The following is a 56,308-nucleotide window of genomic DNA, read 5'->3' as shown; positions in this document are numbered from 1 at the left end:
GGGCGTCCATGACTTTCGGGGGCATCCCGTCATGGGCATTGGTCAGAACATGCGTCACGCGGTGGCCGTTCTGATCCAGCCAGTCAGCCTCCAGATCGGCCAGCGTATGGATGGTAAAGGCTTCTTGCAGCCGCTGCAGGATGGCCTGCGTCGCAGAGCCGAGAATAAGAAGATCAGGCATGTGTCTTTGGCGCTTGGGAATGGTTGGGGCATTTGTGCGGGAACGGGGCCCGGAACACAAGAAACTTGGTCTGTGTATTGTGTGTACCGTCAGATGATCGGCCGGAGGGACATGGTGCTGCGAAGATGTCAGTCGTCCGCCCGGGTAGGTTTAAAAACGTCGATGTCCCCGGTCACGCCACGGATAGCGTAATGCCCAACGGATTGAACGGTGCCGCGCATATGACGTGCGACGCGATCCGTGACCAGAAGCGTTTCACCCAGCCGCTTGCACAGTTCCTGTACGCGGCTAGCCACGTTGACGGCCTGACCAACCACCGTGAAATCCAGCCGGTCCGGGCTGCCGATATTGCCAAAGGTCACCGGCCCTGCATCCAGTCCGATCACGAACTCGATTTCCTCGCGCCCATTGCGCGTGGCATTTTTGTTATACTCGGCCAGATTGGACAACGCCTGTTCTGCCGCCCGAACGGCAGCTGTGCAGGCGGGGGCGGTGTCCTTTCCCAGATCGAAGACGGCCAGAATACCGTCGCCCATGAACTTGAGCACATCGCCCCCTGCCTCTTGAATAGGGGCGACGACCATCTCAAAGTAATCGCCCATCATCTCAAGCAATTGCTGTTCCGGCCACATCTGCGCTTTGGCAGTGAAACCCCTGAGGTCGGCAAACAGGATCGCGGCTGAGACGGTCTTGGACTCGCCGCGTTTGATGTGACCTTGCCCGATTTCTTCTGCAGGGCCATGGCCAAGGTAAGTCTGTAGCAGGCTTTGTTGTGATTGGCGCATGGCGATGGGCTCTAACGCGGCGGCCAGCGCGTGGCGCGAGTCTTCGATATAGCGGATATGCGCGTCGGAAAACCCGGCCTCGGCATTTGAGGTAAAGCTGGTGCCTTGAACGGACCCGTTGCCATGTTCCAGAGGGATGGCCAGAAAGTCGGTGGCGCCTGCCTCGGCCAGTTCTGCATAGACCGGGTGTTCATCCTCAAGGTTCAGGCCGGACAGGCGTTTGCGCAGCGGGCGGCGTTGGGTGACCACGTGTTCAAAAGGGCTGCCATGCCAGGAACTGGTCGACAGGACGGTTGTGGGGACCGTGTAGCGGCGGGTTTCGTCCGGGGTCCAGATGATGCCCCAGGCGCTGAGCAAAGGGTTCGCGTAATTCTGCGCAATCCGCGCCCGTGCCAGCGGCACGCCAAGCTTCACCAACCCCTCGCAATAGCCCTGAACGATCGCGATTTCATCGCCCAGCAACCGGCCATCGGAAATCAGCCAGTGGTTTAATGTATCAATCTCGGACACGGTTCTCTCATACAGATCGGACGTGTCGGTATCATACAGGCTGCGCGTCTGATAAACACCCGCGCCGGGATGGTTTGTCAGCGGCGCCCGAGCCTAGCTATTACCCTGCCGCGAGTTGGGCGGGCAGGCCGGTCACCTCGCCTTCGCGGATCACCGCGGGGTCATAGGCTTTGCGCGAAAACACCTCGCGCACCATGGGCTCGAAGGTGTCCATCGGCTCCATCGGGTAATCGGGGTCAAAGCTGGACTGATCCCAGGCTTCGCAGAAGATGGCGCAGGTGTCGAACAGGGGGTGATCGCGATACCGGTCGCGCGCGTTGCGGTCCCACCCGTAATGGTGCCCGTAGTAAAGCGTTTGGAAGATGCCGTGATGTTCCACCGTCCAGGACACTTCCCACCGCACGAAGGGTCGGATGACCTCGGCAGACATGCGGTCGTGGTTTTGTGGGGCCAGTCCGTCGCCGATATCATGCAGCAATGCACCCACCACCCAGTCGATATCCACCCCGTCGCGCAGGGCGCGGGTGCCAGATTGTAGCCCGTGTTGCAAGCGGCTGATCCGGTAGCCTTCCAAGGTGACCTCGCCGGCGCGGCGCAGCTCGTCCAGGACACGATTTGCGGTTAGCGCCAGAAAGGGTTTTTCAAGACGTTCCAGCAGCTCGTATTCTTCTTTGGTGCCGTCTTTCATTGCAGTGAAGCTGACTGTTTCGCTCATTTCCGGTCTCCAACGCTGTACAAGCCCACATCCTGATCGGCCCCCGCCGCCAGCGTGGCGGCCTGACCTTCCAATATCCGATTATAAAGCGCCAGATCCGCCGAATGGAACAGGGACCGTGGTCCGGCGATACAATCCCAGCCACCGGCAGGGATTTCGCCGCGCACGGGCATGGCCCAGTCTTTGCCCGGGGCGTGATCACGCACCTCGGGCGTGACATAGCGGATCGCCAGCCCAATACGCCGGTCTGCGCTTTGGTTGGGCCCTGAGGCATGGAAGCAGCGCCCGTGATGCAGTGACATCTCACCCGGTTTCAGCGGGCCGGGCACGGCCTTGTCTTCATCGATCCCGGCGATCCTCTGACCGCGCGATAAAAGGTTGTTCTCATCAAACGTATCTTCGTGATCGGCGATGCCGCCCTTATGACTGCCGGGAATGAACCGCATGCAGCCCGCCTGTTCGGAGACATCCGAAAGCGCGACCCAGGCGGTGACCTCGTCATCGGTTTCGCCCATGCCCCAATAGGTGATGTCCTGATGCCACGAGACGGTCTTGGTGCTGCCGGGTTCCTTGATGAACAGCTCAACCGACCAGGCCAAAAGGTTCGGCCCCAGAACCGCCTCAACCGCGTCCAGTATTGCCGGAGTGCGCGCAGCCTCGGCCAGCATCGGGATTACCACATGGCCGTTCACGCGAAAGAACTGACCCAGATCATGCCCGCCTGCGCCCGCGCTGTGCTGGTCTTCAAGGCGTTCGATCTGTTGACGTAGCGCGGCGACCTGTTGTCGTGAGAACACGGGCAGACCGGCGACAAAGCCGTTCTGGCGATAGGCGTCAATATGGCTGTTATCTGCGTCCAGCATGAAATCCTCCCACTGTTTGAAACAGGCTACACCGATGGCGAGGCATGAAAAGATATCTCTGTTGCCTCGGAGGTTAAGCTGAGCTTATCCTCGGGCTATGTCGCGCCGTATTCCCTCCCTCAACTGGTTGCGCGTTTTCGAGGCCGCCGCCCGTGCCGGCAGCTTTGCCCGCGCGGCCGAGCGTTTGGCGATGTCGCCCCCGGCCGTCAGCCAGCAGATCCGTGCGCTTGAGGCGCATCTGGGTCAGCCTCTGTTCAACCGGGTGGCGGCGGGTGTGTCGCTGACCGAAGCCGGGCGCACGCTGTTGGCGGTGGTGGGGGAGTCGCTGGGCCGGGTGGAAAGCGCCGCCGCCGCAATCGCGGCGCCGGTGGGGCCGCCGTTGACGGTGGCAGTGTCCAAGACGCTGTCGGTGGGCTGGTTGACCCCTCGTTTGCCCCAATTTCTTGAACGTCATCCGGATGTGCGGCTTGAACTGACGTCGATGGTTGGGCGTCCCGAACTCCCGCCGCGCAACGCGGCACTGTGGATTGCCTTTGGCCCGCCCCCGCCGGGCACCGAGACGCGCCCGTTGTTTGGGGAATGGCTGTACCCCGTGGCGCATCCGCAGATTGCCGCAGAGATCGGGGATTTGGGGGATCTGCTGGCCTTTCCGCTGATCGAAGTGTCGGATCACAGAATGAACTGGGTGCAGATTTTTGGCGGGGATGTGCCGCCTGCAAACACGCAGATCACCTATGTCGACACCACCCTGTCCGCGCTGGCCTTGGCCTCGGCCAAGGGCGGTATTGCCTTGGCGCGTCCTCCGGCCAGCGATCACCTGACGGATGTTTATGGTTTGGCTCGCTGCCTGCCAGAGTTCAGCCTGCGGGGAATAGAAGAGTATCACTTAGTGCATGGTGCGGGGACGCAGCTGTCGCCCGATGCCTCAGCATTTGCCGAATGGGTCTGCGCCGAGGCCGAACAGACGAGACTGCTGTTGAATGACTAGGCCCAAAACTTAAGTAAGGTAATATTACATTACTTAAAGATACTGAAAAATAAAAAGAATTGAATTATAGGTAGTGAATCACTAGGGTCCGCGCCATGACCCAGACAACGAAAACACTCGGCACGACGTGCTATCGCTATCTCGGCAATGACGGGCTGGAAACGGTCCGATTTGGCGATGAAACCTTCCTGCGCGTCTCGCCCGAGGCGGTCAGCGCCCTGACCGCGACCGCGTTTGCGGATGTCTCGCATCTGCTGCGGCCCAGCCATCTGGCGCAGTTGCGCGGCATTCTGGACGATAGCGATGCCTCGGCCAATGATCATTATGTGGCGTTGGAACTGTTGAAAAACGCGGTGATTTCGGCGGAACGGGAATTTCCAAGTTGTCAGGACACAGGTACAGCCATCATTCACGGCGCAAAGGGCCAGAATGTGCTGGTGGGGGGCGATTTGCACGACGCCGTCGAGCAAGGGGTCAAGGACACGTGGGAGACGCGGAACCTGCGGTTTTCCCAGATGGCCCCGCTGAGCATGTACCGGGAACAGAACACCGGCACCAACCTGCCCGCACAGATCGACATCGAGGCACGCAGCGGCGATGCGCTGGATTTTCTGTTCATGGCCAAGGGCGGCGGGTCGGCGAACAAGACGTTCCTGTACCAGGAAACCCGGCGTCTGTTGGAGCCCGAGCGCATTCTGGCCTTTTTCGACGAAAAGATACGCACGCTGGGCACCACCGCTTGCCCGCCCTACCATCTGGCGATCGTAGTTGGCGGATTGTCGGCCGAGCAGTGTTTGAAAACGGTCAAGAAAGCTTCGGCCAAGGAATTGGACGATCTGCCCACATCTGGCAGCCCGGATGGGCGCGCGTTCCGCGATCTGGAGCTTGAGGCGCAGATACTGGAGCTGACGCGGAACATGTCGCTGGGTGCTCAGTTTGGCGGCAAGTATTTCTGCCACGACGTTCGGGTGATCCGCCTACCGCGCCACGGCGGCAGTCTGCCGGTTGGCATGGGTGTCAGCTGCTCGGCAGATCGTCAGATCAAAGGGCGGATCGACCGGGATGGCATCTGGGTCGAACAGTTGGAGCATGACCCGGCGCAATTCCTGCCCTCGCAGGATGTTGCGGCGAAATCCGCGACCCGGATCGATCTGGACCAACCGATGGACGGTATCTGTGCGGAACTGTCCAAGCTGTCCGTGTCCAGCCCGGTTTTGATGTCCGGCACCATGATCGTGGCGCGTGACTTGGTGCATGCAGAACTGGCCCGGATGATCGCCGAGGGCAAAGACCTTCCCGATTACATCTACAATCACCCGGTCTATTATGCAGGTCCGGCCAAAACACCCGACGGTTATGCCTCGGGCTCGTTCGGGCCGACCACCGCCGCGCGGATGGACCCTTATGTGCCCGAATTGCAGGCCCTGGGGGCGTCGCGCGTGATGATCGCCAAGGGCAACCGGGCGTCATCCGTGGTGCAAAGCTGCAAGGACCATGGCGGGTTCTTTCTGGGCTCGGTCGGTGGGGCGGCGGCGGTTCTGGGTAAGGATGTCATCAAAAGCATCGAAACGCTGGATTTCCCCGAATTCGGCATGGAGGCCGTTTTCCGCGTAAAAGTCGTGGATTTCCCGGCATTTGTGATTATTGACGACAAGGGAGAGGATTTCTTTACCCGCAAACCCTCATTCTAGGTCACAGGAGCCGCAATGCCGCCATCCTCAGATAAGATCACCCTGCGCCAGTTGCAGATTTTTCTGGTGGCTATCGAAACGCGCAGCTTTGTGCGCGCTGCGGAACGACTATCGCTGACCCCGCCTGCGGTCTCGATGCAGATGAGCCGACTGAGCGAGGAATTCGGCGCGCCCTTGTTCGAGAAATCGGGGCGGTCCGTGATCCCGACCGAGGTTGCCACGGCGCTGGTGCCCTATGCCGAACGAATGACCGAAACGCTGGCCGAGGCAGTGGATGTCGTCCAGATCATGCAGGGCAAGCTGGATCACCGGGTGCGGGTAGCGATGGTGACGACGGCGCGCAATTTCGGGCCCCATCTGCTGGCACAATTTCAGCAGGAACACCCCGAATGCGACCTGCAGTTCAAGATCGCAAACCGCCGCGAGGTGATCGAGATGCTGGATACCGACCAGATCGATCTTGCGCTGATGGGGCGGCCTCCGCGCCGGTTAGAGACGACGGCGCATCAGTTTGCCAAGCACCCTTATGTTCTGATCGGGCACCCGGATCATCCGCTGGTACGTTCCAGCCGAATCCGCCGCTCGGACCTGCCGCATCACCAGTTCATTGTGCGCGAGCGCGGGTCAGGCACGCGGATGGTCCACGAGTTCTTCTTTTCCGATTCCGACCTGCCACAGCCCAAGGCGCAGGAAATGGACAGCAATGCCAATATCAAACAGGCGGTGATGGCGAATATGGGGCTGGCCTTTATCTCGGCCCACACGATTGCGCTTGAGGCGATGGCCGGTAAGCTGAAAATCCTGAGCGTCGAAGGCATGCCCGAATTCCGCGACTGGTTCGTTCTGCACATGCGCGACAAACCCCTGCGCCCGGCGGCGCGGGCGTTTCGGGATTTTGTGGATCAGAAAGGCCCTGCCTTCATGGCGGAGTTCTTCAAGGACGCAGGGATTGCAACATAACCTGCGCCCGCGCGACGATGGGCGGGTCGATCATCTTGCCGTCCAGCATCACCGCACCAAGGCCCTGTGCCACAGCCGCATCAAACGCCTGAACCACTCGGGTCGCATGGTCGATCTCAGTGGCGCTGGGGGTAAAGGCAGCATTCACCACCTCGACCTGCCGGGGATGGATACACATCACGGCGTCAAACCCGATGGCGCGACCCAGGGTGACGCAGGTGCCAAAGGCATCCATATCCTTGATCTCAGCGATGCTGCCGGGCAGGCCAATGGCGCGCAGACCGGCGCTTTTGGCCGCCAGAATAAGTGTCTGAGCTGGGGCTTGCAGCGCTTCGACTGAAGGCGCATGGCCGCAATCGGTCGAGAAATCCTCGGTCCCGAAAGCCAATGCGGTCAGGCGGGGGGTTGAGTTGGCGATGTCTGCTGCGTTTTGCAGGGCTTGGGCCGTTTCGATCAGCGCGATCAGTTTGATCTGGCCGTCGGGCAGTTTGGCCTGACGTTCTAGCATCGACAGGTAGTCGTCCACCAGACGCAGGTGATCCCCTCCGATGACCTTGGGCAGCATGATCGCATCAACGCCGGGCAGGATTGCAGCTTCAAGATCGCGAACGCACTCGCCCAGATCAGCATTCACCCGGATTGCAACCGACATGCCATGCTGTTTTAGCGCAGCAACGGCGTCGGCCAGCCCGTCGCGCGCGGCCTGTTTGTGGTCGCGCGGCACGCTGTCTTCCAGATCCAGCAGGATCGCATCCGCCCCCCGTTCATGCGCGCGGGCCACCAGTTCGGGCCGGTGCGCGGGGGTGAACAGGTAGGATCGGATCATGCGGCGGCCGTCTGGGCGAACTCGGACCGGATGGTATCGGTGTGTTCCCCAAGTGCAGGCACCCTGCCAAAACGCGGCGTTTCGGGATCAAAGCTGTGGCGCACGGGGGCGGCGACCAGATGCGCTTCGTCCCCGTTTTCCAGCGTGACCGGCGTGCGGCGCAGCTGCGGGTGTTCGGCAAAGGTGCCGACCGAGTTCACGGCCCCGTAGGCGATGGCCGCCGCAAACAGTTTGCCCTCCAGTTCGGCCCGGCCGTGACCGGCAAAAAACCCGGCGACGATGGCATCCAGTTCGGCACGGTTGGCGACCCGTTGGGCCGCGTCGCAGAACCGTGGATCGGTGGCCAGTTCGGGTTGCCCGATCACATCGGCGCAGAGGCGCTTCCATTCGCGTTCGTTCTGGATCGAGATTGCCAGAATCTCATCATCCTTCGTGGTAAACCCGCCATAAGGCGCGATGGAGGGATGGTGCAGGCCAACCGGCTGCGGCGCTTTACCCGCATAAACCGTATGCATCAACGGCACCGTCATCCAGTCAGCGGCGGTGTCGAACAGGGACAGTTTAACCGCGCTGCCCTTACCGCTGATGCTGCGCGCGATCAGCGCCTTTTGGATGCCGATGATTGCGTTCATGCTGGCGCCGATATCGCAGACCGAAACGCCAATCCGACCGGGATGTCCGGGCGCACCGTTCACGGACACCAGCCCGCTTTCGCATTGCACCAGAAAGTCATAGGCTTTCATGTCGCTATAGCGCCCATCCTCACCATATCCGCTGATATCGCAGGTAATCAGCCGCGGGTTGCGTTTGCGCAGGACGTCCTCGCCAAACCCGGCGCGGGCGATGGCCCCGGGGGCGAGGTTCTGGATGAACACATCCGCCTTGTCCAGAATGCGGTGCAGCAGGACGGCATCGTCGGGGTTTTTGATGTCCAGACACAGGCTTTCCTTGCCGTGATTGGCCCAGACGAAATAGGACGCTGAGCCTTTGACCGCACCATCGTATTTGCGGGCGAAATCGCCGGTATCACGCTCGATCTTGATGACGCGCGCGCCGCCCTGGGCAAAGTGGCACGACGCGAGGGGGGCAGCGACGGCCTGTTCCAGAGATACGACCAGCAGGCCGTCGTAAGGTTTCAGAGGGGTATCGGTCATGCGGCAGCTCGTGTGTTCAAAAGCGCAAGGGTGCGGTGCATTTCGTTGGCAACGATGGTCATGCCTTCGTCAAAGCCCATGCCGGGTTTGACCAGCACGCGGTCGGGGCGGGTGGCCATGGCCGCGTGCAGGCAGGCGCGGGCCGAGATGTCGGTCTCATTACAGGTGCCGCCCTGATACGCGGCGACACCATTGGCTTTGCAGTAGAGAACCGCATCGACCGTATTGTGCAGCGATCCCAGATCGGGGGTCTTGATCTGAACCATGTCACAGCAATCGGCGTCGACGAAATCGACCACGTCTTGATAGGTGTTGCACCATTCGTCGGCCACGATTTTGACGTTGCTGCCAAGCGCCTGCAGCGAGGCACGAATGTCGCGCAGCAGGGTGATCTGACCCTCTTTCGAACCAGCATCGGCAGGCCCTTCGATATACAGATCAAACGGGGCCGCGCGTTGTTCCAGCGACGCCAGATAGTTGGCGATCTTTACCGCGTCATTGTCAAAAATCATGCCGACCGTGCCGTAGACGTCGATATGCAGCACCGGGTGATAGCTGTCATCGGTGCGCAGATCCTGAATGCGGCGCGACAGCCATGTGACATATTCGGCCAGCTTGCCACCATTTTCACCCAGCTTCTGCGGGATGTTGTTGATCAGGCCGTGGGGCAGGGCGTCGACCTGTTTCAACACCATCTTGTCCACGGCCTCATAGCGGTTGTCACCGCTTTGCCCGAACAGGCGCAGAGGGGAAGCGATGGCCTCCAGCCCCCATTCGTCGCAGATGACCTCGAACTTCATTTTGCCTTTGGCAATCGACGCTGCCGACAACAAAGCCTGCGACAAGCCATAGCGCACGGCGGTGTGCAGGGGTTGGCCATCTACGATCAGCGTATCGAAGAATTCGGCACTTTCGCGGAAGCTGCGTACGTCATGCCCGATCAATTCAGGGGCCAGATGTTCCTGCAGGAACGGAATGACGGATGAGGCCAGAAACAGCGGATCCCGCCCGGCGGCACCGGAGTACTGAACGGCAGCGCAATCGCCCTCGGCGATCTGGCCGTTTTCCAGTTCCAGCAGGATCGAGACACTCTCACCATATTGCCGGACGCGGGCGAAGCCGTCGGTCAGGGCCTGACCGCAATAGACAAACCCGTCCTGCTTGGCCCCCTGTTTGATCGCCGCCTGATCGTCGAAATAGTACGAGGCCAGCCCCGGCGCGAAAACAACGTTTTTGATCTTCATGACACTCTCTGTGCGTTAAGCGGCAACTGAGGGCCGACCGATGAGTTTACTGGCCGAGATGGCGCGGACGTCATCGACCACCATGTCAAACGACACCTCACGCCCCTCGGACCTTGCGCGTTCCGCGATGCGGTCCCGGTGGAAGGCCATGACATCCTTGGGCAGCGGTACATTTCCGGTTTCAAAAATCCGCAGCGCGCCGTGGTTGTCGCGCACCGGCGTCAGTTTGCCCGCGTTGCCGATGGCTGGCGCAAAGGGGATGTCCATGACGCCGGATTCAAAGGCCAGTACGGCACCGCGCGCGATATCGCCTTTGCCCAGTTTCAGGACGGCGCGCATGACGGCGTGAACCTCGGCCTCGATCACCTCGACCTCGGTCAGGATCTCGTTGCCGTCATTGCGGTTCTGGTCCGCGATCATGTTGACCATCTGGCGGGTCGCTTTAAGCCCGGCCTGGTTCGCCTCAAGCGAGGGAATGCCGCTGGCCTCATGCGGGGTTTTGACGATGATCTTGGTGGCGCGCGCCTGTTTCGCGGCCAGTGCGCCCAGACAGATGACAGCGGTTGCCTTGGCCTCATCCTCGGGGAAGCCGCCCATCCACTGGTGGAACACGGTGGTCAGTTGGTAATCGTCATAGCCCGCGTTCTGGAAATAGTGGTGCCCCAGCCGCCGCAGTGACCGCAGCGCGGCGACGTCCTGCACCAGATTGCCCGCCTGACCATAGCCCAGTGTGATACAGCGCACGCCCTGTTCCAGCGCCAGCAGACCCTCGATGATGGCCACCACATGCGAGACAAAAGGCGGCACCAGCGTCCCGGTCAGAGGGCCAAAAGGCTCGCGGTTGATACGGATGCCCTGTTCTTCGAAGCGGCCCACCAGACGGTCGCAGTACTGCCAGTGGCGGATCGACTGCTCCAGCGGAATGTTCTTTGCATAGGGGATGTTATAGGAAATCCCGCCGCCCTCGTAAGACGAAAAGCCCGAGCTGAGCGTGACTTCCGCCAGCAGGCGCGCATCGGGCGTGCCGTGACGCACCTGAATGGGTTTCGACACAGCCTCGACCAGTCGCGTGCAGCCTTCCACACCATGGTTGACCGCCGGGAATCCGTTCAGCAGCGAGGTGCCCGCCGCGCGAGACCGGTCGATGCCATTCTGCGCCTCGTCATAGCGGTTGTGGCGGGTATAGGCGTCAATTGTTGTGGGCAGCACGTCGCAGAACGGGGCCAGCCCCTCCATCAGCGCGGTGTGTTCCCGCAACAGCGCGACGCCCGCGCGGGGTTGCAGCAGCGTCTTGCCATTTTCATCCGCATCCGCCAAGGCCGCCGAAAACCGCTTTTCCACGGGCAGCGCCTGTTGGCGGGCCAGACCTGCTTCAAAATCCACATCGGCACCGGTGTGCCAGGATTGCAGAACGCCCTCACGCTCGGCGTCGAAAACGGAATCGGGCAGCTTGGAGTTCGTGATTTCTGGCGTGCCGGTCATGTCACCATCTGCCTTTGCTAGATTGCGGCCCAGTCGGCGAACTCTGGTGCGAAGGCACCCGAGTTGTGGCCGATATTCGGAAGGCGGCGCATGTCGATATCATCTTTCAGCAGTGCCACAACTTGATCGATATTCACCGACGCCGGAAAGACGCGGTCATAACCCATGTCCTTGAAGCGGGTGACGACGGTGGCGAAATCCTGCTTTCCGATCACAAGGTTACCGCCGACGTAGAGAAGGATGTTGCCGATGCCCGCAGCCTCGCAGCGGTCGCGCAGGCCCTGGCAATCAATTTCGCCATGCCCGTAGATCGATGAGACCAGGATCGCGTCGGCGTTTTCTGCCAGAGCGGCGGTCACGAATTCCTCTTGGCTGACCATAACGCCCAAGTTGACGACCTGAATTCCGGCCCGGGTCAAAAGGCTGTCCAGGATCTTGTTTCCAACGGCGTGGCAATCTGCGCCGATCACTCCCAAGACCACTTTGTGTGTCGTGCTGGCGTCAAACATTTCTCGCTACTCCTCTGTCGCGCTTTCCCGGGTTCTAGCGGTGATTCTTTATTTCGTAAACAAAAATGACCAAGAGACATAAAAAGATAAGTAAAACTTATTTATAGTGATGAGAGGCCACCCGGCTTGCTGTTTGATCGCAGTTGCGACAGGTGGGCGGGCCTATTTTGTCGGTTCTGAGAGTCTTTGTGTCCGAAACCGCTAGTGAAAACTTGGCCCGTCGTGACGCAGATTAAAGACTGCAACGAATAGGAGCCTTCATGCGATACTCGGCGCTGCGACTTTTCAAAGAGGCCGTAACCGGCCACAAGGGCTGGGGCCCTCAATGGCGCGACCCTGCGCCAGCAGATGCGTATGACTATGTCATCGTCGGTGGCGGCGGGCATGGTCTGGCCACGGCTTATTATCTGGCCAAGGAATTTGGCGGGGCGCGGATTGCGGTTCTGGAAAAGGGCTGGATCGGCGGCGGCAATGTGGGGCGGAACACGACGATCATCCGTTCGAACTATCTGCTGGACGGGAATGAGCCGTTTTATGAGTTCTCGCTGAAGCTGTGGGAAAACCTTGAACAGGACTTCAATTACAACGCGATGGTCAGCCAGCGCGGTATTCTGAATCTGGTTCACACCGATGCACAGCGCGATGCGGCGCGGCGGCGGGGCAATGCGATGATCCTGAACGGATCGGATGCCGAGCTGCTGGATACCGACGGTGTGCGCGCGATGTATCCCTTCCTGAACTTTGACGATGCGCGGTTCCCGATCAAGGGCGGTCTGTTGCATCGCCGGGGCGGTACTGTGCGTCACGATGCGGTGGCATGGGGCTATGCGCGCGGTGCGGATATGCGCGGCGTAGACATCATTCAGAACTGTGAAGTCACCGGGTTCCGCATTGAAAACGGCAAGATCTTGGGTGTGGATACAAGTCGTGGGTTCATCGGCGCCAAGAAGGTCGGCGTCGCGGTTGCGGGCAGCTCCAGCCGCGTGATGGAGAAGGCCGGGATGCGCCTGCCCATCGAAAGCCATGTGTTGCAGGCGTTTGTGTCCGAGGGGCTCAAGCCGTTTATTCCGGGCGTCATCACCTATGGTGCGGGTCACTTCTATTGCAGCCAGTCCGACAAGGGTGGTCTGGTCTTTGGCGGTGACATCGACATGTACAACACCTATGCCCAACGCGGGAATCTGCCGGTGGTCGAGGATGTGATCGAAAGCGGCATGTCGCTGATCCCGGCGCTGGGTCGTGCGCGCCTGCTGCGCAGCTGGGGCGGGATCATGGATATGTCCATGGACGGCTCGCCCTTTATCGACAAGACGCATATCGATGGGCTCTTTTTTAATGGCGGCTGGTGCTATGGCGGGTTCAAGGCCACGCCCGCGTCCGGCTATTGCTTTGCCCATCTTCTGAAAACCGACCGTCCGCATGAAACCGCGACCGCCTATCGGCTGGACCGGTTCATGACCGGCCACATGATCGACGAAAAAGGGCAGGGCGCCCAACCCAACCTGCACTGAGGAACAAGGCCATGATCAACAAGTTTGCACGCGACCTGATCGAGCATTGGCATCTGGGCTTTGTCGCCACTGCTGATGCCGACGGAAACCCGAACGTATCCCCCAAGGGGACCTTTGTGGTTCATGACGACACCACGATCAGCTTCGCTGAAATCCGGTCGCCGGATACCTTGGCCAATATCGCGGTTCGCCCGCAGGTCGAGGTGAATTTCGTCGACATTCTGACCCGCCGCGGTCTGCTTGTTCAGGGTGAGGCAACCTATGTACCGCGCGACAATCCGCGTTACCCGTCGCTGCGCCCGGTTTACACCAACCGCTGGCCCGATCTTGAGCCCGAGTTTTCAGGCTTTGTCGTAATCAACGTGACGGCCTGCAAACCGCTGGCGACACCGGCCTATGACATCGGTGCCACAAGCGAGGATCTGCGCGCCAAATGGATGCAGCGTGTGCGCGACATTAACATCATTCACAAAGGGTCGGAGGTCGAAGCATGCTGATCAACCATCCCCTCCTTGGGCCGCGCGACGCACAGGAATTCACCTATCTGGGTGATGCGACCTTGATCAACCGCCCCGACTGGCAGGCCGAAGACGCGGCGCAGGCGTTTCACGATTACCTGTACCTGCGCGACAATCCGGCGGGCGAACACCGTGAGCTTTGGTATCACGAACAGGGCGACCGGTCGTGGCTGGTGGTCACGCGCAACACGCTGACGCATGAAATTCTGAATGTCGAACTGGCGCGCGATGTCGCCAAGGCGGCCAGAAAGGCAGAACAATGACGCAAAGCAATCGTCTGAACGGCGGGCTGATCAACCGTGACGCCAGCCTGAGTTTCACTTTCGACGGCAAATCCTATCAGGGCTATCAGGGCGACACGCTGGCCTCGGCCCTGCTGGCCAATGGTGTGCGCCTAATGGGCCGGTCGTTCAAATACCACCGCCCGCGCGGCCCGCTGACCGCGGGCAGCGAGGAACCGAACGCCCTGGTCGAGCTGCGCTCGGGCGGGCGGCAGGAACCCAACACTCGCGCCACCGTGGCCGAGCTGTATGAGGGCCTGAGCGCCAATTCCCAGAACCGCTGGCCGTCGCTGGAACGCGATTTCATGGCGATCAATGACCGGTTCTCGAACTTCCTGACCGCCGGGTTTTATTACAAGACCTTCATGTGGCCCAAGGCGTTCTGGGAAAAGCTGTATGAGCCGATCATCCGCAAAGCCGCCGGTCTGGGCAGCCTGACCGGTGAGGATGATCCCGACCTCTATGACAAAGGTTTCCTGCATTGCGATCTGCTGATCATCGGTGCGGGTCCGACCGGTCTGGCGGCGGCGCTGACGGCCGGGCGCGCGGGCGCTCAGGTCATTATCGCCGATGAAGATTTCCACATGGGCGGTCGTCTGATTGCCGAGACCGGCGCGCTGGCCGATATGTCCGGCGCGGATTGGGTTTCGCAGGCTCTGGCTGAACTGGCGTCGATGAACAACGTGCGGGTCATGCCGCGCACGACCGTGTTCGGCGCCTATGACCACGGCATCTATGGTGCGGTAGAACGCAACGCGGATCACCTGATTGCGCCCGAGGCGGATAAACCCCGCCAGACCCTGTGGCGCATCTATTCCAAACGTGCGCTGATCGCGACCGGGGCCATCGAACGCCCCATCGCGTTTGAAAACAACGACCGGCCCGGTATCCTGCTGGCTGGCGCGGTGCGGGCCTATACCAACCGCTGGGCGGCCACGCCCGCGCAATCGGTTGTGGTCTTTGCCAACAACGACGACGCGCACCAGACGGTGCGCGATCTGATGGCGCAGGGCGTCAAGGTTCCGGCCATTGTCGATACCCGCGCGGATGCTGCGGATGTCGAAGGCACCGAGGTTCTGAAAGGGGCCGAGATCATCAACACCTCGGGCCGCTTGGGTCTGACCTCGGTTCAGGTGCGGACCGGTAAGGGCCAAACCCGCGATCTGCAGTGCGAGGCGCTGGCCATGTCCGGCGGCTGGAACCCGAACCTGGGCCTGACCTGCCATCAGCGCGGTCGCCCGGTCTGGAACGCCGATATCCACGCCTTTGTTCCGGGCGACGGTCTGCCCGTCGGCCAGATCGTGGCTGGCGCGGCCAAAGGTGAGTTGACCACCGACGCGGCGCTACAGGGCGGTGCGGCGGCGGCTGTCGCTGCACTGGGTGATCTGGGCATCACGGCATCCCCCGCCGATCTGCCCGCTGCGGCGGATGCACCGGTTTCGATCAGCCCGTTCTGGCACGTCAAAGGCGCAAAACGCGCGTGGCTGGATTACCAGAACGACGTGACCGTCAAGGACGTCAAACTGGCACACCAAGAGAACTTTACCTCGGTCGAGCACCTGAAACGCTATACCACGCTGGGCATGGCGACCGATCAGGGCAAAACCTCGAACGTGGGTGCGCTGGCGGTGATGGCCGAGCTGACGGGCAAATCCATCCCGGAAACCGGCACTACCATCTTCCGCCCGCCTTACACGCCTGTGGCGATGGGTGCGTTCGGTGGCCGCGCGGTGGGCAAGGATTTCCACCCGACCCGCCTGACACCCAGCCACAAATGGGCTGAGGAACAGGGCGCTGTGTTTGTCGAGGTCGGCAACTGGCTGCGTGCCCAATGGTTCCCGCGCAAGGGCGAAACCCATTGGCGGCAATCGGTGGATCGCGAAGTGCTGCAGACCCGTAACTCGGTCGGTGTGTGCGATGTGACCACGCTGGGCAAGATTGATGTGCAGGGTGCAGATGCTGCCGCGTTCCTGAACATGATCTATTCGAACGCCTTTGCGAAACTGCCCGTGGGCAAGGTCCGCTATGGCCTGATGCTGCGCGAGGATGGCATTGCCTATGACGACGGCACCGCTGCGCGGTTTGCCGAGGACCATTTTGTCGTGACCACCACCACCGCCAACGCGGTTCTGGTCTATCGCAACATGGAATTCGTGCGCCAATGCCTTTGCCCGGATATGGACGTACAACTGATTTCGACCACTGAGGCCTGGGCGCAATATGCCGTGGCCGGTCCCAACAGCCGCAAGCTGCTGCAAAAGATCGTGGACCCCGAGTTCGACATCTCGAACGAGGCGTTCCCCTTCATGGGCTGTGGTGAGATCACCGTGTGCGGCGGGCTGCGGGCGCGGCTGTTCCGTATCTCGTTCTCGGGCGAGCTGGCCTATGAGATCGCGGTGCCCACACGTTACGGCGACGGGCTGATGCGCGCGCTGATGGAGGCGGGCGAAGAGTTCGACGTGATGCCCTATGGCACCGAAGCCTTGGGCGTCATGCGGATCGAAAAGGGTCATGCGACCGGCAATGAGCTGAACGGTACGACCACGGCTCTGAACCTTGGCATGGCGCGTATGGTCAGCACCAAAAAGGACTGTATCGGCAATGTTCTCAGCCGTCGTGAGGGGATGAACACCCCTGATGCGCTGGCGCTGGTCGGTCTCAAACCGGTAGACGCCAAGGACAGCGTGCCTGCGGGCGGCCATCTGATGAAAGCCACCGGGCCGGTCGATGCGGCCCATGATCAGGGCTATGTCACCTCGGCCGCCTATTCGCCGATCCTGCAAAGCTCAATCGGGCTGGCTTTTGTTAAAGGTGGCTCGGACCGGATGGGTGAAAAACTGCGTCTGGTGAACCCGCTTGAAGGCCAGGAAGTCATGGTCGAGATTGTCAGCGCTCATTTCGTGGACCCGGAAGGGGAGAAGCTTCGTGCATAAACTGAAACCCATCACCCCGCTGGGCGGCGACACGCCGCGCACCGACACCATTGGCACAATCACCATCACCGAGGTCGTGGATCAGGCGCTGGCTTCGGTCGCAGCGCGCAACGATCAGGCGAATGCCGTGCAAAAGGCGCTGGCCGACAAGATCGGTCTGACGCTGCCCGGTGTCGGCCAATCCGCCGAGGCCGCAGAACATGCCGCCTTCTGGACGGGCCCGGATCAGTGGATGATCACCGCGTCCCACGACAGCCACGAATTGCTGGCCTCTGAATTGAAGGCCGTTGTGGGCGACAGCGCCTCGGTGGTTGAACAGACGGACGGCTGGTGCCGGTTCGACGTGCAGGGCGCGGCGCTGTGCGATCTGTTCGAACGGCTGACCAACGCTCCGGTCCGCACGATGGAACCCGGCGCGGCGATCCGTACCACGGCAGAGCATCTGGGCGTCTTCCTGTGGCGTCTGGCCGAGGACCGCATGGCTATCATCGCGCCCCGGTCATCGGCGGCCTCGCTGCATCACGGTCTGCTGGGGGCGGCAAAGTCGGTCGCCTGACCCTCAGCCCGAGGGCAGCACATCATCGCTGCCCACCCGCATCGAGTTCTTGGCACGCCGGTCACTGATCGGCGTGACCCCAAACGTTTCCCGGTAGTGGCGCATGAATGCACCGGGGGTGGCGTAGCCGACCATATAGGCGACCTCGGCAATCGGGTCATTGGTATACAAAACCAGTTGCCGCGCCTGATTCATCCGCATCCGACGGTAATAGGTCAGCGGGCTTTGCCCTGTCGCCTTTTTGAAGCTGCGCTCCAGCGACCGTGCGGAGAGGCCAACGGCATCGGCGACTTCGCTGATCTGTATCGGGTTCTCGATATGCTCGGCAAAGTGCTGAATGGCGCGGGCCACCTGTTTCGGCAGCAGGTCCTGGCTTTGCGCGGTCGAGATTGCGGGCACTTTCTGCGCCATTGTACCGCTGCGGATAAAGGGGTGCTGGAACCAGCAGGCAACCTCGGCCATGATGTCGCCGCCAAGGCGGTTTTCGATCAGCGTCAGCATGTGATCAAACACGGCTGACGCCCCGGAAATGGTGGTAAAAGCGCCCTCTTCGCAGATCACGGTGCCATGGATCGGAATGTCGGGGAACTCGGCCTGAAAAGCAGCCTCGTAGCACCAATGCACCGACAATGGGTTGTCGCCGGTCAGACGGCTGCGGGCCAAGGGAAAAACGCCACCGCTGATGGCGCCGACGCGCGTGTTCGCCCGGATCAGCCGCTGCAGGGCGGCGTTGGCCTTGGACGGGCTGTCAAACACGCTGTTCGGGCTTGCGGCAAACAACAGATGGTCCAGCGCCTTTACATCAGACAACACAATATCCGGTGAAAATGACACCCCCGCCGAAGACTGCACGGGCGCGCCTTTTTCCGCGATCACGGTCCACGAAAACGCATCCTGCCCCGAGATTTCATTCGCGGCACGCAGAGGTTCAATGCACGACGTCAGGCACGCCATCGGGAACCCCGGAAAGATCAGGATGCCCAGCGTGATCCTATCTGTGTTTTCCGTCATGTCCGATGCTCTTTGGTCATCTCGGCAACCGTTTCAAGGATGTCATGTTCCAGTTTGCGCGCCGCCGGAGACAGGGCAGAATCAGCTTTGCGCAACAGATGGATTTCGCGTTTTACCGTTTTATCCGCCAGCGGTCGGAAGACCAAGTCGGTCTGCCCCGAAGAATTTGCGGCCATTTCCGGCAAGATCGTCACGCCGAGACCAGCCCGGACCATTCCCAAAATCGACGTCAGGTTGTGGGCGGAAAAGCGGGACCTGGCGTGCAGGTCCCGTGCCTCGGCGCCGGTAATATTCTCGGACAGGCTGTTTGCAATCAGCCGCTCGTGCCTCAGCGCGTCCCAACTGATCGGATCCTGACTTTGCGCCAAAGGATGGTCTGGTGCGACTAGCACTCCGAACCAGTCGGTCAGCAAAAGTTGGCTTTGCAACCCCGAGCCGTTTGCGCCGGCGGTTGCGATGCCGATGTCGATCCGGCCGCGGGACAGTTCGTGCAGGACGGATTTGGAATCCATGTCGCGCAAGTCGACCCGAACGCCGTCATAAGCGTTTATGCTTCTTGCAAAAACCCGCGGTATGATCATCCCGGCCACAGAAGGAACCGTGGCGATCCGAACATGGCCAAGCGTGGCGTCGGCGTAGTTTTCGATGGCGCGGACCGTATTGTCGAAATGCTGCAATTCTTGCTCTGATTGTGCGAACACAAACTCGCCCAACGCGGTCAGTTTGTTTTTCCGATCCGTTTCAAACAGCGGCTCGCCCAGATGGGTCTCAAGCTGTTTGAGCATCATCGAAACAGCGGATGGGGTGCGTTTCAGGGTGTCGGCGGCATCCGTCAGATTTCCGCTGCGTGCAACAGCGACAAAGCCGCGAAGCATTTCGATTTTGAGAGCCATGTGAGGTGTTTCAGTTTTGTTGAAGTATCATTCAATAAATTTAGTTTGATTGATGTATGCAAAAGAGTCCATATCCAATCGACTAATTCCTGATGAGGCGACACCGTTATGGCTGACATTCAAAAAAACCTGATCGCTGGCGAATGGCTGGCTGGCGAAGGCGAAGTAGAGAACCGCAACCCGTCGGATCTGAGCGATCTGGTCGGCGTCTTTGCGCAAGCCAGCGTGGATCAGCTTGAGGCAACTCTGGATCAGGCGCGCGTGGCGCAAGCCGAATGGGCTGCCTATGGGCTGGAGCGCAAGCAAACCGTTCTGAACGCTATCGGCAACGAATTGATGGCCCGCGCCGAAGAACTGGGCACGCTGCTGAGCCGCGAAGAGGGCAAGCCGCTGGCCGAAGGCAAGGGCGAAGTCTACCGCGCCGGTCAGTTCTTTACCTATTACGCCGCCGAATGCCTGCGTCAGATCGGTGAGAACGCCGATTCCGTGCGCCCCGACATCGAAGTAGATGTACGCCGTGAGGCCGTTGGCGTTGTCGCCATCATCAGCCCGTGGAACTTCCCCACCGCGACCGCATCGTGGAAGATTGCGCCGGCGCTGTGCTATGGCAACGCGGTGGTCTGGAAACCTGCCAACATCACTCCGGCTTCGGCTGTAGCCCTGACCGAGATCATCAACCGTCAGGACATTCCCAAGGGTCTGTTCAGCCTGGTCATGGGCTCGGGCCGGTCGATCGGTCAGCGTCTGGTCGAAAGCCCCAAGGTTAATGCCATTTCCTTCACCGGGTCGGTTCCGGTGGGCAAGGGCATTGCCGCCGCTGCCATTCAGAACCTGACCAAGGTTCAGATGGAAATGGGGTCGAAGAACGCTCTTGCCGTCATGGACGATGCCGATCTGGATCTGGCGGTGACGCTGGCCCTTGGTGGTGCGTTTGGTGGCACCGGTCAGAAATGCACCGCCTCGTCGCGTCTGGTTGTCCACGCGGGCATCCACGATGCCTTCGTAGAAAAGCTGGTCGCCGGTGCGCAGGCGATGAAAGTGGGCCACGCGCTGGAAGCAGGCGTTCAGATGGGCCCCGTCGTCAGCCAGCAGCAGCTGGACGAAAACCTGGCCTATGTCGGTATCGGCAAGTCCGAGGGCGCGGAACTGGCCTGTGGCGGTGCGCGTCTGGAGATGCCGCACGAAGGTTTCTACATGTCGCCGGGCGTGTTCCTGAACACCACCAACGACATGCGCATCAACCGCGAAGAAATGTTCGCGCCGCTGACCAGCGTCATCAAGGTTGGCAGCTATGACGAGGCGCTGAGCGTCGTCAACGACACCAACTTTGGTCTGACCTCGGGCATCGTCACCAAGTCGCTGGCCCGTGCCACCCATTTCCGCCGCAACGCCCGCACCGGTGTTGTCACCGTGAACCTGCCCACCGCAGGCACCGACTATCACGTACCCTTCGGTGGTCGCGGCGACAGCTCGTATGGCCCGCGTGAGCAGGGCAAGGCTGCGGCCGAGTTCTACACCACGGTCAAAACCGCCTATATCAGCGCCGGTCCTGTCTGATGCTGATCGATTGTCTTCAGTATGTGAACTGGTCGGAAAAGGTTTTCCGCCAGTTGCGCGAGGGGGGCGTGGACGCGATCCACGTCACCATCGCCTATCACGAGAACTTTCGTGAAACGGTTCTGAACTTTGAAAAGTGGAACCGCTGGTTCGAGCAATACCCGGACCTGATCATGAAAGGCCGCTGGGCCAGCGACATCGACGTGGCCCGCAAGACGGGCCGTACAGCGGTGTTCTTCGGGTTCCAGAACCCCAGCCCTATGGAAGATGACATCGGCCTAATCGAGATTCTGCACGATCTGGGCGCGCGGTTCATGCAGCTGACCTATAACAACCAGTCGCTGCTGGCCACGGGCTGCTATGAGGCCGAAGATACCGGCATCACCCGCATGGGCAAGCAGGTCATCAAGGAAATGAACCGCGTGGGTTTGGTGGTGGACATGAGCCATTCGGCGGACCGCTCGACCATCGAGGCGGCTGAGCTTTCCGAACGCCCCATCGCCATCACCCATGCCAACCCGCATGAATGGTCGCCCGCCCTGCGCAACAAACGCGAAGAGGTGATCCGCGCGGTGACGGAAAATGGCGGCATGCTGGGCTTCTCGGTCTATCCGCATCACCTGAAAGACAAGTCCGACTGCACGTTGGAAAGCTTTTGCGAGATGATCGCGCGCTCGGCGGATAAATACGGTGCACAGCATCTGGGGATCGGCACCGACCTGTGTCAGGACCAGCCCGACAGCATCGTGGAATGGATGCGCGTGGGCCGTTGGACGAAAGAAATCGACTATGGCGAAGGCTCGGCCTCGGCCCCCGGTTTCCCGCCCATGCCAGGCTGGTTCAACGACAACCGCGATTTCGGAAACATCGAAGCAGGACTGCGCGCCACAGGCATGAACGACGACGAAGTCGCCGGGATCATGGGTGGCAACTGGTACCGTTTCTTTGACGAGAACTTCAAACCGCTCGCCTGATGCAGGTCAGCCAATCAACGAAGCCATGGCCGCAACTCAAAACAAGCTGGCCTGACTACTTTTAACGGAGGAAAGATGTCTGAGGCATCTTTGAACACTGCCCCCGTACAGGAAAGCCGCGTGAACAAGCCGCTTTTCCTGATCTCGGGTGGATTTATCGCGCTGTTCTGCATCGCGGCACTGGTTAATCTTGACGCACTGTCAGGTGCGGTGGATTGGGGTTTCACCATCGCAGCCACCTATTTCGGCCTGTACTGGCAGGTGCTGTTGCTGGCCACGTTCCTGATCGGTCTGCTGCTGTGCATTCTGCCCGGCGGTCGGGCGATCATGGGCGGTCTCGCCGCGCCTGAATTCACCACCTTCCAGTGGGGATCGATGGTCATGTGCACGCTGCTGGCCGGCGGCGGCGTCTTCTGGGCGGCAGGTGAACCGATTGCCCATTTCCTGTACCCCGCGCCGCTTTACGGTGGTGAAGGTGCAACTGCCGAGGCCGTCAACCCGGCCATTGCACAGGCGTTTATGCACTGGGGTTTCCTGGCTTGGGCCATTCTGGGATCGCTGACCACGGTCATGCTGATGTATTATCACTATGAAAAAGGTCTGCCGCTGGCCCCGCGCACGCTGCTGTACCCGGTCTTTGGGGACAAGGCGATCAACGGCCCCATCGGTCTGATTGCCGACGCGTCCTCGATCATCGCTGTGGTTGCGGGCACGGTTGGACCGATTGGCTTCTTGGGACTGCAGGTCAGCTATGGCCTGGCCGATCTGTTCGGTTTCTCGGATACGTTTGCCCTGCAGGCGACCGTGATCGCGGGACTGGCCGCGATCTACACGATCTCGGCGATGACTGGTCTGTCGCGCGGTATTCAGGTTCTGTCCAAGGTCAACGTGATCCTGGCGGCGTTCCTGTTGCTGTTCGTTCTGATCGCGGGTCCGACCGGGTTCATCTTTGGCTCGTTCTTCTCGGGCTTTGGTACTTATGTGGGCAACTTCTTCCAGATGGCTCTATACCGTGGTGAGGCCGGTCTGTTCGGCGAACCCGGCTGGCTGGGCTGGTGGACCGTGTTCTTCTGGGGCTGGTTCATGGGCTATGGCCCGCTGATGGCAATGTTCATCGCGCGGGTGTCGCGGGGCCGGTCGATCCGCTCGATCATCATCATGCTGTCGATCATTGCGCCGATTGTAACCAACTTCTGGTTCACCATCATCGGTGGCACCGGCATTGCGATGGAACTTGAAAACCCCGGCACCATTGCTGCCGCGTTCGAAGGGTTCAACCTGCCTGCCGCTCTGCTGGCCATCACCAACAACCTGCCGATGGGCTTTGTGATCTCGATCCTGTTCCTGATCCTGACCACGATTTTTGTGGCTACCACCGGCGACTCGATGAGCTATGTCATCTCTGCGACCATGAGCAACGAGAACAATCCGCCCGCCGCGCTGCGCGTATTCTGGGGCATCGCGATGGGCATCATGGCCATTATCCTGATCTCGGTCGGATCGGGCGGTGTGTCCAAGCTGCAAAGCTTTATCGTGGTGACCGCTGTTCCGGTGTCGCTGATCTTGCTACCGTCGCTTTGGGATGCGCTGCGCATCACGCTGGCGAAAGGCAAGGAAAGCTGAAAACGCTAGGTTGGGCCGGCTTGTCCGGCCCGACAACTTCCCTGAAGATTTCAGGAGACCAGTGATTAACCGACCTGAGGAGGCATACTCGAATGACTGACGTTTCCCGACGCGACCCGAACACCGTCATGCGCCTTGCGCGTCTCGGCTCAATGCATCAGTCGCGCCTTTCGTTCATGCGTATTCTGACGCGGCGATTGGCCCGGGAAAACTGGCGGTTTGAGCAAACCGCGTTCGAGATTGATGCCAATGGCGTCGGCCATGCCGTCTATACCGCACATGGGCCCGAGCGGTCCTATTCCCTGATCGCCTATGCCCATGATCTGCCGCCCGAGAAACGCTCGGACCGGGTGATCGCCGAGGCCTGGGATGCCACATTCACCCTGTTCGATGGCGTGCCATCCGCAGATGACATCGAACGCCTGTCGCATAACATCCCCGTTCAGGAAGCCGGTCGCGTCACAGGAAGCGAGCTGTCCGTGTCGCGCGCCAACCGCTCGGTGCGGCTGTGGGAACATGTGGTCAGCGAGTTGGCCGAGGGCCGCCAGCCCTCGACCGAGAAAATTGACGACGTAGGCTATCTGATGCGCACCACCGCCGTTTACGGGTCGGGTAAACTGGGCGCTGCTGACCGGGAAATGATCGCCGACCGTCCCGAATTCCGCGCCCCGTTCCAGGTTGAGATGCTGTCGGTCTACCTGACGCGCTGGTTCGTGACCGACCTGGTCCAGTACATGGCCAATGCGCGCGCTGCCCAGAATGGAACGCAGGCCGCCCAGCTGGATGGCGCGATTGCGCGGTCCATGGGAATTGGCAACTCAACAGGTTTGGGCATGGCGCCGTTTCTGTTGAACCATCCCGTGCTGTTCAACAACTGGATGGCTGCCCGCGAAGGCGCCATTCAGGTGGTGCGCGGTGTGCAAAACGCCAGCGAGGCTGAGATCGCGCTGTTCCGGGATGTGCTGTCGCGGAACATGCAGATTGTCGGGACATGGCATTCCGAGCATCCGATCCAGATCGAAAAACTGGCCGCCCTGCGCGCTGATATCGCCAAGATCACCGACTATCTTAAGACCGCTGATCTGACAGCGGACGCCCCCTGGGATGCGCTGTATTGCTGGGCCGAACAGACCCTGAGCCTGGAAGGGCAGGAGTGGATTGCCTCGTTGATGCTAGAGCCTTACGGGGCGCTGGTTGACGAGTTTGCCGAGGGCATGGCGGCAGACAACACCGCCACATTCCGCATCGCGGGCGCGATGAAGATCGGCGATCTGCGCTCATTGATGAAGGATATCTACGGCTGGGCCATTGAGACAGATTGGGCCGCTCCGGCCAGCAAGGCCCGCGCCTGGTATGTATCCGAAGAAAAGCTTGAGCCGCGTCTGGGCGAACGGTTCGAAGAACCTATCGAGGAATACGAGCAACCTCTGGCCCCGGGCCGGGATGCTGCATTGCTCTATCAGGCGCTGGCCCATTGGTCGGATGATGCGCAGGTCGCGGATTTCCTGCTGCGTCACCCCGAACATCGCCATGTTCTGCGCCGGGTGCAGATCGTAGGCCGCGCGCCTTATGCGGAAATTCGGGATAACACGATTTCCGACCGGGTGCTGCCCATCGACATGCTGCGGTGCAAGCTGTCGTTCTTTGGCGCGACCAAATTTGATCCCCGCTCGGACCGCTGGGTGCGCATTTGCATGTACGGAAACGCGCCCCTGCCGCATGAGCTGACATCCGAGAATGCTGACTACTGGGTTTTCCCAGAAATTGAAGAGGCCGCTGCATGAGCCACTCGCTGAATGAAATCGAAGCCATGAGCAAACGCGCCGCGCGTGGCGCGGGCCTGTCCTGGGGGCTGGCGGAAGAGGCCGCCAAGGGGACGCGCTGGCTGTCTGCTTTCGGGTTTTCGGGTGCGGGCCTGTTGGCCGATCTTCTTGAGATGAATGATCGTATCCCGTCGATTGACGTGTCGCCTGTCTCGCTCAGCGCTGAAATCTGGCATGCGCCGACGCGCCGGATGAGCCCGCTGATCGCGGGCGCGTCCCTTAGCGATTGCGCCGTGCGTTTGATGGATCGCGGATCGATCACCATGGAAAATGTCAGCCTGCCGTTGTTGGCTGTGCCATTCATGGGGGGTGCCGCGTTGCGTCTGGGCGTGCCGGTTGCCGCCGAATGGCAAGGAGCGCGCCTTGCAACGGATGGGCGTCAGATTTGCGTGCAGGCCACGCCCGAGGCGCTTGAGGCGCGTCATGCGGACAAGATGGTTTTCAGCGCGCCTGCCAGCATGACGGGCCGCCGCGAAGCTGTGCTGCGCGCCGAGGTTTCGGATGAAAACTGGCAACGGCTCAGCGCCTTTGCACACCGCACATTCGCGCCCGCGACCGAGGAAAGCCGCCTGCGCGGTGCAGGCGCGGGTCTGAGCGATAACGACTGAAACACCGCCCCCTGATCGGGGCAACAACATCTACGAACGGGAACGAACTATGACCGCCACCGAAACCCTGTCTCTGTCCGAAATTGAAGACCTCGCCTTCCGCGCGCTCGTCAAAGCCGGAACATCGGAAGAAAATGCACGCCCCCTGGCGGTTGCCACGGCGATGACCGAGGCGGATGGCGTGGCGTCGCACGGTCTGGCCTATATCCCGATCTACGCGCAGCATGTGGAATGCGGCAAGGTGGACGGGGCTGCAAAACCTGTTGTCGAACAGCCGCGCCCTGCGGTGGTTACCGTGGATGCCGCCACCGGTTTTGCCCACAGCGCAATTGATCTGGGTTTTGAAAAACTGATCCCGCTGGCGCGCGAACAGGGTGTTGCGGTTCTGGCCATCAACAACTCGTATAACTGTGGTGTTTTGGGCGTGCATACACAGCGTCTGGCGCAGGCAGGTCTGCTGGGGATCGGGTTCACCAACGCCCCGGCCTCGATTGCGCCGTCGGGCGGCGCAAAGCCCGTTGTCGGCACCAACCCGTTCTCGATCTCGGCTCCCGACGCGGATGGCAATGCCGCACTGCTGATCGATCAATCCGCCAGCACAATCGCAAAAAGCGAAGTGATGAAACATGCCCGCGAAGGTCAGCCTGTGCCAGAAGGCTGGGTGCTGGACGCTGATGGGCAGCCCACCACCGACCCCGAAGCGGGTCTGAAAGGGTCGATGGTCCCATCAGGCGGCTACAAAGGCGTTGGCATCGCCCTGACTGTTGAGCTGATGGCCGCTGCCATGACCGGCGCGACCCTTGGCGCGGTGGCCAGCCCGTTCTCGGGCACCGCAGGTGGCCCGCCGAAAACCGGGCAGTTCTTTATCGCTGTTGACCCGCAAGCAACCTCAGGCGGGGCGTTTCAGGGCAAGCTGGCTGAATTGATTGCGTCTTTCCGCGATCAGGACGGCGCGCGCCTGCCCGGTGACGGGCGGTTGAACAAGCGCACACGCGCCGCCACCGAAGGCGTCGCCGTCAACGCGGCGTTGCTGGAAAAGGTGCGGGCGCTTTTGTGATCCAGTCGGCACCCCGTCCAACCTGACAATCGGGTCGGACTAGGTACTAAAAAATGCTCTAAGGCCCGTCCCAGTGATGGGCCTTTTCATGTCCGGGCTTTTTCAAAGGCGCTCCACGCTGCTTCAAAGGCGGCAAAATCAAAGCCTTCGGCGCGGGCGGGGTCCAGCACCAGTTTTTCGGTGTCCAGCAATTTGTGAATGGCCTCAGCCAGTTTGGAGATGTCGCCCTTAGGGATCACCAGCGCGCCGTGGCGGTCCGCGTGGATCAGATCGCCATCTTCGACGCGCATACCAAAGACCGTCACAGGTGTTCCAATTTCACGTACATGGACAAAGGCGTGGCTGGGCCCGACCGAACCTGCAATGACCGGAAAGCCATCGGGCAGATCGCCCAGATCGCGCATGACGCCATTGGTCAGGGCACCGGACAGGCCAAACCCCTTGTGCACGGTTGTGTTGATCTCACCCCAATAGGCGCCAACGGCGTTTTCACCGTCCAGGTCTTCGACTACGGCAATGCCGGGGCGGGGGCCTTCGGCCATGTGGCGGTAATAGTCCATCCGGCGGGCCTTGATGACATCCGCCGGTTCTGACGGCGGCGCGACGGCGGCGATTTTCGCAGTCCTTGCATAGCCGACAATGGCACCGGCGTCTGGGTCGCTGCACAGAACCGTGCCTCGGGTGAACTGATCAAACCCGCGCCCGCCCTGCGCGACCTCAATTGCGTTGCAGACGGTCGGTGTATCCACCGATTTCAGCAGGGTCAGCAATTCATCTTTCATCATCAACGTCCTTTAACCAGCGACCAAGCGCGGTGGTGGTTTCATCGGGTTTCTCAAGCGTCGGCAGGTGGCCCGCGCCCTCGATAATGACCAGTTCCGACTGTGGCAGAAGGTCGTGCATCAGCTCGTGCCGTGAGACCGGGCACAGCTTATCCTCGCGCCCACACAGCACCAGCGCGGGTTTGTGATACCCGCGCAAAGTGGCGCTTTGATCCGGTCGATCCCGCAATGCAGCAGACTGATCGCAAAACACGTCGGGCCCAAGGGACAGGGCCATCGTCATGCACAGGTCCAGAATTTCAGCCCGGTTTTCGCCCGCGCTCAGATAGTTCGGCTTCATCTCGTCGCGCATCACGCGTTCCAACTGCCCCACGCGGGCCTTTTCCATCTGAGGTGCGCGGCGGGCCTGGATTTCAGGCAATTCCCCTAGGGGATTGGTGTCCAGCAAGGCCAGGCCGGCAACCCGATCCGGGGCTTGCCGGACCATCTCCATCGCGACGATGCCGCCCATGGACAGCCCGCCCAGGGCAAACCGGTCCGGCGCGGAACGAAGGATCTGGCTGGCCAGACCTTCCATCGTGTTCTGACCTGACAGCGTGGGTACGGATACAGTTCGGTCGGGCGCAAAGGCGTGAACCTGAGGGGCGAACAGCCGGGCATCGCACATCATCCCCGGCAGCAGCAGCAGGGGGGTCATCTACGCCTCCGGCAGGGAGGCCGCACCTTCGGACAAAGCGGCCAGTTTGGCATAGGCAATCGACGGGTCGACCGCGCCAAAACCCGCAAACGTCCCAAAGCCGCAATCGCTGCCCGCGATCACCCGGTCGGTGCCGACAATATCGGTGAACCGGGCAATGCGTTGCGCCACCAGCTCGGGGTGCTCAACGAAGTTGGTCGTTGTATCGACCACACCGGGGACCAGTACCTTGTCGTCGGGAATATCCGCCTTGCGATCACGGAAAACGGTCCATTCATGACCATGCCGGGGGTTCGAGGTTTCGAACAGGACATAGCGCGACTTGGTGGCCATCAGCGTGTCGAACATCTTGGACATGGGAATATCGCACAGATGCGGACCTTCGTAATTGCCCCAGCAGATATGCACGCGCACTTTTTCGGCTGGTACATCCGACAAGGCATGGTTCATCGCGTCCACATGCATTTGCGCGATCTTGAGGAATTCCTCATCCGACATGTCGGTGAACAGCATATGGCGCGACAGGGCCAGATCGGGGCAGTCCAGCTGCAGGTCCAGACCCGCCGCGACGATGGTTTCGTATTCTTCTTTCATCGCATCCGCGAGGGCGGCCAGATAAGCCTCACGCGATTTGTAATGGTCGTTTTGCAGGAACAGCGACACCACACCGGGGCTGGCGGCATTCATGAAGCCGCGCTCAATCCCATGTTCGGCCATCGCCGCCTTGAGGTTGGCAATGTCCTTCTGCAGCTCATCCTGCCCTTTGGAGCGGACCTCTCCGGTGCACATCGGGCGGGCATATTGGGGCGTGCCGCCAGCATCGGCCAGACGTTGCAGAAAACTGGGGAACATCTTGAGATCTGCGGGTGCGTTGCGGGGGCTATCGCCGGAAAACCCGGTGTAGCGATCCTTGACATAGGTCGCGTAGCTGATCTTTGACGTCTCACCATCCGAGACGATGTCGATCCCCGCGTCCTTTTGCTGTTTCACCGTCTGTGAAACCGCTGCCGTCATGCAGGCATCAAAGGCGGCAGGGTTGTAAGGCTCGTCACGTTCGCGGGCAAAGATGAAATCCACCACCTCTTGCGTGCGGGGCAGGCTGCCCACATGGGTCGTCAGAACGCGGGTCATCTTTGTCTCCTTGATCTTGGTCGTCAGGGTGATCGCGGCGCTTTGGCCTGCGACCACCTGTTGGTTTAGGCGCCGGTCCAGGTCGCGCCTGCCGGATCGTCGGTGGCAGTGATCCGGTAAAGGCCCGCTTGGCCGGTCATCGACGGCGTCACGCTATAACGTTCGCCGGGCAGAACCAGCGCCGTGTCACCGCTGGACAGGGTGACAACCACATCGTTGATGCCAATGCGCCAATGGCCGCTGGCGGGCATCAGAACCACCGGTTTGGTGGCTTCGACCGGCACCTCAACGCCAGAGCCGCGGGTCAGGAAATCAACTTCGAACCCCGGCTTGTCCCTGATCAGTCCGTTTTCACCAATCACCACCGCGGGTTTGCTCGCGGCCAGCGCCATCAGGTCCCAGTAGCGGGCGACATATTTGCCAACGACGTCTTCGACCGGAACCTCGGGATAGGCTTTCAGTTGGTCTTCGGTCAGCAGAGGCATGGGCTGCACGTTATGGGGCAGCTTTTCGCCCTTTTTGCTGTCGTAGAGCACGCCGTTATTGCCCAGCATCAGACCATGCGCTTGCGCGTCTTCGATGACCTGCGGGGCCCATGTCACGCCGCCGCCGGCGTCATCGCCACCCAGGATCGACATGATCATACCGTAATCCTGACCCACGTTTTCAAAGCCCCGGAAGATGCCGGTGGGGATGTTGAAAATATCGCCTTCTTCAGCGATGAACTCTCCGGCTGTGCCATAACGACCCCAGAAGAACCGCCAGCGGCCCTTGGCGACAAAGAACACCTCGGCCGTGGTGTGGCTGTGCAGCGAATTGCGGCATTTCGGAGGTTGGCCAGCCGCGCCGATGTTAAAGCCGATCTTGTCGGTGATGTGGACGTGCTGATCGGGGCTTTCCGACACACCGCCGCCGACGATGGTAAAGTTTTCCTTCTGGTCCGACCCCGGCGTATGGGCGTCGATAAAGGCGGTTTTGCAGGGCTGAAGCTCGCCATAGCGGACGATGCGTTGTTCAATAGTGCTCATGGTCTTTTTCTCCTTGAAAGGGGTTGGTTTGACGAAATCAAACCAACCCCCCGGGAGGGCGGTTGTTCAGCCGACGCGCCCGCAGGCTGGCGCGATGCGCATGAAAGCGCCGCGTCGCCTGACTGGTATCCAGATATGAGACCCGGTGCGTCACTCAGACAGTCCCGGTTTGCAGCAGGATTTGTTTCCAGATCGCCACTTCGTCATACAGGCTGAATTCGCGGCGCAGGCCCCAAGGGCCGAACTCGGCGTGAGACATGCCCATCACATGCACCTTGGCCCCGGTCGGGCGGCCAAAGGCGCCCCAGCCGTCATGGGTGCCGTCCAGCGACCAGCGCACCGAGGCGCGCGGTGACATCATCCCGCCATCCATGCCGATCTGGTGGTGGGTTTTGAACTCGGCATTCGGAAAGGACGAGCGCAGGCCGACCCAGAACCGGCTGACCGCTTCGCGCCCAATGGCCTGTTGCGCGCCCGCATATTCCCCGATTACGGCCCGGTCGTAATCGGCCAGAATATGGTTGAAGTCCTTGTTCATGATGCGCGTCAGCGTCTCGGCATAGCGTACGCCCCATTCGTTATCGTTTCCGGTGCCGTGATAACCGCCATCCACGTCGATCTCGGGGGTAAAGGGGCGCGCGGCTTTGTCCGGCCCGCCTTCGGCTGCGATCAGATCGCGGGTGTAATCCTGGGGCTCCAGCCCCAGTTGCCGCACCAGCCCGCCATAGTCGCGCACCAGCCACTCGTCATAGATCGTCTCGCCTTTGGCCGCGCAATCGGCGATGACGCGCACCACCCATTTCTTGCCGCTGGCCTTACCAAACTGCCCATCCTGAAGATGCGTCGCGGTGGTCAGCAGACGGTGCGAGGACAGATGGCCATGTTCGTCCGAGTAGGACCAGATCACATCCTCGCCGTAAAGCTGGCGGTCGGGAAATTCGTGACAGGTGGCCATGGTCGCGGCAATCACACCCTGATTGCCATGGCTGACCCCCATCGGTGTGCGCACCGGAATGTCAGGCGCGTAATAACGGTTCAGCGTCTCGGTGCCGCGATCTTCCCAAATCTCTTTGGTGATGCCCAGGATGTAATCCGGAAAGTCTTTCCATTTGTTCGCATAGGTCATGAGTTGAAGCCTTGTGGTTTTCGGGCCGAACCCCGGATTTTAAGCGGACCGGGGATCTGAATGCGTTGCGAGGCCGCGCCGTTTTCGATCCGCGCCAGCAAGACGTCGACGGTGGCATTGACCATCTTGTTGATCGGCTGCCGGATCGTCGTCAGGTCATAGGCGGGCCAGGCCGACATGGGCACGTCGTCATAGCCCACGATGCTGACATCGTTCGGAACGGAAAGCCCCAGTTCGAATCTAAGCGTATCCATGACCGCAAAGGCCATGTGATCGTTCCCGACAAAGATCGCATCCGGTCGGTCTGAACCGCCACACATCGCGCGCGCAATGGCCGAGGCTTTTTCCTGATTGTAAGCGCCGTCTTCGATGGCAAAGGGCTCAAGCCCGTGATCCTTGAGGCCCTGCACAAAGCCGCGCATGCGATCCAACCCGGTCGAGGATTCCTGCCAACCCGATATATGCGCGATTTTCCTGTGATTACCGCCTGCCAGAAAATGGGCGACCGTCTGCCCACCCTGCAGGTTGTCGGACGTGACCTGGGCCAGGCTTCCAGTCTCTTGCCCGCGGTTGAACATCACCACCGGTATGCCGGCATCATCGCAGCGTTTGGCAATGTCATTGGACATGTCGACCGAGGCAGTAATGATCCCGTCCACCTGATAGGACATCAGTTCATCGACAATATCGGCCACGTTGTCATCGTTCTTGGCCATGAACAGAAGGATGTGATACCCGCGCTCTTTCAGAACACGGTCCAGATACTCCAGCGCCATGGGGTAGAACTGATTTTCCAGATAGGCAACGACCAGACCAATTACCCGGCTTTTGCCAGATACCATCGCACGGGCCAATGTGTTGGGGCGATAGCCAAGCTCTTCGGCGGCCTTGGTGACCTTGCGCCGGGTCGCCGCCGAGGCCGAGGCACCGGGCGTGAATACCCGGCTGACCGCAGATTGGCTGACACCCGCAAGGCGGGCCACGTCGAAGGATGTCACCTTATCCGCCATCAGTCTGCCGTCCATCCACCATCGACCAGCAGCGCCGTGCCGGTCACCAGGCTTGACGCGTCCGAGGCCAGATAGACCGCAGCACCGGTGATGTCGTCCAGTTCGCCGACCCGGCCCAGCTTGATCTTGTCTTCGATCCAGGCGCGGCGTTCGGGGATGGCCAGCGTCTGTTCGCCCAGAGGGGTGCGAATGAAGGTGGGGGCCAGCGTGTTGACGCGGATGCCATGCGGCCCCCATTCGATCGCCATCGATTTGGTGAAGCCTTCGACCGCGTGTTTGGTGCCGCAATAGACCGCGCGGTCGATACCGCCGACCTGTCCCATCTGGCTGGTGATGTTGATCAGGCTGCCGGGTTTGTCAGCTGCAATCAGCCCACGTGCCACCGCGCGCGTCAGAAAGTAGGCACCTTTGAAGTTCAGGCCGTTCACCGCGTCAAAATCCGCCTCGGTGGTGTCCAGAGCCGGGGTGTGACGGGCTAGCCCCGCCGAATTGATCAGGATGCCAAAGGGCCCGTTTGCGTCGACCGCAGCCTCGGTCGCAGTTACGTCTTGCACGTCCAAAGATAGCGCCTCAGCCGCCCAGCCCTTTGCGGCAAACGCGTCCGCGATTTCGGCCAGCTTGTCTGCCCGGCGCGCGGCCAGTGTCACATGCGCCCCATGGCTGGCAAGAGCTACCGCGCAGGCAAGCCCTATCCCCGAGGACGCCCCGGCCACCAGCGCGCGTTTGCCATCAAGACGGAACGAAGGGGCAGGGGGCAGGTCCATCAGACATCTCCTACGGGAAAGGGCACACGGCCCGGCACGCGGGCCTTATTGAACTCGCGCAGGCGGGCGAAAACGTCAACGCCCAGCTGTGCATAGGCATCCAGAAGATCGACCAGAACCCAGTTTTCACGGATTTTCCCACCCTCCAGCCGCCAGAAATCCAGACTGCGCATGGTGATCCGTTTTCCTGATGGCGCGATGCCCATCCACCCATCATGCGTTACGGTCTGGATCATGTTGGGCCAGCCGGTGACGGCGGCATAGTCCCCGTCGCTGAAGAAGTGATAGGTGATGTCATCCACATATTGCCCACGATCCGGCATGCCCGACAGAAATGGAATCTGGTGCCAATTGCGAAACCCGGCAATGCCGCGCCCGGTGCCGATGCCGGCTGGACCATACCAGTTCATACGCGGATGCCAGAAGCGTTCCATCTCCATCACTTCGGGGCCGCCCTGACTGGGATGCTTCTTTAGATACTCAAGCATTTCAACGATATGGTCGCAGGATGCCTGAGAGTTGGCCTCGTCCCGTTGGCCTGCGACAATTCCATCCTGCGACGCTGGACCCGGAACGCAGAATTCCAGCCCAAGGGATGGGGCCATGGGCCATGCGCCCGCCTGCATCATCACTTCGGGAATGTCCCAAAGGGTCTGAACCTCGACCACTTCGCCTGCCCGAATGCGGTAGAATTCATGAAACCGCATATGAGTCAAATGTCCGGTAGGCGGAATGTCCAGCCAGGGGGCGACGAACGTGCCAAAATAGTGCCCGCCACAACCGATCCAATCGTCTCCGTGCTCGGTTCTCCCACCAATTACGATCCAATCCCGCCGCTCAAGGTCCGGCATGGCATTCAGCAACGGCGCGTAGCAGGTGTCGTACAAGTTCTGCGGGCCCGTCAAATCACCGAAAGGATAAGGCATGTGAATGACTGCATCTGCAGAAATCGCGCCGTTCAACGCGGCCTGAACACGGACACTGTCAAAGTCGTACATCGCCGCCCGAAGCGGTGCCATCAGCGCCTTGTTCGCTGAATGCACGTCGCTCATTCAGCGGCCTCACGGTAAGGGGCAGGTTCGCCGTAGGGAACGTTGATTCCACCATAGCGGCGCACACGCACATTGCATTGCTCGGCATGGCCCACAAAGCCTTCCAGCATGCACAGGCGCGAGCCGTACTCACCGATCAGCGTTGCTGCTTCATCGGTCAGAACCTTCTGATAGCTGTGTGTTTTCAGGTATTTCCCAACCCACAGACCGCCCGTATAGCGCCCCGCCTTTTTGGTTGGCAGGGTGTGGTTTGTGCCAATCACCTTGTCCCCGTTCGACACATTGGTGCGCGGGCCAAGGAACAGTGCGCCGTAGCAGGTCATATTCTCAAGGAACCAGTCATCGCGGTCGGTCATCACCTGCACATGTTCCGAGGCAATGTCATCGGCCACCTGCAACATCTCATTATAGGTGTCGCAAACAATCACCTCACCATATTCATCCCATGACACTTTCGCCGTGCCCGCAGTGGGCAGGATACCCAGCAAGCGGTCAACCTCAGCCAGGGTTTCTTCGGCCAGCTTTCGCGAATTGGTCAGCAGCACGCAGGGGCTGTTATAGCCATGTTCGGCCTGACCCAGCAGGTCGGTGGCGCACAGCTCGGCGTCGGCGGCTGTTTCATCGGCGATCACCATCGTCTCTGTCGGGCCAGCAAACAGATCAATGCCGACGCGACCAAACAGCTGACGCTTGGCCTCAGCCACAAACGCGTTGCCGGGGCCGACCAGCATGTGGACGGGATCAATGGTCTCGGTCCCCAGCGCCATGGCGCCAATGGCCTGAATGCCGCCCATAACGTAAATCTCATGCGCGCCGCCCAGATGCATGGCCGCAATCACGGCAGGGTTGGGCTTGCCATTGAAAGGCGGCGTACAGGCGATGATACGCGGCACACCCGCAACGCTGGCCGTGGCCACCGACATATGGGCCGAGGCCACCATCGGGAACTTGCCGCCGGGGACGTAGCAGCCCACCGATTGCACCGGGATGTTCTTATGGCCCAGGATCACGCCGGGCAGGGTCTCAACCTCGATATCCAGCATCGAATCGCGCTGTGCCTGCGCAAAGTTGCGCACTTGTTCCTGCGCGAACTTGATGTCTGCCAGTTCACGCTCGGTCAGCTGGGCCATCAGATCGTCAATCTGATCCTGCGACAGACGGAATGAGGCGGGCGAGTAATTGTCGAACTTTTCGCTCAACTCACGCACGGCGGCATCGCCGTGGGTTTCGATGTCTTTCAGGGTGGCTTCCACCACAGCGCGGGTCTTGGCGTCGTCCTCGGCCCGGTCCGCGTCAGATTTACCGCGTTTCAGATACTCAATTGCCATTGTTTCAACCCTCAGTTTGCAGGACGGGGCGGTGTCTTTTCCCCCCGGTCATAGGCTTCCCAGCCTTCGCCATTGAACAGATCGACGCCCAGCTGTGCGGCGACATGGGCGAAATCCACATTCACCCAGTTGTCGACAATCTTGCCATCGACCACTTTCCAGAAATCCATGTAGCGAATTTCGACCCGTTTGCCGGTGGGCGCGATCCCCAGAAATTCGCCGGAATGTGTTGCCTCTTGTCGACCGAACGCAGCGGCCCATTCGCCCATGTAAAGCCGCGCCTCATCAATGCAGGTCTTGTCCGAGAACGCGGCCTGAAATGGGCGTTGCCAGTTGTCCTGAAACTCTTGCAGCCCGGTTTTGGTGCCGCAGCCCTGATTGCCAATCCAGCGAAACCCTTGGCTGAAAAACTCACCAATATCGTCAATGCGGTGGTCGTTCAGACCATCCACCATGGTTTCGATCACGCGGCGCGTGTCTTCGGTTTTGCTCAGGTCCGTGTCACGGGTCAGAACAGCTTGCTCGGGGCGGGAACCTTTCATGCGGCGTCCTCTGAAATCAACTGACCGGCGCGGTGACCAATCATCATGGATGGGGCATTGGTGTTGGCGCTGGTGATGCTGGGCATGATCGAGGCATCGGCAACCCAAAGCCCGTCAACACCCCGGAAGCGCAGGCGCTCGTTTACGGGCGCATCCGAGTCTGTACCCATACGCAGCGTTCCGACAGGATGATATGCCGTCGCCGCCCGATCCTGAATATAGGCGCGTGCTTCGTCCTCGGATTGAACGGCGGGGCCGGGGAAAGCCTCTGGCGCGGCATGTGGGGACAGATCGGCGTTCGCCATGATGTCGCGCAGGCGCAGCCAGCCGCGGGTCAGGCGATCCAGATCGTCGGGGTCATTGAACAGACCAAAGTCGATCGCCAGCCCTTCGCGCGTCATGCTCAGACGGCCGCGCGACTTTGGGCGACACACCACGGCATCGGCAAAATAACCCGAGCCCATGGTGTAGCGCCGCCCCTTCCAATCCATGTAGAACGGAATGAAATGGCTTTGAATATCGGGCCGGTTGCCTTGCCCGGTGCTGTCGAAAAACAACCCGCCTTCACAGGTGGATGAGGCCAGAATGCCGCGCCCCGTGGTCAGCCAGTTCACGGGCCCCGACAGCCATTTCCAGGCGTCATTGATATTCAGACCATAACCTGAATTGGGGCCCGAATAGTGGATACCACAGCCGGGATGATCGTGCAGGTTCTCTCCGACACCAGCGACATCGCGCACGACGTCATAGCCCGCGCGCCGCAGATCATCCGCCGGACCAATCCCGGACCGCATCAGAATTTCGGGCGATCCAATCGCGCCTGCCGACAGAACAATGCCCTTGCGCGCGGTCAAAAGCGTGCCGTCAGTCAGTTCGACCTTTTTGGCGGGGTCGCCATCCAGCAGGATGCGTTGAACGTTGCTTTTTTGCCGGACATGCCCGCCTTTTGACAGGGCAGGGCGCAGGAACGCATCAGCGGCGGACCACCGGCGCCCGTTATGCATGTTGAACCGGCAGGGTCCGCTGCTTTCACGCTCGGGCGTCACCTCGGCGTCGGGGTCATTGTCGAACACATACCCCAGCGATCGGGTCAGCGGGTGAGGCGTGTCCATCCGCGCCGGTGCAATTTTCGCCTCAATACCTTCAAAGGCGGGGCCGACCTGATCCCAACCCCAACCGGGCACATTCCAATCATCGAAATCCGAACGGCAGCCACGATACCAGACCATCGAATTGATCGAGCCTGACCCCCCGATCATCTTGCCACGCGGTACAGCCAGAGATCGCCCGTTGATCCCCTGCATGCCGACCGTCTTGTAACGCCAGTCGCGGGTTTTGCTGCCCATCATCCAGATCAGGCCAAACGGCATGCGGACAAGGGGCCATTTGTCGGATGGTCCGGCTTCCAGAACAAGAACGCTGCCGACCTTGGCGTCAATCAGGCCAGCCGCGACCGCGCATCCGGCCGATCCTGCGCCGATCACGATAAAATCGTATTCCAATCTGGTGGACATGGTGTGTCAGTCCAATCGCTCGCCGGTATTTGCATCAAACAGGTGGCACACGTCGGCGGGAATATTGACCGCCGTCTGGTCGCCGATCTCGGCTCGGTATTCCTTGCCCGCCCGCACAGAGGCCAGAGTGCCACCCAGTTTCATGGTCGCGATTGTCGCGTCGCCCAGCAATTCCAGAGAATAAAGCGGTGCTGACGATGTGCCATTGGGATCCAGCGTGGCATCTTCCGCGCGGAACCCAAGGGTGATCTTGCCCGTGTGCTGCGTCGGAAGACCGCTGATCGAGGTGTTCTGCCCGGTAAAGGTGCCGTTTGAAATCTCGCCTTCCAGCAGGTTCATGGCGGGGCTGCCGATGAAGCTGGCCACGAAGGTATTGGCGGGTCTGTCGTAGATATCGGTCGGGGTGCCAACCTGCTGAACCACGCCCTTGCTCATGACCACAACGCGGTCGGCCAAGGTCATCGCCTCGATCTGGTCATGGGTCACGTAAATCGTGGTGACCTGCAATTCGTGGCTGAGGTTCTTGATCTGGTGCCGGGTCGACACGCGCAGCTTGGCGTCGAGGTTGGACAGGGGTTCGTCCATCAGAAACACGTTCGGCTCGCGCACAATCGCACGGGCCAGCGCCACGCGCTGACGTTGGCCGCCCGACAGCTCAGCAGGGCGGCGATGCAGGAAATCGGTCAGCTCGACCATTTCCGCCGCCCGACGCACCCGCGCATCTTGGTTTGTGGGGTCGATTTTGCGCACCTTCAGCGGAAAGCGGATGTTTTCATAGACATCAAGGTTTGGGTAAAGCGCATAGCTTTGAAACACCATCGCGACATCGCGGTCTTTGGGGTCAAGGTCGTTGACGACGCGGCCATCAATGGTGATTTCACCCTCGGTGACATCCTCAAGCCCGGCAATCATGCGCATCGTGGTGGTCTTGCCGCAGCCGGAAGGCCCGAGGAGGACCAGAAACTCTTTATCCGCGATCGTCAGGTCAAAGTTTTGCACCCCGACGAACGATCCCCAGCGCTTGGAGATGTTTTTCAGCTGAATCTCGGCCATCTCGGTCTCACCATTTGCATGCGTACGCAAAAATACTGTCAGCGAATGCATAAGTTGGCAAGAAGAACTTTTCTCCGCATCTGTTCTGCTGTGAGGATGGATATAAAATAGCCAATGTAATCCGAAAAATAATGCGATTTAAAGCCGTGAAAGGAATTTCTTGTCACAAGCCGCTGAATTAGCATAATGATGAATGCGAATGCACAATACACCAGTAAATGGTGATTCTAACCTTGCAGGCGACTGCCTGCGTAACAGGGTCCAACCGGAGGGTTCTTAGTATGTCTTTCATGAAAAGCTTTGCGGTCGGCGCAGTTGCGACGCTTTTGGCGACAGCAGCTTATGCCGAATGTGAGATTGCCAGCGGCAACGTCAACGTGCTGGCCAACGACTTCCCCGCGCTCAAGGCGATTACATCTGCGGCGGCTGAATGCACAGGCGGCGTGACAGTCGCCGCCAACCACAACAAGGATTTTCGCAACATCACGGTTCAGGCACTGACCGCAAATCCGGCCGAATACACGTCGGTCATCGTTGCGAACTCTTCAATCGTTCCGCTATTGAACGAAGGTCTGATCCGGCCGCTGGATGATCTGGTGGCGAAGCACGGCCAAAGCCTGGGCAAGAACCAGTTGATCACCATCGACGGCAAGATCATGGCGATTGCGTTCATGGCCAACGCGCAGCATTTGTTCGTGCGTCAGGACATTCTGGATCAGGTCGGAAAGCCCGTCCCGGGGTCCTGGGAAGAGGTTGTTGAAACCGGCAAGGCCATCAAGGATGCGGGTATCATGGACCATCCCTTCGCCTTCCTCAGCATGTCTGACTGGAACCTGGGCGAAGAGTTCGTGAACATGTATCTGGGCCACGGGGGCGAATTCTTTAAACCCGGAACGGCCGAGCCGGCGATCAACAACGAAACCGGTGTAGCCACGCTGAATATGATGAAAGATCTGGTGTCTTTGTCGAACCCGGATTTCCTGACCTACAACACCGCAACCGTCGTTCCGATCTGGAAATCAGGCGATCTGGCGATGGCGCAGCTCTGGGGCTCCAGCAGTGGCGAGTTGCTGTCTGGTGAAGGCGCGGAAGGTGGTGTTGCAGAAAACACTGTACTTGCTGCTGCGCCCTCAGTTGCCGGAGGGGATACTCCGTCCTCCACGCTGTGGTGGGATGGGTTCACGATCTCGAAAAACATCTCGGATGAGGATGCCGAGGCGACCTTTATCGCCATGATGAACGGTATTTCGCCCAAGATGGTCGAGGCCAATAACGACGCGGCAGTCTGGCTGATGGACTCGTACAAGCCGGGCCCAGCGGCTGTTGGTGTGGCTGAAACCGCATCCGGCGGAGCCAAACCCTATCCGATGCTGCCCTATATGGGCCTGCTGCATCAGGCCTTCTTCGAAGAGCTGCCCGACTTCCTGCAAGGCAATGAAAGCGCCGAGCAGACACTGGCGGACATCGAAGCGGCCTATATCGCTGCTGCCAAAGAGGCCGGTTACCTCTAAGCACTTGAACCGGGGCGGATATGCCTGCCCCGGGTCTTCCCCGTCGCGACGTTGACAGAGGTGTCTGGCAATGAAACATCGTACGTTTTTCTGGTTTATCCTGCCATCGTTGGCCGCAATGATCCTGTTTATTGCGCTGCCTACCGTGTCGGTTGCGATCCAGTCCCTGTTTGTCGAGCACGAACAGGTCATGGTCGAGGTTGAAAACTGTACCCCTTTCAATTGCGACACGGTCTTGCAGGTCGATACCGAGGCGACAGCCGCTTTGCGGGAAGAGGCCCCGTTGGGTCGGTTCAACGGGCTGGGGACATATACAAACCGCAAGCACCTTGCGTTTGAACAGGTCGGTGTCGCCTGGTCTGAAAGCGCCACAATGGGCGAGTTTTTTTCGGAACTGCTGAACCTGCCCTTCTACAAAGCGTTGATCTTTACCCTGACCTACACATTTGTTGTGACGCCGCTGGTCGTTGTTTTTGGGCTGGGCGTTGCGCTGGCCGTGAACCGGGTGCCGACCTTGTTGAAGGGTCCGACGATTTTCGTGTCCCTGCTGCCTATGATCGTAACGCCGCTGGTTGGGGCGCTGATCATATTCTGGATGGTGGATGCGGACGGTATCATCGGCGCGACCCTGCAGTGGGTGTTCAATGACCCGAACCTGTCGCTCAAGGCGTCAACGCCGCTGACGTGGATCATGCTGATTGTCTATGGCATCTGGAGCTCGACCCCGTTCAGCTTCATCGTTTTTTATGCGGGGCTGCAGACCGTTCCGAAGGAAACGCTTGAGGCTGCCAAGATCGATGGTGCCACACGCTGGCAGTCCATTCGGTTTGTGGTCGTACCTTATATGATGCCTTTGGTCGTGTTCATCACCTTGATGCAGTTGATGGATAACTTCCGGATGCTGGAACCCATCCTTGCGTTTCAGGCTTCGGCCAAAGCAACCTCTCTGTCGTATATCATCTACAATGACCTGCGTGGCGGCGACATTCCGCAATTCGGTTCGGCAGGGGCCTCTTCGATCATGACGATTATTGGGGTGGCCATCCTGCTGACACCCGTGCTGATCCGCACCTGGCGCGACTTTAACCGGAAAAGGGTCTGATCATGTCATCATCCGTCGCCGACAGACGTTCAAAAGGCTTGATCTGGTTCACGACAAGCTTTGTGGTCCTGTGGATTTTCATCGCCGCTGGCCCGTTCCTCTGGACACTCTGGGGGTCGTTCAAAGTTCAGCCTGACTTCTTTTCCAAGACAGACTGGACGAACGCGATCTATGGTGTGATGACCAAAGCCGAAACCGGCAGTGCCTTTACTGGGGCGGGTTATCAAGGGGCCTGGGTTGAACAAGAGTTCTGGCGCAACAGTCTGAACACAGCAATTGTTGTGTTCTTCACGGTTGTGATTTCTCTGACTCTCGGAACGCTGGGCGGCTATGCGTTGGCCCGGTCCGGCTATCGGTACGCGTTCTGGTTGCTTATGATTGCCCTTGTATTCCGGGCCATGCCGCACATGACTTTGGTTGCGGGTTACCTGCTGCCATTCTTTGAATGGAATATCTGGGGGCGGCTCAGCACGACAATCATCGTGCTCGTGGCGATCAACCAGCCCTTTACCCTGTGGATGCTGCATTCGTTCTTTTTGAACATTCCCAAGGACATGGACGAAAGCGCCATGGTCGATGGTTGCACGCGCTTCCAAGCCTTCCGCTATGTGATCATTCCGGTCATGTGGCCGGGCGTGATCACGACGGGTCTGTTCAGTTTCCTGCTGGCCTATAACGACTTTGCCATCGGGGCTGTTCTGCTGAATTCGGAAAACCAGACGATGGTGCCGAAAATTGCCAGCTTCTTGGGAACCGTGCGCGAAACCGGAGACGTCATGTTCGCCGTCGCAGCAGCTGTAAGTGCTCTGGTTCCGCTGTTCTTCCTGGTTCTGTTCTTCCAGCGTCAGATCGTCAGCGGCCTGACCGCAGGGGCCGTGAAAGGCTGATAGAGGAGGGGACATGTCGCGAACATACGGACCTGCGCAACCCCTGGCCCGGCATCATATGCCGCAAAGCTATGATATTTCGCTGGGGGCCTATACGCAGAAACGAACCGTCCGTATCCCTGATTATTTCGGCATGGGTCAGAGCCTGAGAGGCTTTGACCCGGAGTATCGAAACATCATCGACTACATCGTGCGGATTACCCATCGCATCTGGGAAACCGACAAGCAGGGCGTCGACTATATCGGTGATTGCTATGCCCCAACCTCGTTGGTCTATGACGATTACGGTCTGCAAATCGGAAATCAGAAAATCATCGCGGACACACATCATACGACCGGCGCGTTTCCCGATATCGTGCTGGACGCCGAAGAGGTCATCTGGGCCGGGGATGATGAGATCGGGTTTCATACCTCTCATCTGACGCGGATCACGGGCACCAATAAGCACCCAAGCCGCTATGGGGATGCCACGGGGCGTAAGATAAATGTGATGGTCATCGCCAATTGCGTGGCGTTGGAGAATGACATTTTCCTTGAGCATGTCCTCTACAACACCTCGGCGATGTTGATGCAGCTGGGCTTGGACCTGTGGGCCGAGGCAGAGCGCCTTGTCGCCGATCCCCCTGCTGGATGGCCACGCAGCCAGGCCACCTGGGACGAGCTGCGCCGGGCAACGGCCCCACAGCAGCCCTTGTCGGTATCCGAACCGGTTGACGGCTTTGACCCGGACGCTTTTGCGCGACGGGTGCATGACAACATCTGGAACGGCGATATGGCGGCATTGCAGACGGACTATGCCGAAGATATGCCGTTTGAGGGCACCACCGGGCGCGTCTTTGCCGGACGATCGGCCTATGCGGCTTATGCCTCGGGGCTGAGGGCGGCCTTTCCGGATTTGGCCCTGCAGGTCGACGAAGTCTACTGGATGGGCTCGGACCTTGAGGGTTGGCTTGTTTCCACCCGCTGGAGCGCCGAGGCAACTCATACCGGCCAGACGGATATGTATAAATCGCCCACCGGCGCGCGCTGTCAGATTTGGGGTATTACCCAATGGCGGATCAAGGCAGGGCGCGTGGAGCAGGAATGGCAGCTGTTTAACGAATTTGATCTCATGATGCAGATCGCCAAAGCCCGGCTGAGGCCGGACTGAGACTGTAAAGCTTACTCAAAACAAAGAACCGGATATATGACCACTCTGCAATCTGCCAAAGCGCTTGTGCGCGACTATTATGCTGCGATCGATGAAAACCCTGTTGCGGCGGCCTGGAAATACTGTGCCCCCGATGCCATCTGGCGCGGCTACCATCCGTTCAATGAAATTCACGACCCGGTCGAGGTGGCCAATACGTTCTGGGTTCCACTGCAGACCTCGGTGACACGTCTGCAACGGCGGCTGGACCTGTTTATGGCCGGTGAAAACGGACTGGAAGATGGCGGCATATGGGTGGCTTCGATGGGTCATCTGATGGGGCTGTTCGACCACCCATGGCTGGATATTCCGCCCACCAACAAGATTGTCATGCTGCGCTATGCCGAGTTCATTCGGGTCGAGGGCGACAAAATCACTGACACAGCGATGTTCTTCGACATCCCGCACCTGATGATGCAGGCGGGGCTGAACCCGTTTCCGCCCCAGACCGGCGCGCAGTTGGTACAGCCCGGACCGATGACGCATGACGGGGTGATGTTCGACGAACAAGACCCGGCCGAGGGTCAAAAGACGCTGGACGCCATCGAGTTCATGATCAACGACATTCGCGACTGGAAGGGCAGGGAAGAGCAGGGCCTGCTGACCGAACTGCCGCGCAGTTGGAATGACGACATGATCTGGTGGGGCCCGACGGGGATCGGCGCGACCTACACGATCGAGCGCTATGCCCAACAACATGCGGGTCCCTTCCGCGAAGGGTTCACGGATCGCATTTTCAATGGCCATGTCGCACGGATTGCCGAGGGTAATTTCGGCGGATTTTTCGGTTGGCCGAACCTGACATTGACGCCGTCAGGCGGGTTCATGGGGATGCCGGCGACGGGCAAACCCGGCGACATGCGGGTGATCGACATGTATCGGCGCTCGGGCGACAAACTGACCGAGAACTGGATTTTCATCGACCTGCTGCATTTCTGGAAACAGCAGGGTTTGGATGTTCTGGCGCGGCTTCCTTATATGCGAGGTTAAGGACCTTAGCTTTGCTCTTTCGATGGCGCGATCTGATCGAAAATCGCTGTGCAGATCTGTTTCATCTCAAGCGCAAAGAAGTTCTTGGCCGCGGCTTCGTTTGGGTGGTACGGGTCTTTGACCAGGCCTTTTTTGTTCAGGCGGAAATAGTCTCTGTTCCCTTGATTGGCAGCCACCGTTTCGGGGGTCGCGCCGGGAACAAAGCTGCAGCGCAGCCCGGTCGTTTTGAACGCATCCATCAGGTTCTTTTGCGCGCGCAGGCGCAGTTCAACGATCTTTTTCTTATAGGCCGGGGCCGTGGTCATGAAGATGCAGGGCAGATCGGGTGGCAACTGGGCCATCAGCTTTTCGACGTCCCTAGTCGCAGCACTTGGGTTATTGGCCCATCGTTTTGCCGAATTGCCCAGAAATGACATGAGGATCAGCTTGGGTTCGTAATAGTCCTCACGCAGCATCGCTTCGAGGGGAGAGGCATTGGGAGTACAGAACTGATATTCTTTCCCCTGCCCAATCTGCACGAATTTCTTGTCGGTTTGGTTCACGAACCCATAGGTCCCTGCATTCACTCTCCATTTCGGGTCCACTTTGCAGATCGTGTCTTTTGATTTGCCCGAACGTGCTGTCCAGGAATCGATCGAACTGGAACGCACACCTATGACACCGACGCGCATTTTTCCAAGACGCTTGAGGTTTTCCTTTTGCTGCGCATTCGGATGGCAATGCTGTTTGATATCGCTGAAAAACTCCAGAAAAGCGGGGCCAGAGCCAAAGGAGATCTGACTGTCGCCGACAATCAGGATTTCCGGCGATTCAAATTCGTTCGCCTGGGCGGCCACCCCCCAAACCCCGAGTGCGCACACGATGCCGAAAACCTGTCTGAGTAGTCGCATTGTTTCCCCCTGCCTATGCGTCTATTCCAATGCCGAAAACACTGCATCACACAGCGCGGGTGCATTGATCTTGAGAAAGCTCCGGATGGCTGCCGGGCTTGGGTGATGCGGGTCCTTTACGCGCCCCGCATCATTGCGCCGAAAGAACTTGGGCTTGCCTTCGATTGCAGCCCGCGTTTCAGCGTTAAATCCTTCGACCACGTGGCATTTGTCGCCCACCCGCTCAAAGGCGCGGGCGATTTCGGTCTGGGCTTTCATCCGTTTGTCATTCGTGGCTTTCAGATAGACCGGCGCGCTTGAGATGAAGACACACGGCACATCCTTTGGGATTTGGGCTGCCGTCTTGCGCGCATCTTCTTCGGCCGCGTCCCGAGAGTTGGCCCACCGATCTGCCGAGTTGCCAAGAAAAGTCAGGATCAGCAGGTCTGGTTTGTAATAGCCATCTGCAAACATCGCCTCAAAGGCGGTCTCTTTCGGTTTGCAGAACTGATAGGATGCGCCTTTGCCGATCTGGATGAAGACCCGATCAGGGTTGCCATCGATACCATAGGCCCCGGCATTGACCCCGTATTTCTTGTCCACATCACAAATCGCGCCCTTGGTTGCGCCGCTGGTGGATGTCCAGGATTGCAAAGAGGTCGATCTGACCCCGATGGCCGCGGCTTTGCGCGCGCCCAGCTTGTCCAGTGCTTTTTTGCGCTGGGGGGTCATGTCGCAGTTTTCGGCCAGATCATCGAAAAACCGCAGGTATTCCTTGCCCGCACCGAACGAAATCTGACTGTCGCCCAGCACAAGGATGTCCGGCTGCGCGGCTGCGGGATGGGACATCAGGACCATCAGGCCAACCATCCATGCCCGGGGCAATGATACTCGTTTAACTGTCACGTCTTCTCCGTGTTTCAAAAAGCGCATTGGCCGGACAGTTCGGTTATTCGCAGCATGATGTCTCATCGCACCGAGGATGGCCAATCAACACAAGGTTAGCACGCGACTTTTTGACAGATCATTGATCACGCGGAAAGAAATTCCTGCCCGTCCCCCGGTGCGTCCGCGCAGATAACACAATGTAATCGCATTGGTTCACGTGGCCGTCAGGCGTATTCCATCCCCATTTTTTGCGGTTAGGCTTGCCACAATTGCAACCAACACAAGGTTTGGAAAATGGTAAATCGCAGAGCACTATTGATATCAGGCGCCTCATTTCTGGGGATGGCAATCGCAGCACCGGCACTGGCGGCAGACGGGCGTGCGGGCAAGTTCAAGGGTGTGAATGGCCACGTCACAAAGGGTCAGGCGAAACTGGTGACCAAAGGCGGCAAGTCTTTTGTCGAGTTGCAGGGTGATTTCTGGTTTGATGGTGCCCCGGACCCCAAAGTTGCGCTAGGCCGTAACGGCTATGACAGCTCGACCCTGATGGGGCTGTTGAAAAGCAACTCGGGCGCGCAGTCCTTTCAGGTTCCCGCAGGCGTCGATGTCTCAAAGATGAATGAGATCTGGATCTGGTGCGAAAAGTTCAATGTCGGGCTGGGCGTTGCGAAGCTGAAGTAGGTTCGGGCATTTGCGCTGGGGTCAGAACAACAGATTTGGCAGAAACAGCGCGAGTGCGGGAAACAGCGTCAGGATTAGGATTGCGAACAGATGGATCAGCCAATAGGGCACGGTTGCGATTGCGACGCGCCCAAGGCTGACCTCGTTATTGGTCAGCGCGGTCAGCACCGACAGGTTCAGCCCGACCGGAGGGGTGACCTGCCCGATTTCGATGACGATGGTGATGATGACCCCGATCCAGATCGGATCGAACCCCAGCCCGGTCAACAAGGGGAACACGACCGGCAGGGTCATGATCATCAGGGACAGCCCGTCAAAGAAACAGCCCAGAACCAGATAGATCAGGACAACGATCAGCAACACGCTGTAGGTGCCCATGCCGCTGTCGGCCACGACCTCAAGGATTTGCTGCGGCACGCCCAGAATGCTGGTCGATTTGGCCAGAATGGTCGCCCCCAGCACCAGAAACCCGACCGAGGCAAACAGCAGGACCGAGTGATAGACCGCCTCGACCAGTTTCTTCCACGTCAGGTCGCCCCACAGTGATGAGATGATCGCCGCCAGAACCACGCCGACCCCGGCGGCCTCGGTCGGGGTGGCCAATCCGCCGACGATGCTGCCGATCACGGCGATGATCAATGCAAGCAGGGGCCATATATGCCGGAAACCGGCCAGTATCTCCCACAGGGAGGCGGCGGTCTCGTCCCGGGGTGCGATGGCGGGGTTGCGGGTGCTTTTGACCAGCAGATAGGCCATGAACATCAGGCCGACCAGAATGCCGGGGATAATGCCTGCCGCGAACAGGCGCCCGATCGAGGTTTCCGTGAGCGCGCCGTAGATCAGAAAGGACAGGCTGGGCGGGATCAGCAGGCCCAGCGTGCCGCCACCTGCCAGACTGCCAACGATGGTGTCCTTGTCATAGCCGCGTTTCGACATCTCGGGATACGCGACCGAACCCACCGCCGCCGCCGTCGACAGGCTGGAGCCGCTGACCGCCCCAAACAGGGTGCAGACCGCGATATTGGTGTGCAGTAGCCCGCCGGGGATACGCCGAAACAGCGGCGAGAACGCGGTATATGCCTTTTCGCTGATCCCGCTGCGCAGCAGAATCTCACCCAGCAGGATGAACATCGGCACCGCGCTGAGGGTGAACGAGTTGAAGACGCTCCAGATCGCGTCCACCGCCAGCGACGTGGCCCCGTTCGAGAAGAAGTACAGGATCAAAAGCCCGGTCAGGCCCAGTGCAGCCCCCAGCGCCACTCCGGTTCCGGCAGTGACCACCAAAGCACCTGTCAAAGTAAGCCAGAACGACATCAACGCGCCTTTTTAGTCATGGTTCATTCTATGTCAGCTTTGGCATCGTCAACGCGGTCCAGTATGCCGACCAGACGCGCCACAAAGATGGACAGGGTCAGGGTGAGCGAAAGCGGCATCAGCGCCATCCACGGATAGAGCAGAATCCGTGTCGTTTCGGTTTTGAGGTTGCGTTTGAAGGCGAACTCGAACCAGGGGATCGTCTCAATGATCAGCCACAGGAAAAATGCGATACCGACCAGCAGGGCCGCGATTTGCAGCAGGGTTTGCGCAGTGCCTCTCAGCATATCGGCCAAGAGCGAGACGCGCACATGTTTGGCCTGCAAGGTTACCATCGGCAGGCCCAGAAACAGCGAGACGCTGAGCAACAGCCCGACAACTTCTTCGGTGATATGAAGCGGGGTATTGGCGAATTTGCGCATCAACACGCTGGTGACGATGATGCCGACAATGGCGATCATGCCCAAAGCCGACGCAGCGGCGCACGCAAGGGCCAGACGGTCCAGCCCCCACGCAATCAGTTCTTTCACTTTCAAAGCCATCTGGCGATCAGCGACCCAAGGCTGTCAGCACACGTTGACGATATTCAGGTGCATTGCCGCCGGCCTCTTCTGCCAGTTCGGCCCAGATTTCAGTGACGTTGGATACGAACAGATCCCGGTCCTCTTGCGAGAAATCCGCGCCCCAGGTCACGCCCTGTTCGACCAGCTTGTCACGGGCTGCAAGCTCGCGCTCGTAATCGTCCTCGTATTGGTTGGTACGCTCCCACAGGGCATCTGCTGCCGTTGCAATCGCCTCTTTCGTGGCGTCGTCGGTGGCGTCCCATTTGTCACTGGCCACGCCGATCACATACGGCCCAGATGCCATCGGATACAGGAACGAGGCATATTTGGCGACCTCCTGCAGGGAAACCGTATCGGCATAGAGCGCAGGATACAGCGCGCAGTCGACCACGCCGGTTTTCAGGGCCACATACATCTCTTCCTGCGGAATGATCTGGGCGGCCACGCCAAGACGGGTGAAGGTTTCGACCTGATCGCGGGCCCAGACGCGCAGTTTCTTGGATTTCAACGCCTCGATGGTGTTCACCGGCTCATCCCGGCAGAAGACCGACACTGACAGCATCGGTATGGGCACATATCCTACCGAGGTCACGCCCCAGTCGGTGAATTCTTCCTGATAGATCTCGCGAACGGTCGGGATCGCCTTTTCGAACTCTTCAATGGATCCGATAGTACCCTGAACCACGACCGAGCTGAGCGCGGGTGCGTCACGTCCAAGGTAATTCGCCCAGATCAGGCTCATTTCCACCGCACCTTTCGGCAGGAACCGCAGCGTGTCTGTGTTCGGCAGGCCCAGTGAGCCGCCGCTGTACAGTTTCAGCTCGGTCTCACCGCCCAGAGCCCCATTCACATCCGCAACGAATTGCTCCAGTTCTGCGGTTTCAGGCCGGGTTTCCGGCAGGAAGTTGTTGAAACGCCACTCTTCAGCGCTGGCTGAGGCGGCCAAAGACACCAATGCGACCGCGCCAAGACCAATAGTTTTGAAAACTCTCTTCATATTTTGCCCTCCTGAAAGGTTGAGTATACGGCTTATTTGCAAGTCTATTAATTGTGGCCGGAATTGAATCACAGAGGTTCAATTTAGCTATTGGTTTAAGGTAGATAGACCGGGCTGAAACCAGCACTACCTGATGCGGCCACTGGTTTGCAAGTCGCGGGCGAATGCAACCGCCGAACGGTCGGCAGCATGCCGGATCAACAATGCACAGCCGTTTTGCCTGCGGGTTTTAGTCTTTGCGCACGATCCGCATGATGCTTTCGACGTTGAAGTCCAGCCGTTCGTTCAGGGCCTGTTTATCCATCATATCGCGCTGAAACAGGTAGGAGCCGGTGAAGCGGTTCGTCAGGTAGTAATACCCGATGGCAGCGATGGTGATGTTGAGCTGCGTGGCATCGATGCCGGACCGAAACTCACCACTGGCCTCGCCGCGTTTCAGAATGCCTTCGACCATCTCGACCAGCCCGCGGGTGGTTTCGGGCAGGCTGTCCAGCGCTTTGATGTGGCGGGCGCGGTGCAGGTTTTCACTGTTCACCAGCGTGATGAATTCGGGGTTCTTGAGGTAATAATCCCAGGTGAACCGCACCAGCGATTCCAACGCGTCCGAGGGTGACAGGGATTCGAGGTTCAGCTTGCGTTCGGCGCTACGAATGTCCAGATAAGCGGCCTCAAGCACGGTGCGGAACAGCCCCTCTTTGCTGCCGAAATAATGGTACAGCATCCGTTTGTTGGCATTGGCGCGTTCGGCGATTTCATCCACCCGCGCGCCGCCCAGCCCGTGTTTGGCAAATTCTTTCTTGGCGGCCCGCAGAATTCGCGCCTTGGTCGCTTCGGCGTCTCTTTTCTTTTTGATTGTCGTCTTTTCGTCCAAAGCCGCCTCCCTTGCCATGCAGCTGTCCTGCCACAGCACATGTAGTAAATGCATGTCGCACAGAAGGCAGGTGTTCTTCAACTGCCTGTCCGCAGATCATTTCAGACCGTTGTCTTTTACAGTCTTAACGCTTGACACAGCGTTTCGTAAAGAAGTAACTAGTTAGTGCATTAAGGGCGGACAATACCGCTGTGCGGGATCGTCGCCGGGGAGGGGCAGATATGCGGATGCCTTTGATCCCATATGCTGATGGAAAAGGGAGGACGTCATGTCATTCATCAAGAAATACATCGAACAGGAGACGATAACCCGTCGGAACCTGCTGCTGGCCTCGGCCTATGGCGTCGGCGGCGCGGCGATTTCGTCCATGCTGGGCGGCATGGCGCGCGCGGCGATCACGGACCCGACCGTTGCGTGGTCCTATCGTAACCGGACCAACCCGTATTGGAACGAAATCGTCTCGGGCGGTGAGGCGTTTGTGGAAAGCCTGGGCAAGCCCAAGGATTTCCTGACCCACCTGATCAATGAAGGTTCATCCGAGAAGTCGCTGGCCGACGTCAAGGCGCTGCTGTCGAAAACCAATGGTGAACTGGCGCTGGCGATCGATACCAACGACGCGCCCAACGCCCGCCCGGTGGTGGAAAGCTGTGTTGAGGCCGGGGCCTATGTCTCGACCCTTTGGAACAAGACCGATGACCTGCATCCGTGGGATTTCGGCGACAACTATGTCAGCCACATGAGCTGGTCCGACGAAGGCCCGGCCGAGCAAACCGCGCGCATTCTGCTGGATGCGATGGGCGGAACCGGCGGCGTTGTCCATCTGGGCGGTATCGCCTCGAACAACCCTGCGATTGAGCGTCTGGCCGGTCTGAAGACCGCGCTGCTGGATTATCCCGATGTCGAGCTGCTGGCCGCAGAACCAGCGGATTGGGATACGCAGAAGGCCAACCAGGTCATGAGCGCCTTCCTCACCCGTTACGGTGATGAGATCAAAGGCGTCCACTGTGCCAACGACACCATCGCTTATGGTGTGCTTGAGGCGCTGCGCGCCGAAGGGATCGAGGACATGCCCATCGTATCCTATGACGGCAACCCGCAGGCGGTTGAACTGGTCGGCGAGGGCAAGATTCTGGCTACCGTATTCACCAACCCGCATTGGGGCGGCGGCATCACGGCGGCGCTGGCCTATTACGCGGCCACCGGCCACTTCAAGCCTTCGGACGAGCCGAACGAACATCGCGAGTTCTATGGCCCGACCATCATGGTCAGACCCGAAGACGCGCTGGCGTTCAAGGCCGAGTTTTTGGACAGCGTTCCGACCTATGACTGGAAAGATTTCTGGTCTACGTCGAACGGTCAGATTCAGTACAAGTAATGTGATTGCGGGCCGGTCTTTGGGCTGGCCCGCTCACTCGGGTCTGCGGTACACGCGACCCCACCAAATCACTCAGTGGGAGGAAGCACGTGAGCAATGTGCTGACACGGGATGTTCTGATCAAATGGGCGCCCCTGATCGTCCTTTTGGTTCTGGTCCTGTTCTTTACGGCGATGGAGCCCCGTTTCTTTTCGCTGCGCAACTTTGCGCGGATCGGGATTTCGTCCGCGCCGGCGCTGATGGTCGCCATCGGCGTGACCTTTATCATCATCATGGGCTCGATTGACCTGTCGATGGAGGGCACGGTTTCGGTCTGTGCCGTGGTCTTTGCCTTTGCCTTTATCGCCTTGGGCGGCACGCTGGCCTCTTGGGCGTGGCTGGCGATCCCGCTGGCGCTGTTGGTGGGGGCGGCCATCGGGTTTGTGAACGGGCTGGTGCATGTCCTGCTGAAAATCCCGTCTTTCATGGCGTCGCTGGCGATGGGCTTTGTCGGCACCGGCTTTGCACTGCTGCTGACCGGCGGTGACAGGATACGGGTCGAGGATGACCTGTTCCGATCCCTGCTGACCGAGCGTTGGTTCGGATTTCCCATCATGTGCTATGTCGCGCTGTTGTTCCTGCTGATCGCATGGTTCATCCAGTCGCGCACCACGCTGGGTCGCAATTTCTACGCCGTAGGCGGGGGCGAAGAACTGGCCCATGCCTCGGGCCTGAACGTCAACCGCGTGCGCGTTATGGGGTTCGCGTTGGCCGGTGTTTTCTATGCCGTTGGCGCGTTGCTGGCGGTGGGCCGGATCGGGATTGCGGAAACCGCGACCGGTTCGAACTTTATGTTTGTGTCGATCACATCTGTTGTGGTCGGCGGCACCGCGCTGTGGGGTGGGATCGGCGGTGTGTGGAACACGCTGATCGGGGTGCTGATCGTCAATGTCATTAACAACGGCATGGTTGTGATCGGATTGCCCGGCTATGTGCAGGACGGTGTTCTGGGCATATTGGTCATCGCCGCGGTGGTTCTGTCGACCGACCGTAAATCCGTAACCTTCGTGAAATAGGGGCGGGCAGATGTACGAACTGATCAATGTCGACAAGAAATTCCCCGGCGTCCACGCTCTGAAATCCGTGGATTTCAAGATCGGACGCGGTGAGATCGTGGGCCTCGTCGGTGAAAACGGCGCGGGCAAGTCCACGCTGATGAAGGTCATCTATGGCGCCTACCAGCCTGATGGCGGCGACATCACCATCGATGGCACCAAAGTCCGGTTCCAGAACCCGCGTCAGGCGATGGATCACGGCATCGGCATGGTGTTTCAGGAACAATCCCTGATCACCAACCTGACCGTGATGGAGAACATCTTTCTGGGGTTCGAGCAGCAATTCGTCAGCTACGGCGTGATCAACTGGAAGGCCATGGCCGAGGCCGCGCGCAAGCAACTCGCCAAGGTCAAGCTGGACATCGATCCGGGCACCACGACGTCGAAACTGTCATTCGCACAGCGACAGCTGGTTGAGCTGGCCAAGGTTCTGACGCTGGAGGAACGGATCGATGGCGATCTGGTCATCCTGCTGGATGAACCGACCAGCGTGCTGGCCAAGGAAGAGGTGGAACTGCTGTTCAGCCTTGTCCGTGAATTGACCAAACGCGCATCGTTCATCTTTGTCAGCCACCGTATGGATGAGGTTCTGGACCTGTCAGACCGTATCTACGTGATGAAAGATGGTGAGGTCGTGGACGTTGTTGCCCATGACGACGCCGATGTGGATGCGATCCAGCACAAGATGGTCGGCCGCGACGTCGACAAGGAATACTACCGCGAGCAAAAGCAGAAGCCCTATCAGGCCGAGGCGAAGCCGCTGGTTGCCTTCGACGACGTGTCGGTTGCGGGCAAGTATTCGAACATCTCGTTCGACCTGCGCCCCGGAGAGGTCCTGTGCCTGGTCGGGACCGAAGGATCGGGGCGTGAGGCGATCCTGCGCACGATCTTTGGTCTGGAAACCCCGTCTTCGGGAATGGTCGCCCTCAAGGGGGAAACGATCACCAGGTTCAACGCGCAGGCCGGGGTCGCCAAGGGCGTCGGCTATATCCCCCGCGAACGTAAGGTCGAAGGCATCGTGGCGGGCATGAATGTGTATGAGAACATGACCCTCAGTCAGATGGGCAATTACGCGAATTCGGGCGTGCTGCGCATTGGTGAGGAGAAATCTCTGGCCAACCAGTGGATTGATCGCCTCGCAATCAAAACCCCCGATGTCTACAAGGATTGCGGCGGGTTGTCGGGCGGCAACCAGCAAAAGGTGGTTCTGGCCAAGTGGCGTTCGGCCGGGTCGGACATCATCCTGCTGGATCACCCGACGCGCGGTCTGGATATTGGCGCCAAGGAAGATGTCTATGACATGGTGCGCGAGATGTCAGATGACGGCGTCGGCATCGTTCTGGTGGCCGACACGCTGGAAGAGGCCATCGGCCTCAGCCACACGATCATCGTTTTGAAAGACGGTGTCGCCCAAAAACGTTTCGATTGCAGCCCGGGGGACAAGCCGTCGCTGTACGACCTTGTCCACCACATGATCTGAGGCCGATCTCATGAGTTTTGAACGTATCAAACCCCATCTGCCCTGGATCACCTTGCTGGTTCTGGTGCTGGTTGTTGGCGCTGCGGATTCCAACTTTCTGCGGCCCGCCAACCTGATCTCGATGGCCGCCGACATCGTGCCCCTGTTCATCATGGCGCTGGGGATGACTTTCGCGATCTATATCGGCGGGATCGACCTGTCGGCGCAGTCGGTGGCCAATATGACCACGGTTGTGGCCACGATTGCCCTGCCGACCTTTGGCATTGGCGCAGCTTTGATCTGTATTCTGGCCGGCGTCGTTCTGGGCGGGATCTCGGGCTTTGTCACGACGCGTTTGTTCGTGCCGTCCTTTATCTCGACCCTGGCTGTAGGCGGTATCGCCTTTTCCGCCGCGCAATACATGTCGGGTCAGCGGGCGTTGTTCATGGATGCCACCTTGCGGGATTCGACCTTTGGCTGGATGACTGGCTCTTTGGCGGGCATCCCCAGCGAGTTGTTCATCGCAGCCGCGCTTGTTCTGGGCGCGTGGTTCCTGCAATCGCGGACCACCTTTGGCCGTGCTCTCAAGGCCGTGGGGGCGGGGGAGCCTGCCGCCGTGGCCTCGGGCCTGAATGTCAATCGCATCAAGATCATGGCTTTTGCTCTGTCCGGCGGACTGGCGGCGATTGCGGGTCTGCTGTTCTCGGTAAAACTCTCCGGTGGTTCTCCCACACTGGCGAACGGGTTCCTGCTGCCTGCAATCGTCGCGGTTCTGGTTGGTGGTACACCGCTGACCGGTGGCGTTGGCGGTGTCATCAACACGCTGATCGGCACGCTGATCGTGGCGGTGATCCGGTCCTCGATGCTGTATTTCGAGGTGGACGCGACTCAGCAGCAGATGGTGTTTGGCCTGATCCTGATTGCCGCGATTGCGCTGACCATCGACCGCACCAAGCTGAGGGTGGTCAAATGACACAGACCATGCGCGCCGCCGTTCTGGTGAAACCGGGTGTGTTCGAGGTGCGGGATGTCCCGCGCCCCGTACCCGGCCAGAACGAGGTGTTGGTGCGCATCACTCGGGTCGGGATTTGCGGCACGGATATTCACATTTTCAACGGGCATTACGCAGCCGAGAACCTGCCGATGATCCCTGGTCACGAGTTCACGGGCACGATTTCCGAACTGGGCGAGGGCGTCAGCGGCTTGACCGTCGGTGCGCCGGTTGTGGTCGATATGAA

54 protein-coding genes (2 of these 54 running past the window's edge) are annotated in these 56,308 nt (G+C 59.7%); 25 read left to right on the top strand and 29 right to left on the bottom strand.

The features are described from left to right. From ACRZ94_RS14465 to ACRZ94_RS14450, 4 genes are all read right to left on the bottom strand, one after another. Positions 1-181, bottom strand: the beginning of a protein-coding gene (locus ACRZ94_RS14465; RefSeq protein ID WP_480654513.1) for a 2-hydroxyacid dehydrogenase. 794 nt of this gene lie to the left of the window's left edge; the window shows 181 of its 975 coding nt (coding positions 1-181); the start codon lies at positions 179-181; its stop codon lies beyond the left edge, outside the window. A 128-nt stretch (positions 182-309) separates the two neighbouring features. Further along, positions 310-1,476, bottom strand: a complete 1,167-nt coding sequence (locus ACRZ94_RS14460; RefSeq protein ID WP_480654511.1) for an adenylate/guanylate cyclase domain-containing protein — start codon at positions 1,474-1,476, stop codon at positions 310-312. A gap of 100 nt (positions 1,477-1,576) precedes the next feature. After that, positions 1,577-2,191 carry an HD domain-containing protein gene (locus ACRZ94_RS14455; RefSeq protein ID WP_480654509.1) on the bottom strand — a complete coding sequence of 205 codons (615 nt, stop codon included), beginning with the start codon at positions 2,189-2,191 and terminating at the stop codon, positions 1,577-1,579. Next, a complete protein-coding gene (locus ACRZ94_RS14450) occupies positions 2,188-3,054 on the bottom strand; it encodes a phytanoyl-CoA dioxygenase family protein (RefSeq protein WP_480797632.1) in 867 nt (288 codons plus the stop codon). The genes ACRZ94_RS14455 and ACRZ94_RS14450 overlap by 4 nt, the downstream gene beginning before the upstream one ends. Positions 3,055-3,151: 97 nt before the next feature. Between ACRZ94_RS14450 and ACRZ94_RS14445 the strand changes: the two genes are divergently transcribed. The 3 genes from ACRZ94_RS14445 to ACRZ94_RS14435 all read left to right on the top strand — a co-directional run bounded on the left by ACRZ94_RS14445 (position 3,152) and on the right by ACRZ94_RS14435 (position 6,693). After that, positions 3,152-4,042, top strand: a complete 891-nt coding sequence (locus ACRZ94_RS14445; protein WP_480797631.1) for a LysR family transcriptional regulator — start codon at positions 3,152-3,154, stop codon at positions 4,040-4,042. A 95-nt stretch (positions 4,043-4,137) separates the two neighbouring features. Further along, the gene (locus tag ACRZ94_RS14440; protein ID WP_480654503.1) at positions 4,138-5,733 is read left to right on the top strand and encodes a FumA C-terminus/TtdB family hydratase beta subunit; all 1,596 of its coding nucleotides are present in this window, start codon (positions 4,138-4,140) and stop codon (positions 5,731-5,733) included. A 15-nt stretch (positions 5,734-5,748) separates the two neighbouring features. Then, entirely contained in the window at positions 5,749-6,693 is a 945-nt protein-coding gene (locus ACRZ94_RS14435; protein WP_480654501.1) for a LysR family transcriptional regulator, read from the top strand. Here ACRZ94_RS14435 and ACRZ94_RS14430 read toward each other — a convergent pair. Genes ACRZ94_RS14430 through glmS form a run of 5 tightly spaced genes read right to left on the bottom strand, consistent with a single transcriptional unit; the run spans position 6,668 to position 11,908 of the window. Continuing rightward, positions 6,668-7,519, bottom strand: coding sequence for an HpcH/HpaI aldolase/citrate lyase family protein (locus ACRZ94_RS14430; RefSeq protein WP_480654499.1), 852 nt, complete (start codon positions 7,517-7,519; stop codon positions 6,668-6,670). The genes ACRZ94_RS14435 and ACRZ94_RS14430 overlap by 26 nt on opposite strands. Further along, entirely contained in the window at positions 7,516-8,673 is a 1,158-nt protein-coding gene (locus ACRZ94_RS14425) for a CaiB/BaiF CoA transferase family protein (protein WP_480654497.1), read from the bottom strand. Before ACRZ94_RS14425 ends, ACRZ94_RS14430 begins: the two co-directional genes overlap by 4 nt. Then, positions 8,670-9,917, bottom strand: a complete 1,248-nt coding sequence (locus ACRZ94_RS14420; protein ID WP_480654495.1) for a methylaspartate ammonia-lyase — start codon at positions 9,915-9,917, stop codon at positions 8,670-8,672. Before ACRZ94_RS14420 ends, ACRZ94_RS14425 begins: the two co-directional genes overlap by 4 nt. Before the next feature lie 15 nt (positions 9,918-9,932). Further along, positions 9,933-11,399, bottom strand: a complete 1,467-nt coding sequence (locus tag ACRZ94_RS14415; RefSeq protein ID WP_480654494.1) for a methylaspartate mutase subunit E — start codon at positions 11,397-11,399, stop codon at positions 9,933-9,935. A gap of 17 nt (positions 11,400-11,416) precedes the next feature. Beyond that, a complete protein-coding gene (gene glmS / locus ACRZ94_RS14410) occupies positions 11,417-11,908 on the bottom strand; it encodes a methylaspartate mutase subunit S (protein WP_480654493.1) in 492 nt (163 codons plus the stop codon). A 260-nt stretch (positions 11,909-12,168) separates the two neighbouring features. On the opposite strand from glmS, the gene ACRZ94_RS14405 reads away from it, so the two are divergent. The 5 genes from ACRZ94_RS14405 to ACRZ94_RS14385 are packed head-to-tail and all read left to right on the top strand — an operon-like array spanning position 12,169 to position 17,707. After that, a complete protein-coding gene (locus ACRZ94_RS14405) occupies positions 12,169-13,419 on the top strand; it encodes a sarcosine oxidase subunit beta family protein (protein WP_480654491.1) in 1,251 nt (416 codons plus the stop codon). Positions 13,420-13,430: 11 nt separating this feature from the next. Beyond that, complete coding sequence (locus tag ACRZ94_RS14400) at positions 13,431-13,916, top strand: pyridoxamine 5'-phosphate oxidase family protein (RefSeq protein ID WP_480654490.1); 486 nt, start codon at positions 13,431-13,433, stop codon at positions 13,914-13,916. Then, entirely contained in the window at positions 13,910-14,200 is a 291-nt protein-coding gene (locus ACRZ94_RS14395) for a sarcosine oxidase subunit delta (RefSeq protein WP_480654488.1), read from the top strand. The genes ACRZ94_RS14400 and ACRZ94_RS14395 overlap by 7 nt, the downstream gene beginning before the upstream one ends. Continuing rightward, positions 14,197-17,151, top strand: coding sequence for a sarcosine oxidase subunit alpha family protein (locus ACRZ94_RS14390; RefSeq protein ID WP_480797630.1), 2,955 nt, complete (start codon positions 14,197-14,199; stop codon positions 17,149-17,151). Before ACRZ94_RS14395 ends, ACRZ94_RS14390 begins: the two co-directional genes overlap by 4 nt. Next, entirely contained in the window at positions 17,144-17,707 is a 564-nt protein-coding gene (locus ACRZ94_RS14385) for a sarcosine oxidase subunit gamma (RefSeq protein WP_480654484.1), read from the top strand. The genes ACRZ94_RS14390 and ACRZ94_RS14385 overlap by 8 nt, the downstream gene beginning before the upstream one ends. A 3-nt stretch (positions 17,708-17,710) precedes the next feature. On the opposite strand, the gene ACRZ94_RS14380 is transcribed toward ACRZ94_RS14385, so the two are convergent. Continuing rightward, entirely contained in the window at positions 17,711-18,718 is a 1,008-nt protein-coding gene (locus tag ACRZ94_RS14380) for a GlxA family transcriptional regulator (protein ID WP_480797629.1), read from the bottom strand. Further along, positions 18,715-19,611 carry a LysR family transcriptional regulator gene (locus ACRZ94_RS14375; protein WP_480797628.1) on the bottom strand — a complete coding sequence of 299 codons (897 nt, stop codon included), beginning with the start codon at positions 19,609-19,611 and terminating at the stop codon, positions 18,715-18,717. The genes ACRZ94_RS14380 and ACRZ94_RS14375 overlap by 4 nt, the downstream gene beginning before the upstream one ends. A gap of 108 nt (positions 19,612-19,719) precedes the next feature. Here ACRZ94_RS14375 and ACRZ94_RS14370 point away from each other — a divergent pair, with 108 nt between their 5' ends. The 6 genes from ACRZ94_RS14370 to ACRZ94_RS14345 all read left to right on the top strand — a co-directional run bounded on the left by ACRZ94_RS14370 (position 19,720) and on the right by ACRZ94_RS14345 (position 27,253). Further along, a complete protein-coding gene (locus ACRZ94_RS14370) occupies positions 19,720-21,168 on the top strand; it encodes an aldehyde dehydrogenase family protein (protein WP_480797627.1) in 1,449 nt (482 codons plus the stop codon). Then, on the top strand, positions 21,168-22,142 hold the full coding sequence (locus tag ACRZ94_RS14365) for a membrane dipeptidase (protein WP_480654476.1): 975 nt from the start codon (positions 21,168-21,170) through the stop codon (positions 22,140-22,142). The genes ACRZ94_RS14370 and ACRZ94_RS14365 overlap by 1 nt, the downstream gene beginning before the upstream one ends. Before the next feature lie 75 nt (positions 22,143-22,217). Then, on the top strand, positions 22,218-23,765 hold the full coding sequence (locus tag ACRZ94_RS14360; protein WP_480797626.1) for a BCCT family transporter: 1,548 nt from the start codon (positions 22,218-22,220) through the stop codon (positions 23,763-23,765). 92 nt (positions 23,766-23,857) lie between these two features. Beyond that, positions 23,858-25,549: a hypothetical protein gene (locus tag ACRZ94_RS14355; RefSeq protein ID WP_480797625.1), complete on the top strand. Its 1,692-nt coding sequence runs from the start codon at positions 23,858-23,860 to the stop codon at positions 25,547-25,549. After that, positions 25,546-26,196, top strand: coding sequence for a DUF3726 domain-containing protein (locus ACRZ94_RS14350; RefSeq protein ID WP_480797624.1), 651 nt, complete (start codon positions 25,546-25,548; stop codon positions 26,194-26,196). The genes ACRZ94_RS14355 and ACRZ94_RS14350 overlap by 4 nt, the downstream gene beginning before the upstream one ends. Before the next feature lie 49 nt (positions 26,197-26,245). Continuing rightward, entirely contained in the window at positions 26,246-27,253 is a 1,008-nt protein-coding gene (locus ACRZ94_RS14345; RefSeq protein WP_480654469.1) for an Ldh family oxidoreductase, read from the top strand. 86 nt (positions 27,254-27,339) lie between these two features. Here the strand turns inward: ACRZ94_RS14345 and ACRZ94_RS14340 are convergent, their stop codons facing one another. The 12 genes from ACRZ94_RS14340 to ACRZ94_RS14285 form a co-directional block, all read right to left on the bottom strand. Continuing rightward, a complete protein-coding gene (locus ACRZ94_RS14340) occupies positions 27,340-28,035 on the bottom strand; it encodes an RraA family protein (RefSeq protein WP_480797623.1) in 696 nt (231 codons plus the stop codon). Beyond that, positions 28,025-28,732 carry an alpha/beta fold hydrolase gene (locus tag ACRZ94_RS14335; protein WP_480797622.1) on the bottom strand — a complete coding sequence of 236 codons (708 nt, stop codon included), beginning with the start codon at positions 28,730-28,732 and terminating at the stop codon, positions 28,025-28,027. Before ACRZ94_RS14335 ends, ACRZ94_RS14340 begins: the two co-directional genes overlap by 11 nt. Continuing rightward, positions 28,733-29,863 carry a cobalamin-independent methionine synthase II family protein gene (locus ACRZ94_RS14330; RefSeq protein ID WP_480797621.1) on the bottom strand — a complete coding sequence of 377 codons (1,131 nt, stop codon included), beginning with the start codon at positions 29,861-29,863 and terminating at the stop codon, positions 28,733-28,735. A gap of 65 nt (positions 29,864-29,928) precedes the next feature. Next, on the bottom strand, positions 29,929-30,891 hold the full coding sequence (locus ACRZ94_RS14325; RefSeq protein ID WP_480797620.1) for a cupin domain-containing protein: 963 nt from the start codon (positions 30,889-30,891) through the stop codon (positions 29,929-29,931). 154 nt (positions 30,892-31,045) lie between these two features. Further along, positions 31,046-32,017, bottom strand: coding sequence for a nuclear transport factor 2 family protein (locus tag ACRZ94_RS14320; protein WP_480797619.1), 972 nt, complete (start codon positions 32,015-32,017; stop codon positions 31,046-31,048). Next, positions 32,014-33,042, bottom strand: coding sequence for a LacI family DNA-binding transcriptional regulator (locus ACRZ94_RS14315; RefSeq protein ID WP_480797618.1), 1,029 nt, complete (start codon positions 33,040-33,042; stop codon positions 32,014-32,016). Before ACRZ94_RS14315 ends, ACRZ94_RS14320 begins: the two co-directional genes overlap by 4 nt. Beyond that, positions 33,027-33,791, bottom strand: coding sequence for an SDR family NAD(P)-dependent oxidoreductase (locus ACRZ94_RS14310; protein WP_480654457.1), 765 nt, complete (start codon positions 33,789-33,791; stop codon positions 33,027-33,029). Before ACRZ94_RS14310 ends, ACRZ94_RS14315 begins: the two co-directional genes overlap by 16 nt. Continuing rightward, positions 33,791-34,843 carry an ester cyclase gene (locus ACRZ94_RS14305; RefSeq protein ID WP_480654455.1) on the bottom strand — a complete coding sequence of 351 codons (1,053 nt, stop codon included), beginning with the start codon at positions 34,841-34,843 and terminating at the stop codon, positions 33,791-33,793. The genes ACRZ94_RS14310 and ACRZ94_RS14305 overlap by 1 nt, the downstream gene beginning before the upstream one ends. Further along, positions 34,840-36,171, bottom strand: a complete 1,332-nt coding sequence (gene hisD / locus ACRZ94_RS14300) for a histidinol dehydrogenase (RefSeq protein ID WP_480654453.1) — start codon at positions 36,169-36,171, stop codon at positions 34,840-34,842. Before hisD ends, ACRZ94_RS14305 begins: the two co-directional genes overlap by 4 nt. A gap of 11 nt (positions 36,172-36,182) precedes the next feature. Continuing rightward, a complete protein-coding gene (locus ACRZ94_RS14295; RefSeq protein WP_480654451.1) occupies positions 36,183-36,713 on the bottom strand; it encodes an ester cyclase in 531 nt (176 codons plus the stop codon). After that, positions 36,710-38,227: a GMC family oxidoreductase gene (locus tag ACRZ94_RS14290; protein ID WP_480654450.1), complete on the bottom strand. Its 1,518-nt coding sequence runs from the start codon at positions 38,225-38,227 to the stop codon at positions 36,710-36,712. The genes ACRZ94_RS14295 and ACRZ94_RS14290 overlap by 4 nt, the downstream gene beginning before the upstream one ends. A 6-nt stretch (positions 38,228-38,233) precedes the next feature. Next, the gene (locus ACRZ94_RS14285) at positions 38,234-39,280 is read right to left on the bottom strand and encodes an ABC transporter ATP-binding protein (protein WP_480797696.1); all 1,047 of its coding nucleotides are present in this window, start codon (positions 39,278-39,280) and stop codon (positions 38,234-38,236) included. A 281-nt stretch (positions 39,281-39,561) separates the two neighbouring features. Between ACRZ94_RS14285 and ACRZ94_RS14280 the strand changes: the two genes are divergently transcribed. The 5 genes from ACRZ94_RS14280 to ACRZ94_RS14260 all read left to right on the top strand — a co-directional run bounded on the left by ACRZ94_RS14280 (position 39,562) and on the right by ACRZ94_RS14260 (position 44,959). Beyond that, positions 39,562-40,791: an ABC transporter substrate-binding protein gene (locus ACRZ94_RS14280; protein ID WP_480797617.1), complete on the top strand. Its 1,230-nt coding sequence runs from the start codon at positions 39,562-39,564 to the stop codon at positions 40,789-40,791. A 70-nt stretch (positions 40,792-40,861) separates the two neighbouring features. Further along, entirely contained in the window at positions 40,862-41,893 is a 1,032-nt protein-coding gene (locus ACRZ94_RS14275) for a carbohydrate ABC transporter permease (protein ID WP_480654446.1), read from the top strand. A gap of 2 nt (positions 41,894-41,895) precedes the next feature. Next, positions 41,896-42,780, top strand: coding sequence for a carbohydrate ABC transporter permease (locus tag ACRZ94_RS14270; RefSeq protein WP_480654444.1), 885 nt, complete (start codon positions 41,896-41,898; stop codon positions 42,778-42,780). Between the two features lie 13 nt (positions 42,781-42,793). Then, positions 42,794-43,930, top strand: a complete 1,137-nt coding sequence (locus tag ACRZ94_RS14265) for a nuclear transport factor 2 family protein (RefSeq protein ID WP_480797616.1) — start codon at positions 42,794-42,796, stop codon at positions 43,928-43,930. A gap of 36 nt (positions 43,931-43,966) precedes the next feature. Continuing rightward, complete coding sequence (locus ACRZ94_RS14260; RefSeq protein WP_480797615.1) at positions 43,967-44,959, top strand: nuclear transport factor 2 family protein; 993 nt, start codon at positions 43,967-43,969, stop codon at positions 44,957-44,959. A gap of 5 nt (positions 44,960-44,964) precedes the next feature. On the opposite strand, the gene ACRZ94_RS14255 is transcribed toward ACRZ94_RS14260, so the two are convergent. Next, positions 44,965-45,849 (bottom strand): SGNH/GDSL hydrolase family protein, encoded by an 885-nt coding sequence (locus ACRZ94_RS14255; protein ID WP_480797614.1) that lies wholly within the window; start codon positions 45,847-45,849, stop codon positions 44,965-44,967. Between the two features lie 21 nt (positions 45,850-45,870). Beyond that, positions 45,871-46,734, bottom strand: coding sequence for an SGNH/GDSL hydrolase family protein (locus ACRZ94_RS14250; RefSeq protein ID WP_480654436.1), 864 nt, complete (start codon positions 46,732-46,734; stop codon positions 45,871-45,873). A 324-nt stretch (positions 46,735-47,058) separates the two neighbouring features. Between ACRZ94_RS14250 and ACRZ94_RS14245 the strand changes: the two genes are divergently transcribed. Beyond that, on the top strand, positions 47,059-47,397 hold the full coding sequence (locus ACRZ94_RS14245; RefSeq protein ID WP_480654434.1) for a DM13 domain-containing protein: 339 nt from the start codon (positions 47,059-47,061) through the stop codon (positions 47,395-47,397). 21 nt (positions 47,398-47,418) lie between these two features. Here the strand turns inward: ACRZ94_RS14245 and ACRZ94_RS14240 are convergent, their stop codons facing one another. From ACRZ94_RS14240 to ACRZ94_RS14225, 4 genes are all read right to left on the bottom strand, one after another. Next, positions 47,419-48,711 carry a TRAP transporter large permease gene (locus ACRZ94_RS14240; RefSeq protein ID WP_480797613.1) on the bottom strand — a complete coding sequence of 431 codons (1,293 nt, stop codon included), beginning with the start codon at positions 48,709-48,711 and terminating at the stop codon, positions 47,419-47,421. Positions 48,712-48,734: 23 nt separating this feature from the next. Further along, positions 48,735-49,253: a TRAP transporter small permease gene (locus tag ACRZ94_RS14235; RefSeq protein ID WP_480797612.1), complete on the bottom strand. Its 519-nt coding sequence runs from the start codon at positions 49,251-49,253 to the stop codon at positions 48,735-48,737. 7 nt (positions 49,254-49,260) lie between these two features. Next, entirely contained in the window at positions 49,261-50,271 is a 1,011-nt protein-coding gene (dctP, locus tag ACRZ94_RS14230; protein WP_480654429.1) for a TRAP transporter substrate-binding protein DctP, read from the bottom strand. Positions 50,272-50,500: 229 nt separating this feature from the next. Further along, positions 50,501-51,160 carry a TetR/AcrR family transcriptional regulator gene (locus ACRZ94_RS14225; RefSeq protein WP_480797611.1) on the bottom strand — a complete coding sequence of 220 codons (660 nt, stop codon included), beginning with the start codon at positions 51,158-51,160 and terminating at the stop codon, positions 50,501-50,503. Positions 51,161-51,410: 250 nt separating this feature from the next. On the opposite strand from ACRZ94_RS14225, the gene ACRZ94_RS14220 reads away from it, so the two are divergent. The 5 genes from ACRZ94_RS14220 to ACRZ94_RS14200 all read left to right on the top strand — a co-directional run. Then, entirely contained in the window at positions 51,411-52,517 is a 1,107-nt protein-coding gene (locus tag ACRZ94_RS14220) for a sugar ABC transporter substrate-binding protein (RefSeq protein ID WP_480654425.1), read from the top strand. Positions 52,518-52,606: 89 nt separating this feature from the next. Then, the gene (locus ACRZ94_RS14215) at positions 52,607-53,572 is read left to right on the top strand and encodes an ABC transporter permease (RefSeq protein ID WP_480797610.1); all 966 of its coding nucleotides are present in this window, start codon (positions 52,607-52,609) and stop codon (positions 53,570-53,572) included. A gap of 10 nt (positions 53,573-53,582) precedes the next feature. Continuing rightward, entirely contained in the window at positions 53,583-55,091 is a 1,509-nt protein-coding gene (locus tag ACRZ94_RS14210; protein WP_480654421.1) for a sugar ABC transporter ATP-binding protein, read from the top strand. 10 nt (positions 55,092-55,101) lie between these two features. Next, positions 55,102-56,043 (top strand): ABC transporter permease, encoded by a 942-nt coding sequence (locus tag ACRZ94_RS14205; protein ID WP_480797609.1) that lies wholly within the window; start codon positions 55,102-55,104, stop codon positions 56,041-56,043. Then, positions 56,040-56,308, top strand: partial view of a zinc-dependent alcohol dehydrogenase gene (locus tag ACRZ94_RS14200; RefSeq protein WP_480654418.1) — the 5' portion only. 769 nt of this gene lie beyond the right edge of the window; only the first 269 of its 1,038 coding nucleotides appear in the window; it begins with the start codon at positions 56,040-56,042; its stop codon lies off the right edge, out of view. The genes ACRZ94_RS14205 and ACRZ94_RS14200 overlap by 4 nt, the downstream gene beginning before the upstream one ends.

The organism is Ruegeria sp. CH10 (assembly GCF_056537125.1).
This window is presented reverse-complemented; position numbering and strand designations above follow the sequence as displayed.

Excerpts from the sequence above, each read along its gene's own strand:
- ACRZ94_RS14455 (WP_480654509.1), bottom strand. The coding sequence starts at position 2,191 with ATGAGCGAAACAGTCAGCTTCACTGCAATGAAAGACGGCACCAAAGAA.
- ACRZ94_RS14450 (WP_480797632.1), bottom strand. The coding sequence starts at position 3,054 with ATGCTGGACGCAGATAACAGCCATATTGACGCCTATCGCCAGAACGGC.
- ACRZ94_RS14445 (WP_480797631.1), top strand. The coding sequence starts at position 3,152 with ATGTCGCGCCGTATTCCCTCCCTCAACTGGTTGCGCGTTTTCGAGGCC.
- ACRZ94_RS14440 (WP_480654503.1), top strand. The coding sequence starts at position 4,138 with ATGACCCAGACAACGAAAACACTCGGCACGACGTGCTATCGCTATCTC.
- ACRZ94_RS14435 (WP_480654501.1), top strand. The coding sequence starts at position 5,749 with ATGCCGCCATCCTCAGATAAGATCACCCTGCGCCAGTTGCAGATTTTT.
- ACRZ94_RS14430 (WP_480654499.1), bottom strand. The coding sequence starts at position 7,519 with ATGATCCGATCCTACCTGTTCACCCCCGCGCACCGGCCCGAACTGGTG.
- ACRZ94_RS14425 (WP_480654497.1), bottom strand. The coding sequence starts at position 8,673 with ATGACCGATACCCCTCTGAAACCTTACGACGGCCTGCTGGTCGTATCT.
- ACRZ94_RS14420 (WP_480654495.1), bottom strand. The coding sequence starts at position 9,917 with ATGAAGATCAAAAACGTTGTTTTCGCGCCGGGGCTGGCCTCGTACTAT.
- ACRZ94_RS14415 (WP_480654494.1), bottom strand. The coding sequence starts at position 11,399 with ATGACCGGCACGCCAGAAATCACGAACTCCAAGCTGCCCGATTCCGTT.
- glmS (WP_480654493.1), bottom strand. The coding sequence starts at position 11,908 with ATGTTTGACGCCAGCACGACACACAAAGTGGTCTTGGGAGTGATCGGC.
- ACRZ94_RS14405 (WP_480654491.1), top strand. The coding sequence starts at position 12,169 with ATGCGATACTCGGCGCTGCGACTTTTCAAAGAGGCCGTAACCGGCCAC.
- ACRZ94_RS14400 (WP_480654490.1), top strand. The coding sequence starts at position 13,431 with ATGATCAACAAGTTTGCACGCGACCTGATCGAGCATTGGCATCTGGGC.
- ACRZ94_RS14395 (WP_480654488.1), top strand. The coding sequence starts at position 13,910 with ATGCTGATCAACCATCCCCTCCTTGGGCCGCGCGACGCACAGGAATTC.
- ACRZ94_RS14390 (WP_480797630.1), top strand. The coding sequence starts at position 14,197 with ATGACGCAAAGCAATCGTCTGAACGGCGGGCTGATCAACCGTGACGCC.
- ACRZ94_RS14380 (WP_480797629.1), bottom strand. The coding sequence starts at position 18,718 with ATGACGGAAAACACAGATAGGATCACGCTGGGCATCCTGATCTTTCCG.
- ACRZ94_RS14375 (WP_480797628.1), bottom strand. The coding sequence starts at position 19,611 with ATGGCTCTCAAAATCGAAATGCTTCGCGGCTTTGTCGCTGTTGCACGC.
- ACRZ94_RS14370 (WP_480797627.1), top strand. The coding sequence starts at position 19,720 with ATGGCTGACATTCAAAAAAACCTGATCGCTGGCGAATGGCTGGCTGGC.
- ACRZ94_RS14365 (WP_480654476.1), top strand. The coding sequence starts at position 21,168 with ATGCTGATCGATTGTCTTCAGTATGTGAACTGGTCGGAAAAGGTTTTC.
- ACRZ94_RS14360 (WP_480797626.1), top strand. The coding sequence starts at position 22,218 with ATGTCTGAGGCATCTTTGAACACTGCCCCCGTACAGGAAAGCCGCGTG.
- ACRZ94_RS14355 (WP_480797625.1), top strand. The coding sequence starts at position 23,858 with ATGACTGACGTTTCCCGACGCGACCCGAACACCGTCATGCGCCTTGCG.
- ACRZ94_RS14350 (WP_480797624.1), top strand. The coding sequence starts at position 25,546 with ATGAGCCACTCGCTGAATGAAATCGAAGCCATGAGCAAACGCGCCGCG.
- ACRZ94_RS14345 (WP_480654469.1), top strand. The coding sequence starts at position 26,246 with ATGACCGCCACCGAAACCCTGTCTCTGTCCGAAATTGAAGACCTCGCC.
- ACRZ94_RS14340 (WP_480797623.1), bottom strand. The coding sequence starts at position 28,035 with ATGAAAGATGAATTGCTGACCCTGCTGAAATCGGTGGATACACCGACC.
- ACRZ94_RS14335 (WP_480797622.1), bottom strand. The coding sequence starts at position 28,732 with ATGACCCCCCTGCTGCTGCTGCCGGGGATGATGTGCGATGCCCGGCTG.
- ACRZ94_RS14330 (WP_480797621.1), bottom strand. The coding sequence starts at position 29,863 with ATGACCCGCGTTCTGACGACCCATGTGGGCAGCCTGCCCCGCACGCAA.
- ACRZ94_RS14325 (WP_480797620.1), bottom strand. The coding sequence starts at position 30,891 with ATGAGCACTATTGAACAACGCATCGTCCGCTATGGCGAGCTTCAGCCC.
- ACRZ94_RS14320 (WP_480797619.1), bottom strand. The coding sequence starts at position 32,017 with ATGACCTATGCGAACAAATGGAAAGACTTTCCGGATTACATCCTGGGC.
- ACRZ94_RS14315 (WP_480797618.1), bottom strand. The coding sequence starts at position 33,042 with ATGGACGGCAGACTGATGGCGGATAAGGTGACATCCTTCGACGTGGCC.
- ACRZ94_RS14310 (WP_480654457.1), bottom strand. The coding sequence starts at position 33,791 with ATGGACCTGCCCCCTGCCCCTTCGTTCCGTCTTGATGGCAAACGCGCG.
- ACRZ94_RS14305 (WP_480654455.1), bottom strand. The coding sequence starts at position 34,843 with ATGAGCGACGTGCATTCAGCGAACAAGGCGCTGATGGCACCGCTTCGG.
- hisD (WP_480654453.1), bottom strand. The coding sequence starts at position 36,171 with ATGGCAATTGAGTATCTGAAACGCGGTAAATCTGACGCGGACCGGGCC.
- ACRZ94_RS14295 (WP_480654451.1), bottom strand. The coding sequence starts at position 36,713 with ATGAAAGGTTCCCGCCCCGAGCAAGCTGTTCTGACCCGTGACACGGAC.
- ACRZ94_RS14290 (WP_480654450.1), bottom strand. The coding sequence starts at position 38,227 with ATGTCCACCAGATTGGAATACGATTTTATCGTGATCGGCGCAGGATCG.
- ACRZ94_RS14285 (WP_480797696.1), bottom strand. The coding sequence starts at position 39,280 with ATGGCCGAGATTCAGCTGAAAAACATCTCCAAGCGCTGGGGATCGTTC.
- ACRZ94_RS14280 (WP_480797617.1), top strand. The coding sequence starts at position 39,562 with ATGTCTTTCATGAAAAGCTTTGCGGTCGGCGCAGTTGCGACGCTTTTG.
- ACRZ94_RS14275 (WP_480654446.1), top strand. The coding sequence starts at position 40,862 with ATGAAACATCGTACGTTTTTCTGGTTTATCCTGCCATCGTTGGCCGCA.
- ACRZ94_RS14270 (WP_480654444.1), top strand. The coding sequence starts at position 41,896 with ATGTCATCATCCGTCGCCGACAGACGTTCAAAAGGCTTGATCTGGTTC.
- ACRZ94_RS14265 (WP_480797616.1), top strand. The coding sequence starts at position 42,794 with ATGTCGCGAACATACGGACCTGCGCAACCCCTGGCCCGGCATCATATG.
- ACRZ94_RS14260 (WP_480797615.1), top strand. The coding sequence starts at position 43,967 with ATGACCACTCTGCAATCTGCCAAAGCGCTTGTGCGCGACTATTATGCT.
- ACRZ94_RS14255 (WP_480797614.1), bottom strand. The coding sequence starts at position 45,849 with ATGCGACTACTCAGACAGGTTTTCGGCATCGTGTGCGCACTCGGGGTT.
- ACRZ94_RS14245 (WP_480654434.1), top strand. The coding sequence starts at position 47,059 with ATGGCAATCGCAGCACCGGCACTGGCGGCAGACGGGCGTGCGGGCAAG.
- ACRZ94_RS14240 (WP_480797613.1), bottom strand. The coding sequence starts at position 48,711 with ATGTCGTTCTGGCTTACTTTGACAGGTGCTTTGGTGGTCACTGCCGGA.
- ACRZ94_RS14235 (WP_480797612.1), bottom strand. The coding sequence starts at position 49,253 with ATGGCTTTGAAAGTGAAAGAACTGATTGCGTGGGGGCTGGACCGTCTG.
- dctP (WP_480654429.1), bottom strand. The coding sequence starts at position 50,271 with ATGAAGAGAGTTTTCAAAACTATTGGTCTTGGCGCGGTCGCATTGGTG.
- ACRZ94_RS14225 (WP_480797611.1), bottom strand. The coding sequence starts at position 51,160 with ATGGCAAGGGAGGCGGCTTTGGACGAAAAGACGACAATCAAAAAGAAA.
- ACRZ94_RS14220 (WP_480654425.1), top strand. The coding sequence starts at position 51,411 with ATGTCATTCATCAAGAAATACATCGAACAGGAGACGATAACCCGTCGG.
- ACRZ94_RS14210 (WP_480654421.1), top strand. The coding sequence starts at position 53,583 with ATGTACGAACTGATCAATGTCGACAAGAAATTCCCCGGCGTCCACGCT.
- ACRZ94_RS14205 (WP_480797609.1), top strand. The coding sequence starts at position 55,102 with ATGAGTTTTGAACGTATCAAACCCCATCTGCCCTGGATCACCTTGCTG.